The sequence below is a fragment of the Streptomyces sp. NPDC085524 genome, assembly GCF_044541755.1.
Lineage (GTDB): Bacteria > Actinomycetota > Actinomycetes > Streptomycetales > Streptomycetaceae > Streptomyces.
On the sequence record NZ_JBITTH010000020.1, the window covers coordinates 130,333 to 176,290 of the forward strand.

Annotated in this window: 41 protein-coding genes and 2 pseudogenes (1 of these 43 cut by a window edge); 24 read left to right on the forward strand and 19 right to left on the reverse strand. The window is 73.8% G+C overall.

Going from position 1 to position 45,958, the window contains the following annotated elements; translation table 11 throughout:
- Positions 1-629 carry the end of an APC family permease gene (locus tag ACIGFK_RS28150; protein WP_376656501.1) on the forward strand. It extends 778 nt beyond the left edge of the window, so 629 of the gene's 1,407 nt are visible here — the last part of the coding sequence; the start codon falls outside the window, past its left edge; the stop codon is at positions 627-629.
- A 16-nt stretch (positions 630-645) separates the two neighbouring features.
- Here ACIGFK_RS28150 and ACIGFK_RS28155 read toward each other — a convergent pair whose 3' ends face one another.
- Complete coding sequence (locus ACIGFK_RS28155) at positions 646-1,674, reverse strand: NAD(P)-dependent alcohol dehydrogenase (protein ID WP_376656502.1); 1,029 nt, start codon at positions 1,672-1,674, stop codon at positions 646-648.
- A gap of 126 nt (positions 1,675-1,800) precedes the next feature.
- On the opposite strand from ACIGFK_RS28155, the gene ACIGFK_RS28160 reads away from it, so the two are divergent.
- Positions 1,801-2,643, forward strand: a complete 843-nt coding sequence (locus ACIGFK_RS28160; protein WP_400054056.1) for a helix-turn-helix transcriptional regulator — start codon at positions 1,801-1,803, stop codon at positions 2,641-2,643.
- Here ACIGFK_RS28160 and ACIGFK_RS28165 read toward each other — a convergent pair.
- Together ACIGFK_RS28165 and ACIGFK_RS28170 are read right to left on the reverse strand one after the other, a co-directional pair.
- Complete coding sequence (locus ACIGFK_RS28165; RefSeq protein WP_376656518.1) at positions 2,624-4,426, reverse strand: glycoside hydrolase family 15 protein; 1,803 nt, start codon at positions 4,424-4,426, stop codon at positions 2,624-2,626. The genes ACIGFK_RS28160 and ACIGFK_RS28165 overlap by 20 nt on opposite strands.
- A gap of 54 nt (positions 4,427-4,480) precedes the next feature.
- Positions 4,481-5,044, reverse strand: a complete 564-nt coding sequence (locus ACIGFK_RS28170) for a DoxX family protein (protein WP_376656504.1) — start codon at positions 5,042-5,044, stop codon at positions 4,481-4,483.
- Positions 5,045-5,165: 121 nt separating this feature from the next.
- Between ACIGFK_RS28170 and ACIGFK_RS28175 the strand changes: the two genes are divergently transcribed.
- On the forward strand, positions 5,166-5,648 hold the full coding sequence (locus ACIGFK_RS28175; protein ID WP_376656505.1) for a MarR family winged helix-turn-helix transcriptional regulator: 483 nt from the start codon (positions 5,166-5,168) through the stop codon (positions 5,646-5,648).
- A gap of 60 nt (positions 5,649-5,708) precedes the next feature.
- Positions 5,709-6,002 (forward strand): YkvA family protein, encoded by a 294-nt coding sequence (locus ACIGFK_RS28180; RefSeq protein ID WP_400054058.1) that lies wholly within the window; start codon positions 5,709-5,711, stop codon positions 6,000-6,002.
- Between the two features lie 18 nt (positions 6,003-6,020).
- Here ACIGFK_RS28180 and ACIGFK_RS28185 read toward each other — a convergent pair whose 3' ends face one another.
- On the reverse strand, positions 6,021-6,656 hold the full coding sequence (locus ACIGFK_RS28185) for an alpha-ketoglutarate-dependent dioxygenase AlkB (protein ID WP_400054060.1): 636 nt from the start codon (positions 6,654-6,656) through the stop codon (positions 6,021-6,023).
- Between the two features lie 210 nt (positions 6,657-6,866).
- Here ACIGFK_RS28185 and ACIGFK_RS28190 point away from each other — a divergent pair, with 210 nt between their 5' ends.
- From ACIGFK_RS28190 to ACIGFK_RS28210, 5 genes are all read left to right on the forward strand, one after another.
- Positions 6,867-8,546 carry a carbohydrate binding domain-containing protein gene (locus ACIGFK_RS28190; RefSeq protein ID WP_400054062.1) on the forward strand — a complete coding sequence of 560 codons (1,680 nt, stop codon included), beginning with the start codon at positions 6,867-6,869 and terminating at the stop codon, positions 8,544-8,546.
- A gap of 87 nt (positions 8,547-8,633) precedes the next feature.
- Positions 8,634-8,921: a hypothetical protein gene (locus ACIGFK_RS28195; RefSeq protein ID WP_376656509.1), complete on the forward strand. Its 288-nt coding sequence runs from the start codon at positions 8,634-8,636 to the stop codon at positions 8,919-8,921.
- A gap of 158 nt (positions 8,922-9,079) precedes the next feature.
- Positions 9,080-10,084 (forward strand): dihydroxyacetone kinase subunit DhaK, encoded by a 1,005-nt coding sequence (gene dhaK, locus ACIGFK_RS28200; protein WP_400054064.1) that lies wholly within the window; start codon positions 9,080-9,082, stop codon positions 10,082-10,084.
- A 55-nt stretch (positions 10,085-10,139) separates the two neighbouring features.
- Complete coding sequence (gene dhaL, locus ACIGFK_RS28205) at positions 10,140-10,745, forward strand: dihydroxyacetone kinase subunit DhaL (protein WP_376656511.1); 606 nt, start codon at positions 10,140-10,142, stop codon at positions 10,743-10,745.
- Positions 10,742-11,149 carry a PTS-dependent dihydroxyacetone kinase phosphotransferase subunit DhaM gene (locus ACIGFK_RS28210; RefSeq protein WP_400054066.1) on the forward strand — a complete coding sequence of 136 codons (408 nt, stop codon included), beginning with the start codon at positions 10,742-10,744 and terminating at the stop codon, positions 11,147-11,149. The genes dhaL and ACIGFK_RS28210 overlap by 4 nt, the downstream gene beginning before the upstream one ends.
- 75 nt (positions 11,150-11,224) lie before the next feature.
- On the opposite strand, the gene ACIGFK_RS28215 is transcribed toward ACIGFK_RS28210, so the two are convergent.
- Positions 11,225-11,665, reverse strand: a complete 441-nt coding sequence (locus ACIGFK_RS28215) for an RNA-binding S4 domain-containing protein (protein WP_376656513.1) — start codon at positions 11,663-11,665, stop codon at positions 11,225-11,227.
- A 274-nt stretch (positions 11,666-11,939) separates the two neighbouring features.
- Here ACIGFK_RS28215 and modA point away from each other — a divergent pair, with 274 nt between their 5' ends.
- From modA to ACIGFK_RS28230, 3 genes are all read left to right on the forward strand, one after another.
- Positions 11,940-12,764 carry a molybdate ABC transporter substrate-binding protein gene (gene modA, locus ACIGFK_RS28220; RefSeq protein ID WP_376656514.1) on the forward strand — a complete coding sequence of 275 codons (825 nt, stop codon included), beginning with the start codon at positions 11,940-11,942 and terminating at the stop codon, positions 12,762-12,764.
- Positions 12,765-12,853: 89 nt separating this feature from the next.
- Positions 12,854-14,845, forward strand: coding sequence for an ABC transporter permease (locus ACIGFK_RS28225; protein ID WP_400054068.1), 1,992 nt, complete (start codon positions 12,854-12,856; stop codon positions 14,843-14,845).
- Positions 14,846-15,026: 181 nt separating this feature from the next.
- Entirely contained in the window at positions 15,027-15,890 is an 864-nt protein-coding gene (locus ACIGFK_RS28230) for a DUF4328 domain-containing protein (RefSeq protein WP_400054070.1), read from the forward strand.
- A 3-nt stretch (positions 15,891-15,893) separates the two neighbouring features.
- Here the strand turns inward: ACIGFK_RS28230 and ACIGFK_RS28235 are convergent, their stop codons facing one another.
- Together ACIGFK_RS28235 and ACIGFK_RS28240 are read right to left on the reverse strand one after the other, a co-directional pair.
- Positions 15,894-17,963: a SpoIIE family protein phosphatase gene (locus ACIGFK_RS28235; RefSeq protein WP_376656517.1), complete on the reverse strand. Its 2,070-nt coding sequence runs from the start codon at positions 17,961-17,963 to the stop codon at positions 15,894-15,896.
- A gap of 596 nt (positions 17,964-18,559) precedes the next feature.
- Positions 18,560-19,798: pseudogene (locus ACIGFK_RS28240) on the reverse strand (DUF6777 domain-containing protein); the annotation flags it as partial.
- Between the two features lie 145 nt (positions 19,799-19,943).
- On the opposite strand from ACIGFK_RS28240, the gene ACIGFK_RS28245 reads away from it, so the two are divergent.
- Complete coding sequence (locus tag ACIGFK_RS28245) at positions 19,944-21,230, forward strand: streptophobe family protein (protein ID WP_376661565.1); 1,287 nt, start codon at positions 19,944-19,946, stop codon at positions 21,228-21,230.
- Positions 21,231-21,272: 42 nt separating this feature from the next.
- Here ACIGFK_RS28245 and ACIGFK_RS28250 read toward each other — a convergent pair whose 3' ends face one another.
- Genes ACIGFK_RS28250 through ACIGFK_RS28260 form a run of 3 tightly spaced genes read right to left on the reverse strand, consistent with a single transcriptional unit; the run spans position 21,273 to position 25,266 of the window.
- Positions 21,273-22,262, reverse strand: coding sequence for a serine/threonine-protein kinase (locus ACIGFK_RS28250; protein ID WP_386468594.1), 990 nt, complete (start codon positions 22,260-22,262; stop codon positions 21,273-21,275).
- Positions 22,262-22,894: a hypothetical protein gene (locus ACIGFK_RS28255; RefSeq protein ID WP_376661567.1), complete on the reverse strand. Its 633-nt coding sequence runs from the start codon at positions 22,892-22,894 to the stop codon at positions 22,262-22,264. Before ACIGFK_RS28255 ends, ACIGFK_RS28250 begins: the two co-directional genes overlap by 1 nt.
- On the reverse strand, positions 22,891-25,266 hold the full coding sequence (locus ACIGFK_RS28260; protein ID WP_400054073.1) for an FHA domain-containing protein: 2,376 nt from the start codon (positions 25,264-25,266) through the stop codon (positions 22,891-22,893). Before ACIGFK_RS28260 ends, ACIGFK_RS28255 begins: the two co-directional genes overlap by 4 nt.
- Before the next feature lie 179 nt (positions 25,267-25,445).
- On the opposite strand from ACIGFK_RS28260, the gene ACIGFK_RS28265 reads away from it, so the two are divergent.
- From ACIGFK_RS28265 to ACIGFK_RS28290, 6 genes and pseudogenes are all read left to right on the forward strand, one after another.
- Positions 25,446-26,546 (forward strand): cation diffusion facilitator family transporter, encoded by a 1,101-nt coding sequence (locus ACIGFK_RS28265; protein ID WP_400054075.1) that lies wholly within the window; start codon positions 25,446-25,448, stop codon positions 26,544-26,546.
- A 37-nt stretch (positions 26,547-26,583) separates the two neighbouring features.
- Positions 26,584-26,643 (forward strand): annotated as a pseudogene (locus tag ACIGFK_RS28270) (hypothetical protein); the annotation flags it as partial.
- Between the two features lie 23 nt (positions 26,644-26,666).
- Positions 26,667-27,071 carry an NUDIX domain-containing protein gene (locus tag ACIGFK_RS28275; RefSeq protein WP_376661571.1) on the forward strand — a complete coding sequence of 135 codons (405 nt, stop codon included), beginning with the start codon at positions 26,667-26,669 and terminating at the stop codon, positions 27,069-27,071.
- A gap of 59 nt (positions 27,072-27,130) precedes the next feature.
- Positions 27,131-28,387, forward strand: a complete 1,257-nt coding sequence (locus ACIGFK_RS28280; RefSeq protein WP_400054076.1) for a Tm-1-like ATP-binding domain-containing protein — start codon at positions 27,131-27,133, stop codon at positions 28,385-28,387.
- A gap of 106 nt (positions 28,388-28,493) precedes the next feature.
- On the forward strand, positions 28,494-30,101 hold the full coding sequence (locus ACIGFK_RS28285) for a serine/threonine-protein kinase (protein ID WP_400054077.1): 1,608 nt from the start codon (positions 28,494-28,496) through the stop codon (positions 30,099-30,101).
- A complete protein-coding gene (locus tag ACIGFK_RS28290; protein WP_376660540.1) occupies positions 30,098-30,718 on the forward strand; it encodes a hypothetical protein in 621 nt (206 codons plus the stop codon). The genes ACIGFK_RS28285 and ACIGFK_RS28290 overlap by 4 nt, the downstream gene beginning before the upstream one ends.
- Here the strand turns inward: ACIGFK_RS28290 and ACIGFK_RS28295 are convergent.
- Both ACIGFK_RS28295 and ACIGFK_RS28300 read right to left on the reverse strand, forming a co-directional pair.
- Entirely contained in the window at positions 30,696-31,037 is a 342-nt protein-coding gene (locus ACIGFK_RS28295) for a DUF6191 domain-containing protein (RefSeq protein ID WP_400054079.1), read from the reverse strand. The two genes, ACIGFK_RS28290 and ACIGFK_RS28295, sit on opposite strands and share 23 nt — an antisense overlap.
- A 286-nt stretch (positions 31,038-31,323) precedes the next feature.
- On the reverse strand, positions 31,324-32,613 hold the full coding sequence (locus ACIGFK_RS28300; RefSeq protein ID WP_376660542.1) for an ATP-binding protein: 1,290 nt from the start codon (positions 32,611-32,613) through the stop codon (positions 31,324-31,326).
- Positions 32,614-32,773: 160 nt separating this feature from the next.
- Here ACIGFK_RS28300 and ACIGFK_RS28305 point away from each other — a divergent pair, with 160 nt between their 5' ends.
- From ACIGFK_RS28305 to ACIGFK_RS28315, 3 genes are all read left to right on the forward strand, one after another.
- Positions 32,774-34,228, forward strand: coding sequence for a hypothetical protein (locus ACIGFK_RS28305; protein ID WP_386473434.1), 1,455 nt, complete (start codon positions 32,774-32,776; stop codon positions 34,226-34,228).
- Positions 34,229-34,366: 138 nt separating this feature from the next.
- Positions 34,367-35,143: a trypsin-like serine peptidase gene (locus ACIGFK_RS28310; RefSeq protein ID WP_400054081.1), complete on the forward strand. Its 777-nt coding sequence runs from the start codon at positions 34,367-34,369 to the stop codon at positions 35,141-35,143.
- A gap of 45 nt (positions 35,144-35,188) precedes the next feature.
- Entirely contained in the window at positions 35,189-36,448 is a 1,260-nt protein-coding gene (locus ACIGFK_RS28315) for a MalY/PatB family protein (protein WP_400054083.1), read from the forward strand.
- On the opposite strand, the gene ACIGFK_RS28320 is transcribed toward ACIGFK_RS28315, so the two are convergent.
- The 4 genes from ACIGFK_RS28320 to ACIGFK_RS28335 all read right to left on the reverse strand — a co-directional run bounded on the left by ACIGFK_RS28320 (position 36,445) and on the right by ACIGFK_RS28335 (position 40,519).
- Complete coding sequence (locus ACIGFK_RS28320; RefSeq protein WP_400054085.1) at positions 36,445-37,647, reverse strand: acyltransferase family protein; 1,203 nt, start codon at positions 37,645-37,647, stop codon at positions 36,445-36,447. The genes ACIGFK_RS28315 and ACIGFK_RS28320 overlap by 4 nt on opposite strands.
- 108 nt (positions 37,648-37,755) lie before the next feature.
- Positions 37,756-38,295, reverse strand: coding sequence for an NUDIX domain-containing protein (locus tag ACIGFK_RS28325; RefSeq protein ID WP_376660546.1), 540 nt, complete (start codon positions 38,293-38,295; stop codon positions 37,756-37,758).
- A gap of 36 nt (positions 38,296-38,331) precedes the next feature.
- Positions 38,332-39,960, reverse strand: coding sequence for an apolipoprotein N-acyltransferase (gene lnt, locus ACIGFK_RS28330; protein WP_386473424.1), 1,629 nt, complete (start codon positions 39,958-39,960; stop codon positions 38,332-38,334).
- 43 nt (positions 39,961-40,003) lie between these two features.
- Positions 40,004-40,519 (reverse strand): hypothetical protein, encoded by a 516-nt coding sequence (locus ACIGFK_RS28335; protein ID WP_376660548.1) that lies wholly within the window; start codon positions 40,517-40,519, stop codon positions 40,004-40,006.
- 116 nt (positions 40,520-40,635) lie between these two features.
- Here ACIGFK_RS28335 and ACIGFK_RS28340 point away from each other — a divergent pair, with 116 nt between their 5' ends.
- Positions 40,636-41,097 carry a VOC family protein gene (locus ACIGFK_RS28340; protein WP_376660549.1) on the forward strand — a complete coding sequence of 154 codons (462 nt, stop codon included), beginning with the start codon at positions 40,636-40,638 and terminating at the stop codon, positions 41,095-41,097.
- Between the two features lie 29 nt (positions 41,098-41,126).
- On the opposite strand, the gene ACIGFK_RS28345 is transcribed toward ACIGFK_RS28340, so the two are convergent.
- Positions 41,127-42,179: an FAD-dependent oxidoreductase gene (locus tag ACIGFK_RS28345; protein WP_376660550.1), complete on the reverse strand. Its 1,053-nt coding sequence runs from the start codon at positions 42,177-42,179 to the stop codon at positions 41,127-41,129.
- Between the two features lie 85 nt (positions 42,180-42,264).
- Between ACIGFK_RS28345 and ACIGFK_RS28350 the strand changes: the two genes are divergently transcribed.
- Positions 42,265-42,849 (forward strand): TetR/AcrR family transcriptional regulator, encoded by a 585-nt coding sequence (locus ACIGFK_RS28350; protein WP_386473429.1) that lies wholly within the window; start codon positions 42,265-42,267, stop codon positions 42,847-42,849.
- Between the two features lie 126 nt (positions 42,850-42,975).
- On the opposite strand, the gene ACIGFK_RS28355 is transcribed toward ACIGFK_RS28350, so the two are convergent.
- Together ACIGFK_RS28355 and ACIGFK_RS28360 are read right to left on the reverse strand one after the other, a co-directional pair.
- Positions 42,976-44,586, reverse strand: a complete 1,611-nt coding sequence (locus ACIGFK_RS28355) for an ABC-F family ATP-binding cassette domain-containing protein (RefSeq protein ID WP_400054088.1) — start codon at positions 44,584-44,586, stop codon at positions 42,976-42,978.
- Between the two features lie 118 nt (positions 44,587-44,704).
- Positions 44,705-45,496 (reverse strand): glutamate racemase, encoded by a 792-nt coding sequence (locus ACIGFK_RS28360; RefSeq protein ID WP_376660553.1) that lies wholly within the window; start codon positions 45,494-45,496, stop codon positions 44,705-44,707.
- Positions 45,497-45,958: the final 462 nt, after the last annotated feature.

The following is a 45,958-nucleotide window of genomic DNA, read 5'->3' on the forward strand; positions in this document are numbered from 1 at the left end:
TGGTCCCGGTCATCGCCATCACCATGGGCGCCCCCGACCTGGAGGCGCTGACCGCCGGTGACCTCGGCGGGATGGTGACCGCCTGGTCCAACTCGGCCGTCGGCACCTTCGTCAGCCTCTGCGTGGCCCTCGCCATCATCAACGCGGGCATCGTCATGGTCATCCAGAACTCCCGCGTGCTGTTCGCCTCCGCCCGTGACCGGGCCTGGCCGATGCCGGTGAACAACGCCCTCTCCAAGCTCGGCCGCTTCGGCTCCCCGTGGGTGGCCACCCTGATCGTCGGTGTCCCGGGTGCGGCCCTGTGCTTCGTCAACCTCGACACCCTCTACGGGGTCACCGGCGTCTCCGTGACCGGCATGTACCTCCTCGTGGCGGTCGCCGCACTGTTCAGCCGTCGCGGGACGCACGGCCAGGCGGTCGCCTGGCGGATGCCGCTGTGGCCGGCCGTGCCGATCGTGCTGATCCTCGTCTTCGCCTACATCCTGACCCAGCAGGACGCCAAGTACCTGCTGTGGACCGGCGGGATCACCGCCGTGGCCACGCTGTACTGGGCGTTCTACCTGCGTCCGCGCCAGGACACCCGCTGGCTCGTCAGCATCCCGGAGGACGACCTGGGCACGGAGGCGTAGTCCTCCAGGTCCCGGCTCAACCCCCCATGCTGATCACGACCTTGCCGAACGGCGGGTCCACCTCGTAGTTCCGATAGGCCGTGTGCACTTCGCCGAAGGAGTGCACACGGCCTATCTGCGGTCGCAGCCCGTGCGCCGTGACGGCACGGTTCATCGCCTCGAACCGCTCCCGGCTGCCGACGAACTCGCGGCGGATCGTGGCCAGGCTCGACGCGTACGCCTCGTTCGAGACCTCGATCCCCGGCCTGCGGGCGCTGCCGGTGATGAGCAGGGCGATCTGGCCGTAGAGGGAACTGGCGCGCAGCGACTGCTCGATGGTGTCCGGGCCGCCCGTCTCGACGACCAGGTCGGCGCCGAGCCCGCCGGTGGCCTCCCTGACCTGCGTGCTCCATTGCGGGTGGCGCCGGTAGTCGACGACCGCGTCGGCGCCCAGCGCCTTGAGGCGGTCGGCCTTCTCCTCATCCGAGGTGGTCGACACGACCCGCAGGCCCATCAGCTTCGCGAACTGCACGGCGAAGAGGGAGACCGGGCCGGTGCCGAGGGTGAGCACCGTCTGCCCGGGGAGCAGCGGTTCGCCGCCGGTCAGCGCGGACCAGGCGGTCACGGCCGCGCACGGCAGGGTCGCGGCCTCCTCCCAGGTCAGGTGGGCCGGAACGGGCACCGCCCACTGCTCGTCCAGTACGGCGTACTCCGCGAGCATCCCGTCGAGGGTGCAGCCCGGCTGGTCGATGGCGTCCGGGGTGATCCGCCCGGTGCGCCAGCGCGGGAAGTAGGACGAGGTGACGCGGTCGCCGACCGCGAACCGGGTCACGGCCTCCCCCACCGCGACGACCTCGCCCGCACCGTCGCTCAGCGCGACCACGCCGGGGACGGCGGGCAGCGGGTAGCGGCCGTGGAGGATCATCAGGTCGCGCCGGTTGAGCGAGGCGGCCCGTACGGCGACCACGATGCCGGTCGGGCCGGCCGGTTCCGGGACCGCCGGGCCGTGCTCGCGCAGCACGATCCCCTCGATGTCACCGAACGATTCCAGGTGGTACGCACGCATCTTTGCCTCCAGCGGTCGGGTGGTGTCGGCTCTTCGACCCCGCCGATGCTCCGGCCCGCGGGACACGCGCGGCAATTCCCTCCGGGGAATCGCCGGGTCCGCCGGGCAGCGGCTAGAAAGGGGGCCATGGCCACCACCCCTGTCGCGTCCACGTCACCCTCGCCCTTCGGGCACGAGCTGCGCCGCCGGCGGACGCTGCGCCGGGTCAGCCAGCTCGAACTGGCCGTGCTCGCCGGGACCACCCAGCGCCATCTCAGCTTCGTGGAGAGCGGCCGTTCGCTGCCGGGGCGCGCGATGGTGGTACGGCTCGCCGAGGCACTGGAGCTGACCCTGCGGGAGCGCAACTCACTGCTGCTGAAGGCCGGATACGCGCCCGCCTACGCCGAGTCGCCGCGGGACGGGGACGCGATCGAGCCGGCCATGACGGCCCTGTGTTCCATCCTGACCGGGCATCTGCCGTACCCGGCGGTGGTGGCGGGGGCGCGCGGTGAACTCGTCATGGCGAACGAGGCGTTCGCGGTGCTGACGGAGGGGGCGGCCGCGCACCTGCTGGAACCGCCGGTGAACGTGCTGCGCCTGGCCCTGCACCCGGAGGGCATGGCGCCGCGCGTGGTGAACCTGGCGGCGTGGGGGCGGCACATCGTGGAGAGCGTACGGGGGCGTGCCGCCGCCCACCCCGATCCGGAACTGGACGCACTCCTGGCCGAGTTGAGCGGCTATCTGCCGCCGGGGGTGGCGCCGGGGCCGGACCACCTCGGCTTCGCCGTGCCGCTGCGGCTGCGCACCGGGGAGGGCGAGCTGCGGCTGCTGACCACCCTGACCTCCTTCGCGACGGCCGTGGACGTCACGCTGGCCGAACTGCACCTGGAGGCGTTCCTGCCGGCCGACGCGGAGACCGGCGATCTGCTGCGCCGCCGCGAGGAGGCCCGGGCGGGCGGCGGGGCGCAGGTCAGCCGCCGCCGAGCGTGAGCGCGGTGTTGACCAGTCCGACGTGGCTGAACGCCTGCGGGTAGTTGCCGAGTTGGCGTCCGGCGACGGGGTCGTACTCCTCGGCGAGCAGGCCCACGTCGTTGCGTACCGCCAGCAGCCGCTCGAAGAGGTCCCGGGCGTCCTTCTCCCGGCCCGTCATGTGCAGGGCGTCGACCAGCCAGAACGAGCAGGCCAGGAAGGCCCCTTCGTCGCCGGGCAGCCCGTCGACGGATGCCCCTTCGGTGCTGTAGCGGCGGACCAGCCCGCTGCTGCCGAGTTCGCTGCGCACGGCGTCCACCGTGCCGATGACGCGCGGGTCGTCGGGGGGCAGGAAGCCGACCCTGGGGATGAGCAGGGTCGCCGCGTCGAGTTCGCGCGAGCCGTAGTACTGGGTGAAGGTGCCGCGTTCGGCGTCGTAGCCGTTCTCGCACACGTCGCGGTGCACGGCTTCGCGCATGGCCCGGAAGCGCTCCACGTCGCCGTCGAGGGAGGGGTCCCCCTCCAGGGTCCGCACGGCCCGGTCCGCGGCGACCCAGGCCATCACCTTGGAGTGCACGAAGTGGCGGCGCGGGCCGCGCACCTCCCAGAGTCCTTCGTCGGGGCGGTGCCAGTTGCGCTCCAGGAAGTCGAGGAGCGCGATCTGGATGCGCCAGGCGTGGTGCTCGGCGGGCAGGCCCGCGGACCTGGCCAGGTAGAGGGAGTCGATGACCTCCCCGTACACGTCGAGCTGGAGCTGGTCGGCGGCCGCGTTGCCGACCCGGGCGGGGGCGGAGCCCGCATAGCCGCGCAGCCACGGCAGCTCGCTCTCGGGGATCCGGCGCTCACCTCCGAGCCCGTACATGATCTGGAGGTCGGCGGGGTCGCCGGCGACCGCGCGCAGCAGCCATCTGCGCCAGGCGCGGGCCTCGTCGAGGAAGCCGGTCGCGAGCAGCGAGTCGAGGGTGAGGGTGGAGTCGCGCAGCCAGCAGTAGCGGTAGTCCCAGTTGCGGACCCCGCCGATCTCCTCGGGCAGGGAGGTGGTGGCCGCGGCGGCGATGCCGCCGGTCGGGGCGTACGTGAGGGCCTTGAGGGTGATCAGGGAGCGGGTGACCGCTTCCCGGTAGGGGCCCTCGTAGCGGCACTGGGCGGTCCATTCGCGCCAGTCGGCGAGGCTCTGCTCCAGGGCGTCGTACGGGTCGACGGGCTCGGGGCGCGGTTCGTGGGAGGGGTGCCAGGTGAGCACGAAGGCGACGCGCTGGCCTTCGGTGACCGGGAACTGGGAGCGGGTGCTGTTCTCCTCCCCCCAGGTGCGGACCGGGGGTTCGCTGCGGAACCAGACGGAGTCGGGGCCGGCGATGGCGACGCGGTCTCCGTTGCTGCGGCGGACCCAGGGGACGACGTGGCCGTAGTCGAACCGCAGGCGCAGGGTGCTGCCCATCCTGACCCGGCCGGAGATCCCCTCGACGATGCGGATGACCTCGGGGGCCACGTCGCGCTGCGGCATGAAGTCGATGACCTTGACGGCGCCGGTGTCCGTCTCCCAGTACGACTCCATGACCAGCGTGCCGTCCACGTAGGCCCAGCGGGTGCACTGCTCGCCGTCGGCGGCGCCGAGGGGGGCGATCCGCCAGTGGCCGTTCTCCTCGTCGCCGAGGAGCTTGGCGAAGCAGGCACCGGAGTCGAAGCGCGGCAGGCACAGCCAGTCGAGGGACCCGTCACGGCCGACCAGTCCGCTGGTCATCAGGTCGCCGATGAGTGCGTAGTCTTCGATGGGTTGTGTCATTTGTGCCTTCTTCCACCAAATGCCCGGGGCCAATCAAGGCGGCCCCGGGCACCTGCCGGCGAAGCGCCCGGGCGGTCAGCCGCGCACGAGGAGGAGGACTCCCGCGAGGACGACGCCGAGGGCGACGGCGAGGGCTCCGTGGGCCAGGCGGTGGGCGCGCAGGACGGGCACGAAGCGGTCGGCTGCGTACCGTCCGGGGCCGGTGAGGGCGAGGGCCGCGGCGCCCGCCGTCAGGAGCAGTTCGTACTCGATGCCCTGCGGGGCGAAGAAGGATCCGGCGCCGTGGACGGCGATGGCGTTGATGAGGGTGCCGACGACGGCCGCTCCGGCGAGCGGGGTGAGCAGTCCGGCGGCCAGGCCGAGGCCGCCGAGGGTCTCGGTCAGGCCGGCGAGGACGGCCATGGCGTCGCCGGCGGGGTAGCCGCTGGCGGTGAAGAACTGGCCGGTGCCGCTGATGCCGCCGCCCCCGAACCAGCCGAACAGCTTCTGGGAGCCGTGCGCGGCCATGGTCAGCCCGAGGACGAGGCGCAGGATCAGCAGGCCGACGTCGTGGCCGGGGGTGGAGAGGGCCGCGGGGAGCGCGGTGGCGTCCGTGGGGGCGGCCGTCGACTTCGCCGCGGTGGCGGAGGGGCTGGTCATGGGGGGTTCGGTTCCTTCCGGAGGGGCAGGTCGCTCGTCGTTCGGGTCGTTCAAATTCGAACTCCGACACCCCGACCCTAGCGAGTGATTCAAATTCGAACAACCCGTGTAGGGTGGAGCCATGGCTGATGCGGCTGACACGACGGGTACGAGATGGCTGGACGAGCGCGAGATGCGGGCCTGGAGCGGGTTCCTGGCCGCGTCGGCCCTGGTCAACCGGCGCCTCGACCAGCAGCTCAAGGACGACTCCGGACTCTCGCACCCGCAGTACGAGATCCTCGTCCGGCTCGCGGCGGCGCCCGGCCGTGAGCTGCGGATGACCGAGCTCGCCAACGGCCTGATCAACTCCAAGAGCGGACTCACCTACCAGGTCACCCAGATGGAGAAGGCCGGGCTGGTCCGGCGCCGCAGCTGCCCCTCCGACGTCCGCGGGGTCTTCGCCGTCCTCACCGACGCGGGCGCCGCCAAGCTGAGCGAGGCCGCGCCCGGGCACGTGGCGACGGTCCGGGAGGTCCTCGTCGACGTCCTGACGCCGGCGCAGCTGGACGCGCTCGCCGACGGGCTCGGAGAGGTCGGCCGCAGGCTGCGCGCGCAGGGCGCATAGCGGTACCGTCGGCAGCGGCACCTCGGGTAGCACCCGTCCGAATCGGGGTATACCGGCGTCATGGACACCACGGTCTGGCTCACGCTGGCGACGGTTCTCGCGGTCAGCCTCGCGATCGCCGCGGCCGTGCTGCTCGTACGCGTCTTCAAGGCGCGGCGGCTCCTGCTCGACGCGGGCATCCCGCTGCGCGACAAGGCGCTCTTCTGGGTCGCCGTGGCGTACACCCTCTCCCCCGTGGACCTGATCCCGGATCCGGTGTACCTGGACGACATCGGGGTCCTGCTGCTGGCCCTGCGCGCCCTGCAGGCGGCGGCCACCGCGGCCCGCGAGGGCAAGGAGCCGGGCGCCGCGTAGCGGGCGGCGCGCCCGCGGTCAGCGCACCCCGCGGGTGCGGAACTGGACACTGATCCGCGGCCCCACGGCCCGCGCCGACTTGGGCACGGCGTGCTCCATGGTGCGCTGGCAGGAGCCGCCCATGACGACGAGGTCGCCGTGGCCGAGCGGCAGCCGCAGCAGGGTGGGACCGCCGCCGCGGGGGCGCAGGGCCAGGTCGCGCGGGTCGCCGACGGAGAGGATGCCGATCATGGTGTCCTCGGTCGAGGAGCGTCCGTTGCGGTCCCCGTGCCAGGCCACGCTGTCGCGGCCGTCGCGGTACAGGCACAGGCCCGCGGTGGCGAAGGGTTCGCCGAGTTCGGCCGCGTAGTGCCGGGTGAGCGTCTCGCGGGCCCCGATGAGCGCGGGATGCGGAAGGGCCTCGCCCTCCGCGTAGAAGGCGAGCAGCCGGGGCACCTCCACCTCGCGCTCGTACATCTGCCGCCGCTCCGCCTGCCAGGGCACATCGGCGGCGAGCCGCTCGAAGAGCGCGTCGGCGCCGCTCAGCCAGCCGGGCAGGTGGTCGACCCACGCCCCCGCTCCGAGATCCGTGCGGCGCATGCCGTCCAGCGGGCCGAGCCGGATCTCGTCGCCCTGGTCGAAGAGGGAACCCTGAAGGCCTTGGACTGCGTACATGCCCCCACCCTAACCCCAGGAACCGAACACGTGCACGAATAAGCCCCGGCGCCGGCCATCTCGCCACTTCGGCCAATTGGTCCAGACCTATTGACGGCGAGGCATCCGGAAGATTAGGTTCCCGGCGACGAGGCGGTGGAGCCCCCAACTACCGCCGCCCGCAACGGTGTTGCCGCCGTCCCCCCCCCACCCCACGCTGGAGGCACTTCCTTGCGCACCCCCACACGCACCCGCACCCGCCTCGCCTGCGGCCTGGGCGCCGCCCTGCTCGGCGCGGCCGCAGTGCTGACGGCTCCCGGCTCGGCGTTCGGCGCCGACCTGCTCGTGAACGGCGGCTTCGAGGCGGCCGGCACCCCGGCCGGCTGGTCCTGCTCGGGGGGCCTCGGCTCCGTGGTGACGTCACCCGTGCACGGCGGCACGAGGGCGCTGGCCGGGGCGGCCACGGCCTCCGACAACGCCAAGTGCACCCAGTCCGTCGCCGTCCGGCCCAACACCACGTACACGCTCTCGGCCTGGGTCCGCGGCAGCTACGTGTACCTCGGAGTCACCGGCGGGCCCTCCACCTGGACGACTTCCGCGGGCGCCTGGTCCCGGCTCACCGTCACCTTCACCACGGGCGCCTCCCAGACCACGGCGGAGGTCTACCTCAACGGCTGGTACGGGCAGGGCACTTACCACGCCGACGACGTCCTTCTCGAGGGCCCCGGAGGCAGCGCCGACACCCAGGCACCCACCGTCCCGACCGGTCTCACCGCCACCGGCAAGACCTCCACCAGCGCCTCGCTCGCCTGGACGGCCTCCACCGACGACGTCGGCGTCACCGGCTACGACGTCTACCAGGGCGCCACCAAGGTCGCCACGGCCGCCGGCACCAGCACGACCGTCACCGGCCTGACCCCCGCCACGAGCTACACGTTCACCGTCCGGGCCCACGACCTCGCGGGGAACACCTCGGCCGCCTCCGCCGGCGTGTCCGTCACCACCGACAACGGGACGACCCCGGCGGGCTTCAAGCAGGCCGCTCCCTACCTCTACCTCGGCTGGGGCAACCCGCCGAGCGCGACGACCGTGATGAACGCGACCGGCGCGAAGTGGTTCACCATGGCCTTCATCCTCTCCTCCGGCGGCTGCAACCCGGCCTGGGACGGCCAGCGGCCCCTGGCCGGCGGCGCGGACCAGAGCACCATCGCCTCGATCCGGGCGGCGGGCGGGGACGTCGTCCCGTCCATCGGCGGCTGGCAGGGCAACAAGCTCGGCCCCAACTGCGCCACCCCCGAGGCACTGGCCGGCGCCTACCAGAAGGTCATCGACGCGTACGGCCTGAAGGCCATCGACGTGGACATCGAGAACACCGACGAGTTCGAGAACGCCGCGGTCCAGGACCGCATCCTCGGCGCACTCAAGATCGTGAAGCAGAACAACCCGGGGCTGCGGACCATCCTGACCTTCGGCACCTCCACCACCGGCCCGACCTCGTGGGGCAACCGCCTGATCGAGCAGGCCAGGGCGCTGGACGCGGGGATCGACGTCTTCACCATCATGCCGTTCGACTTCGGCAACGCCTCGACCGACATGTACGCGAGCACGGTCAGCGCGACCGAGGGCCTCAAGGCCAAGCTCAAGTCCGCCTTCGGCTGGGACGACGCCACCGCCTACGCGCACATCGGCATCTCCGGCATGAACGGCATCAGCGACACCCAGGAGACCACGACCGTCCAGAACTGGACCGACATCCGCAACTGGGCGAACTCCCATCACATCGCCCGCCTCGCCTTCTGGTCCGTGAACCGCGACCGGGGCTGCCCCGGCGGCGGCCTGCAGGAGAGCTGCTCGGGCATCGCCCAGAGCGACTGGCAGTTCACCTCCCTCACGGCGGGCTTCACCGGCTGACCCCAGGCGCCCGCGCGCGGGTCCGGCGCGCGGGCCCACAATGGGGGGAGCGAGCCCTGCCTTGTCGTGACTCCGTGGAGGTGTCCCATGTCGCGCAGTCACCACTTCCACGTGGACCACGGCGCCCACTCGATCACCGTCAACGTGGGCCCCGGCCGGACGGGTGAGATCGAGCTCCTCGTCAACGGCAAGGTCATCGCCCACCGCGAGGAGCACGAACCGGGGACCACCGTGCTGGAGGGCGTCCTGCCCGAGGAACCGGCGCACCCCTTCCGGATCATGGTGCGCCAGCCGCATCTCGTCCCGACCGGGCCCAGGTGCACCTGGGAGCTGGACGGAGTCGAACAGGCCATGCCCGAGCGGTACTCCCCCTAGACGAGTAGGTCCGAAGTACTTCGGACCTACTCGTCCAGGACCTGTCGTCGAGCTCCCGTCTGCCCCGGCGACGAAGGGAGTTCGACGACAGGCCCTAGCCTGGCCCCGACGGGCCGTCACGGCCGGGCACCTGGGCCGGGTACTCGAGGGAGACATCCGTGAAGATGCTGATCAACTCTGCGGAGACCGTGGTCGCCGACGCCCTGCGGGGGATGGCCGCCGCCCACCCCGAGCTGGACGTGGACGTGGAGCGGCGGATCGTCGTACGGCGGGACGCGCGCACCGGCGGCCGCGTCGGGCTGGTGTCCGGCGGCGGGTCCGGGCACGAGCCGCTCCACGCGGGGTTCGTGGGGTACGGGATGCTGGCCGCCGCCTGTCCCGGGGAGGTGTTCACCTCGCCGGTGCCCGACCAGATGGTGCGGGCCGCCGGGGCCGTGGAGTCCGGGCAGGGAGTGCTGTTCGTCGTCAAGAACTACACCGGGGACGTGCTGAACTTCGACATGGCCGCCGAACTCGCCGAGGAGGACGGCCTGCGGGTGGAGCGGGTGCTCGTCGACGACGACGTCGCCGTGACCGACAGCCTGTACACGGCCGGCCGGCGCGGCACGGGGGCCACGCTCTTCGTGGAGAAGATCGCCGGGGCCGCCGCCGAGGAGGGGGCGCCGCTGGAGCGGGTCGCCGCGATCGCCCGGCGGGTCAACGCGTCCTCGCGGAGCTTCGGGGTGGCGCTGAGCGCCTGCTCCACTCCCGCGAAGGGCAGCCCCACATTCGAACTGCCCGACGGGGAAATGGAGTTGGGTGTCGGAATCCACGGCGAGCCGGGGCGGGAGCGGCGCGCGATGATGCCGGCGCGGGAGATCGCGGACGTCTCGGTCGGGGCCGTGCTGGAGGAGCTGGCGGAAGTGGGGCCGGCCGACGGGCCGGTGCTGGCGCTGGTCAACGGGATGGGTGCGACGCCGCTGCTGGAGCTCTACGGGTTCCATGCGGAGGTGGCACGGGTGCTGGCGGCGCGGGGCGTGCCGGTGGCGCGGACGCTCGTGGGCAACTACGTCACCTCCCTTGACATGGCGGGGTGTTCGGTCACGCTGTGCCGGGCCGACGAGGAGCTGCTGAGGCTCTGGGACGCGCCCGTCCGAACTGCGGCACTGCGCTGGGGCTGCTGACTCGTAGGGTGTCCGTGGACCTCCAGTACGACTCGGATCGAAGCGAGGAGAACCGGTGCGCGACGCAGACTTCTTCCGGCGCTGGATGACGGCCGCGGCGGCCGCGGTGGAGCGCGAAGCGGACCGGCTCACCGAGCTCGACTCCCCCATCGGGGACGCCGACCACGGGAGCAATCTGCTGCGCGGCTTCTCGGCGGTGACCGGGGCCCTGGACGCGGAGGCCCCGGCTTCGCCCGGCGCGGTGCTGCAGCTCGCCGGGCGGACGCTGATCTCGACGGTCGGCGGCGCGTCGGGGCCGCTGTACGGGACGCTGCTGCGCCGCACCGGCAAGGAGCTCGGGGAGGCCGCGGAGGTGTCCGACACGGAGCTGCGGAAGGCCCTGTACGCGGGGGTGGGTGCGGTGGCGCAGCTCGGCGGGGCCGCGCCGGGCGACGCGACGATGCTGGACGCGCTCGTTCCGGGGGTGGCAGCGCTGAGCACTTCGTACCGGGCGGCGGGCGACGCGGCGGAGGACGGGGCACTGGCGACGGTGCCGATGCAGGCCCGCAAGGGGCGGGCCAGTTATCTGGGCGAGCGCAGCATCGGCCACCAGGACCCGGGCGCGACCTCGTCTGCGCTGCTGCTGGGGGCGCTGGCCGACGTGGCGGACGGCGTCCTGTGACGGGCGGCGACCCGGTCGGCATCGTGCTGGTGTCGCACAGCGCGTCGGTGGCGGAGTCGGTGGCGGAACTGGCCCGCGAACTGGCGGCGGGCGGCCCGATCGCCCCGCTGGCCGCGGCGGGCGGCACCGCTGCCGGAGGGATCGGCACGAGCGCGGAGCGGATCCTGGCGGCCGCCGACGAGGTGGACCACGGTGCCGGGGTGGTGCTGCTGGTCGACCTGGGCAGCTCGGTACTGACGGTGAAGACCCTGCTGGCGGAGTCCGAACTCCCCGAGGGCTCCGTCCTGGCGGACGCCCCCTTCCTGGAGGGCGCGGTGGCCGCCCTGATCACCGCCTCCACCGGAGCCCCCGCCTCAGCCGTGGCCGAGGCCGCGGCGGAGGCCTACGCGTACCGCAAGACCTGACCCCGCCGCCCGGAGCCCCGGAAGTGCGGCTCGGGGTGCGGGCGCGGGGGCCGAACCCCCCGCCGCCGCCGGGGCCTACGGGCGGCCGCGGAGCGATTCGATCTCGCGGCGCTCGCGCTTCGTCGGGCGGCCCGCGCCGCGGTCGCGGATGCCGACCACACCGGCCTCGACCGGGGTCGGCGGCGGCGGGCTGTTGTCGATGAAGCACTCCGCGGCCACCGGCGGGCCCACCCGCTTGGACACGGTCCGCCGGACCACCACGATCCGTTCCCGGCCCGCATGGAAGAGCCGCACCTCGTCACCCGCGCGCACCGGCTGCGCGGGCTTGGCGCGTTCCCCGTTGACCCTGACGTGACCGGCCCGGCAGGCGGTCGCCGCGATCGAGCGGGTCTTCGTCAGGCGCACGGACCAGATCCACGCGTCGACCCGGACCGTGCCGGTGTCCGCCCCGCTGTTCCCGCCCGCGCGCGCTCCCGCGTTCGTTCCCGCGTCGGTACGCGGTGCCTCTTCAGCCATGCCCCGACTCTAGCGAGGCGGGCGGGCCGGAGCGGACCGAGTTTTGGCGGTTGCAACAATATGAACCGCAGCTACCAGGTACTTCATCCTGATGAGATTGCAAATGCGCGAGCCATGCCCCTACCTTGTCGCACATGCAGTCCGACACAATCGGCCAGGCGACAGGCCGAGAACCCGGCGGGTCCCCGGACCGGAGGCCGGAGTGCGGGCCACCGCCCGCATGAAGTCCACCGGCGCGCACATCGATCGCATCTGAACCGAGGAGTATCCGCTCATGTCCCTGGCATCCACCCCGACCCGCCGTCGCGCCGCCACCGCCGTCCTGGCCGCCGCCCTGCTCGTCCCGCTCGCCGCCTGCGGCAAGAGCGGCGACGGCGAGAAGGAGGACGCCTCCGGCGCCGGCTCCTCCGCCTCGGCCTCCTCCGCACCCAAGGCCGCGAACCTCACCGTCCTGGCCGCCTCCTCCCTCACCGACGTCTTCAAGGCGGCCGGCGCCGAGTACGAGAAGACCCACCCGGGTACGAAGATCACCTTCTCCTTCGCCGGTTCGCAGGAGCTCGCCGCCCAGGTCAAGCAGGGCGCCCCGGCCGACGCGCTGGTGACCGCCGACACCAAGACCATGGACGGCCTGAGGGCCGAGACGGGCGATGCCACCGTCATCGCCAAGAACCGCCTGGTCATCGTGGCCGGCAAGGACAACCCGTTCAAGATCGGCGCCCTGAAGGACCTGGCCGACACCAAGATCAAGGTCGTGCTCGCCGCGCCCGAGGTCCCGGTCGGCAAGTACAGCAAGCAGATCCTCGACGCCCAGAAGATCGAGGTGAAGCCGGTCTCCCAGGAACCCAACGTCCGCGCCGTGCTGAGCAAGGTCGAGCTGGGCGAGGCCGACGCGGGTCTCGTCTACAAGACCGACTCCCTCAAGTCCGGCGACAAGGTCGCCACCGTGGACGTCCCGGACGAGCAGAACGTGGTCGCCTCCTACCCGGCCGCCGCGCTGAAGGCGTCCAAGAACTCCGAGGCCGCTGCCGCCTTCGTGGCCTGGCTGAGCACCCCCGAGGCCCAGAAGATCCTCCAGGACGCCGGCTTCCAGAAGCCGTAACAGCGCCGTACGCGGTCCGCTCGCGCGGGCCGCCGCGTACGCTGCCCACGGCGGCCGCAGGCCGCCGCCCGCCCCAGCCAGGAACCCTGATGAGCAGACTCCGCACCCGCACCCGGCCTCCCCTGACCCTGGCGCTGCCCGCGCTGCTCGCCGTCGCGTTCCTGCTGCTGCCGCTGATCGGCATCCTCACCCGCACCCAGTGGGGCGAGCTCGGCGCCCACCTCACCAGCCCCGGTGTGGTCGAGGCCCTGCACCTGTCGCTGGTGGTGTCCCTCTGGGCCCTCGCGCTCTCGCTGCTGCTCGGCGTGCCGCTGGCCTGGCTGCTGGCCCGCGTCGAGTTCAAGGGCAAGGCCCTGGTCCGCTCGCTGGTCCTGCTCCCGATGGTGCTGCCGCCGACCGTCGGCGGCGTGGCCCTGCTGCTCGGCTTCGGGCGCCGCGGGCTGCTCGGCCCTTGGCTGGAGAACACCTTCGGCATCACGCTGCCCTTCCACACCTCGGGCGCGGTGGTCGCGGCCACGTTCGTCGCGATGCCGTTCCTCGTGATCAGCCTGGAGGGCGCCCTCGGCGGTCTCAGGCAGAGCTACGAGGAGACCGCCGCCTCCCTGGGCGCCTCGCCGGTCCGCGTGTTCTTCACCGTGACCCTGCCGATGGTGGCTCCGGGACTGATCGCGGGAGCCGCCCTCACATGGGCCCGGGCCCTCGGCGAGTTCGGGGCGACCATCACCTTCGCCGGGAACCTGCCCGGCACCACGCAGACCCTGCCGCTCCAGGTCTACCTGCTGCTCCAGGACCAGCCCGAGGCCGCGACCTCCGTCTCGCTGCTGCTCCTCGCGATCGCCATGGCCGTGCTCATCGCCCTGCGCGGCCGCTGGACCGGGACCCCGGCCCCCGGAGGCGAGGCGGGCGGGCCGGCGGGAACCCGGGTGGCGGCCGACGAGCCGACGGCCCTTGCTCCGCCGACCGCGGCCCCGTCCGGGGAGCCCGTCGGAGAGCCCCCCGGGGAGGCCGTCGGGGGGACCGCCGGGGAGCCCGTCCCGGCCGGCGGCCGATGGCAGCTGCACGCCGCCGTCACCGGCTTCAACGAGCTCACCCTGGACGCCGAACCCGGCACCACCATCGCCGTGGTCGGCGAGAACGGCGCCGGAAAGACCACCCTGCTGCGCGCCCTGCTCGGCCTCACCCCCCGCGCCCGCGCCGACCTGCGGCTCGGTGACACCGACGTCACCGCGCTGCCCCCGCACAAGCGGCAGGTGGCCTGGGTCCCGCAGGACGGCGCACTGTTCCCGCACCTGAGCGCCCTGGCCAACACGGCGTACGGGCTGCGGGCCCGCCGGGTGCCGCGGGCCGAGGCCCGGCGCGAGGCCCAGGCCTGGCTGGACCGGCTCGGCGTCGGCCACCTCGCGCAGCGCAGGCCCGCCCAGCTGTCCGGCGGCCAGGCCCAGCGCGTGGCCCTGGCCCGCGCCCTGGCCGCCCGGCCCCGGCTGCTGCTGCTGGACGAACCGCTCGCCGCGCTCGACCAGACGACGCGGGCCCACGTGCGGCACACCCTGCGCAGGCACCTGGCCGGCTTCGGCGGGGTCTGCCTCATCGTCACGCACGATCCCGTCGAGGCGGTGTCGCTGGCCGACCGCGTCCTCGTACTCGCCGACGGGCGCACCCTGCAGGACGCGCCGCCCGCCGAGGTGACCCGGCACCCGCGCTCCCCGTGGGTGGCCCGGATGCTGGGCCGCAACGCGTGGCCGGGCACGGCGTCGGCCGACGGGCTCGCGCTCGCGGCCGGCGGTCGTCTCGTGGTCGCCGAGCGGCTCCCCGAGGGGACCCAGGCGCTCGCGATCATCGCCCCGGAGGCGGTGTCGCTGCACCGGAAGCAGCCGACCGGCAGCCCCCGCAACCACTGGCAGGGCACCGTACGGGAGATCACCGCGGTCGGCAGCCGCCTGCGCGTGCTGGTCTCCTCGTGCGGGGCCCCCGACCTGGTCGCGGAGATCACTCCGGAGGCGGCCGCGGAACTGGGCCTCGTCGACGGCGCCGAGGTGTGGACGAGCGTGAAGGCCACGGAGGTCACGCTCGTGAGCCTGTGAGGGGCGAGCGGGCAGGCGGGCGGGCGGCCGGGCAGGCAGGGGGGCAGGGGGGCAGGCGCAGATCATCTCGGAGGCGGCCGGGCCGCGGCCTGCCGTAGGGTCAGCGGTGCCCGTGCCTGCGCATTCGCCGCCCGCGGGCGCTCTTTCGCACGTCACACGTTCCCGTGGGGGGTACACCGCCATGTCCTTCAGCGCGCCCGGCTCACCGCCGCCGCATCCGCAGCCGCAGCCCGGCCAGCCGCCGTACGGCGGCGCCCCCTATCCGGCCCCACCGTACGCGGCCGGGCCCGTCCCCGGGCAGCCGTATCCGGGCCAGGCACCGTACCCGGGCCAGGTTCCGTACCCCGCCCCGGGCCCCTACCCCGGCCCGCCGCCGCTCGGGGACGTCCTGCGCCCGCCCCAGGGCCTCGCCACCGCGCTGACGGTCCTGCTGTCCACCGCCGCCGTGGTGTTCCTCTTCTCCGCCGGCACCAACCTCTTCGCCCGGTCGCTGATGACGGACCTCATCGCGGACCCCGACCGGGTCGCCGAGGGCGCTCTGGACCTGTCGGACCTGTTGACCGGCCTGGCGTCGGTCCTCACGATCCTGATCCTGCTCGGCACGGCCGCCGTGTTCCTCACCTGGTTCCACCGCGTGCGCGTCAACGGCGAGATCTTCCGCCCGGACGCCTTCACCCAGACCCGCGGCTGGGCCATCGGCGGCTGGTTCATCCCCTTCGGCAACCTGTTCCTCCCCTTCCGGACCGCACGGCAGATCTGGGCGGCCAGCACCCAGCTGGGGCCGGACGGCTCGTACCGCCACGTCTCCACCGCGCCGGTCACCGCCTGGTGGGTGGTCTGGGTCCTCGGCCAGAGCGGCAACCGCATCGGCAACCGGCTGTACAACCGTGCCGAGACCCCGGAGGCCCTGCAGTCCGCCACGTCCGTCTGCTTCGTCTCCGACCTGATCCTGGTGGCGGCCGCCGTGCTCGCGATCCTCTTCGTCCGCAAGCTGACGGCCCTGCAGAACGTCAAGGCCGCCCAGGGCCCGTACGCGGCGCTCTGAGCGTCACCCGGCGTGCTCCGGGGCGGCCGCCGCGAACTCGCACCAGACGCACTTCCCGGCGCCCCGGGGCTCCACGCCCCACTGGTCCGAGAGCTGGTCCACGAGCATCAGGCCGCGCCCGGACACCGCCCAGTCGCCCGCCTCGCGGCGCCTCGGCAGGGCGCTGCTGGAGTCCTCGACCTCGATCCGGATCCGGCCGGCCGCCGTGAGCCGCATGCTGACCTGGCCTCCGCCCTCCGTGTGGACCAGGGCGTTGGTCATCAGCTCGTCCGCCGCGAGCTCGATCTCGTCGGCCCGGTCCCGCGCGCCCCAGGCGGCCGCCGCCGCCCGGATCAGGTGCCGGGCCATCGCCGGGGCCTCCGCGTCGCCCGGTTCCAGCTTCTGGGACAGCGGGCCGCCGCCGCGCGCCGGGGGCGTGCCGCGGCGGCGCAGCAGGAGCAGGGCCATGTCGTCCCCGCCGCCGGAGTCCCCGACCAGGTCGCACAGCAGGTCGGCGAGTTCCTCGACGTCCGCGGGGCCGGTGTGGACCGCGGCCATCAGGTCCCGCATCCCGGCGTCGGAGTCGGCGCCGGGCCGTTCGATGAGGCCGTCCGTGCACAGCAGCAGGGTGTCGCCCGGGTGCAGTTCGAGTCGCGTGACGGGGTAGCCGGAGCCGCTCTCCTCGTGCTCGCGCGGGGGCAGTCCGAGCGGCAGTCCGCCCGCCACCTGGATGCGGTGGCAGCTGCCGTCGCCGCGCCGGACGACCGGGTCGAGGTGGCCGGCGCGGACCGTGGAGAACATGCCCGTGGTGAGGTCGACCTCGGCGTACGTGCAGGTGGCGAAGCGTTCCGTGGCCAGATCGCGCAGGAAGGCCGAGGCGCGGGCCATCGCGGTGCCCGGGGTGTGCCCCTCGACGACGTACGCGCGCAGCACGATGCGCAGCTGGCCCATCACCGCCGCGGCGTCCGTGTCGTGCCCCTCCACATCGCCGATCATCACCCCGACCCGGCCCTCGCCGAGCGGGATCACGTCGTACCAGTCGCCGCCGATGTCCCGCCCCATCCGTGCGGACCGGTACCGTACGGCGATCTGCGCGCCCGCCACCTCGGGGATCCGGCGGGGCAGCATGGCCCGCTGGAGGCCCTCGGCCAGGTCGTGCTCCTGCTCGAAGAGGATGGCCCGCTGGAGGCTCTGCGCGATGCCGCTGCCGAGCGCCATGAGGACGTTCCTCTCCTCCGCGGTGAAATCGCCCTCGCGTGCGTAGAGCAGCCCGAGCGCGCCGATGACCCGGCCCTGGGCGATCAGCGGCAGGTAGACCCCGCTGCGCACGGACAGCGGCTCGATGTAGGGCCACAGCAGCGGGTAGCGGCGCGGGAAGTCCTCCCGCGCGGAGAGGTAGACCGGCTGCATCGTGCGTACGGCCTCGCTCATCGGGAACTGCGCGTCGATCCGCGTGTACTCGATCTCGGGCACGTACGTACCCAGCTGCCCCTCGGCGACCAGGTGGATGCGGCCGCCGTCCACGACGCCCAGCATCACGCTGACCGCCCCGAGGTGCCCGAGCGCCTCGGGGTCCTTCAGGACGTCGGTGACGTCGTTGACGGTGCGGGCGTGGGCGAGGATCGCGGTGGTCCGCTCGACGACCCCGGTCAGCCGGCGCCGCCCCTCGGCCTGGTCCCCGCTGGCGCCGGGCTCGCAGGGGTCGTGGGCGGCGTCGCGGAGGATCCCGATGATGCGGTACGGGCGGCCGTCCTGCTCCCGCAGGATGTGCCCCTGGATGTGCGTCCAGGCCGGTGCCCCGTCCCGGCGGCGGCTGCGCACGTACGCCCCGTAGTGGCTGCGGCCGTCCTTCAGCGCCTGCGCGACACGGGCGTCGAGCCGGGCCTCCTCGGCCGGCAGGATGCGTGAGCGCAGTCCGGCGGGGGTCCCGGTGAACTCGTCCGGGCGCAGGTCGAGGACCTCCAGCGCGGTGGGATCGAGGTACATCCGACCGCTGCCGAGATCCCAGTCGAACGTGCCCATGCGGTTGAGCGCAAGGCTCTTGTCCGGCCGCGCGGGCCAGTCGACCTCGGGGTTCCTTCCCCTCTGGGCCATGCAGCCAGGGTCTCACCCTCCGGTCGGATCGGCAGGCCCGGGCCCTGCCCGCCGTGCTCGACCCCGATCCCGTCGAACGCCCGTCCCGAGTCCGTTCCGGCTGGTGGGCCCCCGCGACCGCGCGAAACCTGGCGCGGCGCACGTCGACGGCCCCGGTCGCGGCGGGTGTCACCTGCCGCGACCGGGGCCTGTCCGGTCATCTACTGCTGGTTTCCGTTCTCGTTGCCGGTGCCACCGTTCTGGTTGCCACCGTTGTCATTGCCACCGTTCTGGTTCCCACCGTTCTGGTTGCCGCCGTTCTGGTTGCCGCCGTTGTCATTTCCGGTGCCTCCGTCGCCGCCCTGCGTGGGGCGGGGCCGCGGTGACGGCTGCTGCGGTGACGGCTTCGGGGGCACGGGCGACACCTGGGGCGGTGCGCTCGGCAGCTGGGGCTTGGCCGTGGCGGTGGGTTCAGGCTCCGGCACCGCCGATGTCCGCGGGGCCGGAGTCTGTGGTCCCGCCGGGCTCTCCTGGGTCGGAGGCGCCGAGCGCTTCGACGGCGAGGCGGACGGGGAGACGGACCGTGCCTTCGTTTCCGACGGGGATGCCGACCGGGATTCCGACGGGGACACCGAAGGCGATTCCGACGGGGACACGGAGACGGACGGGGATTCCGAAGGCGACTTCGAAGGCGACTCGGTTCCCGAGGGCGAGACCGACGGTGACGTCGACGACCCGGACGGGGTCGGGGAAGTCGGAGTCGCGGTCGGAGTGGACGTCGGAGTGGACGTCGAGGTGGGCGTGGACGTCGGGGTCGACGTGGGCGTGGACGTAGGCGTCGAGGTCGACGTCGGGGTCCGCGTCGGCGTGCCCGTCGGCGGTATCACGGTCGGCGTGACGATCACCGGCGGCGGGACGGGCCTGTCGTGCCTGCCGTGGTGGTCGCCGCGGTTGCGTTCGTACCAGCGCCGGTCCTGGTGGTCGTAGATCACGAACTTGTGCACGACCGTCGTCGCCGGAGCGATGACCACGACCTGGGACGGCTGGTACGAGTTCCACACCTGTCCGTAGCGCTTCGGGTTGGCCTGCAGCGCCACCGGCGGACCGAGCGGGTTCCCGCAGGCGCAGCGCACCCGCGGCACGCCCCGGTCGTCCACCAGCACGGCCGTCCCGGCCTGGAGCACCGCCTGGTAGGTGGTGAGCTTGCCGTTCTGGTAGCCGTGGTTCGTGACCCGGGTGTCCATCCGCAGTTGCACCGGGGTGAGCGAGCGGAGGTACGCGGGAACGGCCGCGGGCTGGATGCCGAGGGCCGATGCGAAGGCGGCGTTCTTGTTGGGGTCCGCGGAGAGGTCCTTGATCAGCTTCTCCACGTCACAGGTGGCGGAGTTCTTCGTGCCCCCGTAGACGCCCGGCGAGGCCCCGCTGATGCTCCGGGTTCCCGCGGGCGTGGCCGTGGCGGTGCCCTGCGCGGAGGGCGGGGTGCTCTCCGGCGGCGGCGGTGCGGCGTCCTTCGTGACCGTCGACTCGGTGAACGGGTCGGGGCCGGAGGCCGCGACCGGCTGGAGGAACACCTCGCGGTCGGCCTGGGGGGTGCCGCTGGGCCGGGTCAGCACCACGGCCAGCGCCACGGCGGCGGCCACGGCGACGAGCACGGTGGCGAGCCGGGGTACGGATCGCCACCAGGGGCCCTTCGCGTGGTCACCGGGACCGCCCGGGCCACCGGGGCCGCCGGGACCGCCCGGCTCGCCCGGGCCGCCGGGCGGCGCGGACGGTGGAGGAGGCGGCGGCGGACCCTGTTGCTGCCCGCCCGAGAGCGGGCCCGACGGCGGTCCCGTGGGGCGGCCGGAGGGCGGCACCGACGGGCGGTCTGGTGACGGCGGCTGGCTGCCGGAAGGTTGCGTGGTCACGGGCTCTTCTTCCCAGGAGGAGGAATTCCCTGCCGGACCATTGTGTGCGCCGTTCAGGTGGTGCCCGCAAGCCGAGCCTGCCTACGGTAGCTGGGTGAGCCATACGACGCGATCATCATCGCCGGGGGGCTCCGCGGGGGCACTGCGCGACGCCCTGGTGGCGGTCCTGGCGGCCTTCGCCGTGATGGCGGCCGTCGCCGCGGCCGGGCTGGCCTGTGCCGGCGCTGGCGATCTGCCGGGCGGCGCGTTCCCCCGCGTCGTCGCCGCGGTGGTGGTGATGGCGGCCGGCGGCGTCGTCGAGGTGACGGGCGGCGCGGGGGTCCTCGGGGGCGCCGAGGCGAGCCTGTCACTGCTGCCGCTCTCGGTGAGTCTCGCCGGCGCCCTCACGGCCGGCTACCTCTTCCTGCGCCCCCTGCACAACCGGGCGGTGGCCCGGCCGCGCGAACTCCTCGGCCGGGCCGTCCCGTTGGTGGTGATCTGGCTCCTGGTGCTCACGGGCGTGACCCTGCTCGCCCGCCAGACCTTCTCTGTCTCCCTCGGGGACAACCCGCTGGGGCAGATCGGTGAACTCCTCGACTCCGCACCGAAGGTGGGCTTCGAGGGCGACGTGGGCCCCACGCTCCTCTTCGGACTGCTGTGGATCCTGGGGCTGTTGCTCGTCGCGCTGCTGGTCTCCCGACGCGCCCCGCTGCCTGCCCGGCTGGTGCGTTTCCACACGGCGCTGCGCCCCGCCGCCTTCGCCACCGTCGTGCTGCTCCTCGCGTACGTGGCCCTCGGCATCGTCGTCGGGCTGGTGGTGGCAGCCACCCAGGGCCATGCCGCACGGACCCTCGCCGTGCTCCTGCTCGGGCTGCCGAACCTCGTCTGGCCCGCGCTCACCCTGGGCTTCGGCGGCGCCTGGGAGGGCAAGGCCGAGGGACCCTTCGGGCTGCCGATGCCGCAGCTGCTGGACCAGGCCCTGCGCGGCCCGGACCTCTCCACGATCGACGTGGCGTCGCTCGCCGAACGGGACGCCCGGGCGTGGTGGCTGGTGGTGGTGGCCGCCGTCCTGCTGCTCGGCACGGGCGTGCTGGCGGCCGTACGCTCTCCCGCGCACGTGCGCCCCTGGCAACACGCGCTGCACCTGGGCGTGGCCCTGGCCCTCGCCACGCTCACCGTCTGCCTGCTCGCCGGGGTCCAGGCCCGGTTCGGGCTCTCCCTCCTGGGCATCGGCGACGTGGACGGGCTGGGCGGTGCGGTCGAGCTGAGCGCCGTCCTGGGGCGGACCGTCGGCCTCGCGCTGCTCTGGGGCGCGGTGGCCGGGTTCCTGGGCGCCCTGCTGGCCCGCCCGCTGCACCGCGGCGGCCGGGTGGACGAACCCGCCGCGACGGCGCAGCGGTGACCGCCTCCGACGGCGTCCGTACTCCCCGTGACGTGATCCGGGTCAGATGAACCTGCGGAACACCGGCAGGGCCCAGGGCGGCGGCTGGGGCACCGCCGAGGGGGCCTTCGGCCCGCTCTCCGCCCGCTCCCCCGGACCGCGGTCCCCGGGGCCGGTGTCCGCGCGGCGCAGGGCGCCGGTGAACTCCAGGCAGGTGTCCCAGCGGTCCTCCGGCGACTTCGCGAGGGCCTTCGCCAGCACCTCGTCGACCGCGGCCGGCAGGCCCGGCCTGAGGGAGCTGGGCGCGGGCGGCGGATCGTACTGGTGGGCCCAGAGCAGGGCCATGTCGTCGTCGCGCCGGAAGGGCGGCGCGCCGGTGAGGACCTCGTGCACGACGCAGCCGAGGCTGTAGACGTCGCACCGGCCGTCCACGGGCTTGCCCCAGATCTGTTCCGGCGCCACGTAGTCCAGGGTTCCGACGAACTGGCCGGCCGTCGTGAACCCGGTCAGCGACAGCGACTTCTTCGTCAGCCCGAAATCGGTGAGGTACACGTGTTCCGGGTGCTCGCTGTCGGTGCCCGCCGCGACGAGGATGTTGGCGGGTTTCACGTCCCGGTGGACGAGGCCGTGGTCGTGTGCCGCGTCCAGTGCCGACGCCACCTGTCCGGCGATCCGCGCGGCCGTCTCCACCGGCAGCGGACCCGTCCGGTCGAGCATCGCGCGCAGGTCCTGCCCGGCCACGAAGCGCATGGCGATGTACAGCAGCCCTTCCGTCTCCCCCGCCTCGAACACGGGCACGATGTGCGGGTGGTCGATGGCCGCCGCCACCTTCGACTCGTGGACGAACCGCTGCCGGAAGCTGTCGTTGCGCGCCAGTTGGGGGGCCAGCAGTTTGAGCGCCACCGTCCGGTCGAGCCGCAGGTCCCGGGCCCGGTAGACGACCGCCATGCCGCCGCGCCCGATCTCGCTCTCCACCAGATATCCGGCGATCTGCTTACCCCGCAGGTCGGAGGGGCGGCCGGAGGCCGGCTGCCCGCCGGGAGGCTCCCCCATCACTCGGTCCCGGGTTCTTTCACGATCTGGGTCGGGGCGTGCCCCACCGGTCCGGCGGGCGGTACGTCGGCGGCGTCGGGCAGTACGTCGAGCTGGACCCCGAGGGCGTCGGTCTCGCCGTCGGGCGAGGCGCCCGGTCCCGTGGCCACGGCGTAGGTGCTCAGGTGGGTGCCGTCCCCGTACAGCCACCGTCCGCCCGTCTCGTCGTAGAGCCAGACCGACTCCCCGTCGAGGACGATCCCGGCGCGCAGGCCCCGTACGGAACGGCGGAAGGCGTCGGTGTCGATGCGCCCGGACGCGAGCTCCTCGACGGCCCGCCGGTAGCGCTCCACGGTCTGGGTGCTCCGTGCGAGCCGGGGCCTGGGGTCCTCGCCCCGGGCCGGCGGCCTCCCGCCGGCCGTGGGCGGCGGCTGCGGTACGGCGACCAGCAGCCGGCCGTCCACCCAGGCGGACCAGCCGTTGGCGCAGAGCACCTCGCCCCAGTCCCCGCTGCGGGCGAGCAGCTGTACGGGCAGGAAGGGGTCGAGGGGGACGGTGGGCCGGGTCGCGTCGGGGGTCTCCCAGGCGGGCATGCCCTCCTGGGGGACGACGTGCGTCGGGTTGAAGTCCGCGACGGCGTCGGGGAAGGTCATCGCTTCGGCTGCTTCCGCATGACGGCCGGCTCGTGCCTGCGCAGCAGCCGGGACACGAGCAGTCCGAAGAGCACGGACAGCACGGGCAGCATGGCGATGCTCACCAGCCACACGCCGGTCCTGTGGTCGAAGATCGGGTCCTGCGTGAGTTTGCCGGGGACGATCGCACCGACGTCGATGGTGCCGCCCATCGCGCCCATCGCCCATCGCGCCGGCGCGAACCACGCCACCTGTTCGAGGACGGCGACGTCGTAGAGCTTCAGCAGGGTGCCGCAGAAGACGACCTGGACGATGGCGAGGAGGACCAGCAGCGGCATGGTGACCTCCTCCTTGGGGACCAGGGCGGAGATCAGCAGCCCGAGCATCATCGCCGTGAAGGACAGCAGGGCGACGGCGAGGGTGATCTCGATCAGTGGGGGCATCACGACGCCCCGGCTGCGCGGGGCGTTGAGGTTCACTCCGCCGAGGGCCACGAGGGTCAGCACGACCGCCTGGGCGACGGTGATCGTGCCGAGCACCACGACCTTGGACATCAGGTAGGCGGAGCGTGACAGTCCGACCGCGCGTTCGCGCTGGTAGATCACGCGTTCCTTGACGAGTTCGCGGACGGCGTTGGCGGCGCCGGTGAGCACTCCGCCGATGGTCAGGATGAGGAGGGCGTTGAGCGCCGTCTCGGCGGTGAGGGTGCTCCCGGCGAGTGCCCGGGCCATGGCCCCCATCATGAACGGCAGCGCGACCATGATGACGAGGAAGGTGCGGTCCGCGCTGAGCACGGCGGCGTACCTGCGGATCAGGGTGGACAGCTGGGAGCCCCAGCTCTGCGCCTTCGGCGGCGGCAGGGGCGCGGCCCGGGCGGGCTCCGCGGCCGCGGCCGCGGGCCGCGGGCGGCCGGCGGTGACGTCGACGTAGCGGCTGTGGGCCGGTGAGGCGCGGTAGGCGCCCGCCCAGTCGCGGTCCTGCTGGGTCTCGAACGCCTCGAAGGCCTCCGGCCACTCGTCGAAGCCGAAGAAGTCGAGGGCCTCCTGCGGCGGGCCGAAGTACGCGACGCGCCCGCCCGGGGCGAGGAACAGCAGCCGGTCGCAGACGTCGAGGCTGAGGACGCTGTGGGTGACCACGATGACGGTGCGGCCGTCGTCGGCGAGGCCGCGCAGCATGTGCATCACCGAGCGGTCCATGCCGGGGTCGAGGCCGGAGGTGGGTTCGTCGAGGAACAGCAGGGAAGGCTTCGTCAGCAGTTCCAGGGCGACGGAGACGCGCTTGCGCTGGCCGCCGGAGAGGCTGTGGATCGGCTGGTCGGCCCGCTGGACGAGGCCGAGTTCGCGGATCACCTCGTCGACCCGGGCCTCGCGTTCGGCCTTGGCCGTGTCCTGCGGGAAGCGCAGTTCGGCGGCGTAGACGAGGGCGCGGCGGACGGTGAGCTGGGTGTGCAGGATGTCGTCCTGGGGCACGAGGCCGATGCGGCTGCGCAGTTCCGCGTAGTCGCGGTAGAGGTCGCGGCCGTCGTAGAGGACGGTTCCGCTGTCGGCGGGGCGCAGGCCCGTCAGCGCGCCGAGCAGGGTGGACTTGCCGGCGCCGCTGGGGCCGACGACGGCCAGGAGGCATTTGGCGCCGACGGGGAAGGAGACGCCGTCCATGAGTGTCTTGCGGCCCTGGTCGACGGTGACGGTGAGGCCTTCGACGTCGAGGGAGACCTCGCCCGTGTCCACGTATTCCTGGAGCTGGTCGCCGACGAGGCAGAAGGCGGAGTGGCCGATGCCGACGATGTCGCCCTCAAAGAGGCGGGCGGCCCCGTCGATGCGGGCTCCGTTGAGATAGGTGCCGTTGTGGCTGCCGAGGTCGGCGATCTCGTACGTGCCGTCGGCCAGGGAGCGCAGTTCGGCGTGCCGGCGGGAGACGACGAGGTCGTCGATGACGAGGTCGCTGTCGGGGGCGCGGCCGATGCGCACGGCCGTGGCCGGGGCCAGCGGGCGCACGGTGGTCGGCCGCCGGAAGGTGCTGGTCATGCCGGGGTTGGAGACGCTGGACGGCCGGGCGGCGCCCACGGCCGTGGGCGTCCGGCCGACGACGACGGCGCGGGGGCCGTCCTCGACGCTGCCGAACCGGAGTTCGGTGCCGACGCCGACGCTCCATTCCTGCACGCGGTGGCCGTCGACCCAGGTGCCGTTGGTGCTGTCCTCGTCCTCGATCATCCAGTGGTCCCCGTCGGGACGCAGGATCGCGTGGTGCCAGGAGACGCGGGCATCGTCGAGGCAGATCTCGCACAGAGGGTCCCGGCCTACGTGATAGCTCCGGCCGGGGCTCATCCGTGTGGAGCCCAGGTCGGTTTCCAGGACGAGCTCGGGCGCGGTCGGCACACCGGGACGCTGGACCATGAGCAGATTTTCCCACGATCCGGCCGACGCGGCAGCGGCGCGGCATCATCGCAGGTCAGAGGCCTCTTATGGGTAATGACAACGGTCCCCGTTGCAGCCTTTGCCCATCTCGTCCGGGTGCGATTCACTTCACGCGACGGACCCGAACACACGGGTGTGCGATGGAGACGGGGGACGCCATGTCTGGGCTCGACCAGGCTCACGACCACCAGCAGGAGAGCGATCACGCTCACGACGAGACCGGGCACGCGCACGGCGGCGCCGGGCGGCACGACCACGGCCACGACCACGGCCACGACCACGGCCACGGCGGGCACAGCCACGGCGTGTCCGCGGACGCCGACCGCCGCTGGCTGGGGATCGCGCTCGGCCTGATCGCCACGTTCATGGCCGTCGAGGTGGTCATCGGCGTGATGGCCCATTCGCTGGCCCTGATCTCGGACGCGGCCCACATGCTGACGGACGCCGTCTCGATCGTCCTCGCGCTGATCGCGATGCGGCTGGCGGCCCGGCCGGCCCGCGGCGGGTTCACGTACGGGCTCAAGCGCGCGGAGATACTCTCCGCGCAGGCCAACGGCCTGACCCTGCTCCTGCTGGCGGCCTGGCTGGCCTACGAGGCGGTGCGGCGGCTGTTGGACCCGCCGCCGGTGGAGGGCGGCCTGGTCCTGGTGACGGCCCTCGCGGGCATCGTCGTCAATGTGGCGGCGGCCTGGTGCATCTCGCGGGCGAACCGTTCGTCCCTCGCCGTCGAGGGCGCCTTCCAGCACATCCTCAACGACCTGTTCGCCTTCATCGGGACCGCCGTGGCCGGTCTGATCGTGCTGACCACCGGCTTCCGGCAGGCCGACGCCATCGCGACCCTCGTGGTGGTGGTGCTGATGGTCAAGGCGGGCTCCGGGCTGATCCGCGAGTCCGGCCGGATCCTGCTGGAAGCCGCACCGGCCCACGTGGACCCGGACGCGGTCGGCGACCGGCTCGTCGGCCAGCCTCCGGTCACCGAGGTCCACGACCTGCACATCTGGACCATCACCTCCGGCCAGGCGGCGCTCTCGGCGCACGTGCTGGTGGAGCCGGCGGGCGACTGCCACGCGGTGCGCCGGGACCTGGAGAGCCTGCTGGCCAAGGAGTACGGGATCACGCACACCACGCTCCAGGTGGACCACGTGCAGGACTCGCTGCTCACGGTCGGCCGGGCCGGCGCCGCGTCCGGCGATCCGGCCGACCCGCACTGCGCGGACGCGCATGGGCCGGTCCACCGCCAGGGCCCGCACGACCACTGATTCCGCGTCCGGCGGGGCATACATGTGCCCATGAGCCATGGGAAACGCAGTGCCGGACTGCTCCTCTTCCGGCGCACGGCCGGGGCGGCCGGCCCCCCGCCGGACCACGGCGTCGAAGTCCTGCTCGGCCACATGGGCGGCCCCCTGTGGTCCGGGCGGGACGCCGGGGGCTGGGCCATCCCGAAGGGTGAGTACGAACCGGACGAGACGCCGCGGGACGCGGCCCGCCGGGAGTTCACCGAGGAGCTCGGGATGCCCCCTCCCGAGGGCGAGTACCTGCCGCTCGGCGACGTACGCCTCAGCAGCGGCAAGCTGGTGACCATCTGGGCGGTCGAGGCGGACCTCGACCCCGCGCGGGTGGTGCCGGGCACCTTCTCCATGGAGTGGCCGCCGCACTCGGGGACCGTGCAGGAGTTCCCCGAGCTGGACCGGGTGGCCTGGTTCGCACCCGCGACGGCCGAGGCGAAACTGATTCCGGCTCAGATTCCATTTCTGGAGCGACTGTTGACCATATTGGAGGATTGATCGGACATTGACCCGACCTTTACTTGCCAACAAACCCCATCTGCATGGACATTGCACATATGACGAACGTCGTGCTGGTGGGAACCCTGGACACCAAGGGTGCGGAGTACGGCTGGCTGCGCGAGAGGCTGCTGCGCGCCGGTGTCGAGGTGGTACTGGTCGATACGGGAATCATGGGCGAACCCCGCGTGCCCGCGGACGTGCCCAGAGAAGCGGTGGCCCGTGCAGCGGGGGCCGAACTGTCCGAACTGCGCACGGCCGCCGACCGGGGCGCGGCCGTGACCACGATGGCCCGGGGCGCGGAAGCGACCCTGTTGCGCCTGCACGCCGAAGGCCGGCTGCAGGCGGTGCTCGCGATCGGCGGCAGCGGCGGCACTTCCATCGCCACCCGGGCGATGCGCGCGCTGCCGCTCGGCGTACCGAAACTGATGGTCTCGTCCATGGCGTCCGGGGACGTGTCCCCGTACGTCGGATCCGCGGACATCACGATGATGTACAGCGTGGTGGACATCGCGGGGATCAACAGCATCTCCGCCCCGGTCCTCGCCAACGCGGCGGAGGCCGCCGCGGGGATGGCCAAGGGCTTCGCCCGCGCCTCCCTCGAGCTGCGCCGGCCGGCCCGGCTGGGGGCGGGCCCACGGCCGCTGATCGCGGCGAGCATGGCGGGCGTGACCACGCCCGGCGTGGACGCGGCCCGGGAACGGCTGACGGAACTGGGCTACGAGGTACTGGTCTTCCACGTCAGCGGCACCGGCGGCCGCACCCTGGAGACCCTGGCCGGGCAGGGCGTCTTCGCGGGCGTCCTCGACCTGACGCTCAGCGAACTCGCCGACGACCTGTGCGGGGGCATCCTCACCGCAGGTCCCGACCGGCTGAGCGCGGCCGGACGGGCCGGAATTCCGCAGGTGGTGAGCCTGGGGGCGCTGGACATGGTCAAGTTCGGGCCGGTGGAGACGCTGCCCGAGCGGGTCCGCTACCGCAGGGTCAGGGTGCACAACCCGTCCATCACCGTGATCCGTACGACCGAGGCCGAATGCGCGGAGCTCGGCCGCCGGGTCGCCGCGAAGCTCCGCACGGCCACCGGCCCCACGGCCGTGTGCCTCCCGCTCCGCGGGCTGTCCACGCTCGGCGCACCGGGCGGGCCCTACCACGACCCCGCCGCGGACCGGGCCCTGTTCTCGGCGCTGCGCGACGGTTTGCGGGGCAGCGCCGCCCGGCTCCACGACTACGACACGCACATCAACGACCCGGCCTTCGGACGGGCGGCGGCGGACCGTCTGCACGCCATGATCGGCGCGGTGTCGGCCGCTGCGTGAGACGACCGGCCGGGTTGGGAACCGGCCGTGGCGGAAAAGTGTCCTGGGGGGTGGCCGGTCGACCGACCGGCCACCTCGACGACCCGGGATGCAGGGGGCTCAGGCGATGACGGACACGTGGACGGTCCCCGGCTATTCGGAGGTCCGGGAACTGGGTTCGGGAGGCAGCGGCCGCGTGGTGCTCGCCGTCCACGACGGCACGGGCACGGCCGTCGCCGTGAAGTACCTCAGCGACCGGCTGCGCGAGGACCCGGCCTTCGTCGGGGAGTTCCGGGCCGAGGCGCGCCTGCTCGGGGCGTTGCGGTCGCCGCACGTGGTGGGGCTGTACGAGTACGTGGAAGCCCCCGGCGGCGCCGCCATCGTGATGGAACTGGTGGACGGGATCTCCCTGCGCGCCCTGCTGAGGCAGTCCGGGCAGACGGACGCCGAGGCCGCGCTGGTGGTCCTGAAGGGCTCCCTGCTCGGGCTGGCGGCCGCGCACCGGGCGGGTGTCGTCCACCGGGACTACAAACCGGAGAACGTGCTGGTCGCGGCGGACGGCTCGTCGAAGCTGGTGGACTTCGGCATCGCCGCGAACCGCGGCGCGACCCCCGGTGTGGCCGGAACCCCCGCCTACATGGCCCCCGAGCAGTGGCAGGGCCGGCCCGCCTCGCCCGCCGCCGACGTGTACGCGGCGACGGCGACCTTCTTCGAGTGCCTCACCGGCCGCAAGCCCTACGACGGGGCGAACTTCGCCGAGCTCGCCGTCCAGCACATCGAGGCCCCGGTACCGGAGACCGAGGCCCCCGAGCCCGTACGTCCGCTGATCCGGCGCGGTCTGGCCAAGCAGCCCGAGCAGCGGCCGGAGAACGCCGAGGCGTTCGTGGCCGAGCTGGAGGGGGTGGCGCTCGCCGCGTACGGCCCCGAATGGGAGGAGCGCGGGCAGCGCAAGCTGGCGGCGCTGGCCGCCCTGCTGCCGCTGCTGTTCCCCTCGGCGGCCGCGTCCGCGGCGGGTACGACCGCGGTGGCGACGACCACGCTGCACGGCGCCTCCCGCTGGGCGCCGGGCCGGCGCGGCCTGCTTGCGGCCGGGGTGGCGCTGGTGCTGGGGGCGGCGCTGGTCCTGACGACGGACGCGCTCGGCGCGTCCCCGGGAGGGGCCGCGGCGCTCAGCGCGTTCGCGACGACGAGCGCGGCCCCGCCCGGCTCTGGCTCACCGACGCCCACCCCGTCCGCGTCCGCCTCCGCGTCCCCCTCCGCCTCCCCCACTGCGTCGGCTTCGGCGAGCCCTTCCGCCTCGCCGAGCGCGTCGCCGTCCGCGTCGCCCTCACCTTCGTACAGCCCCGGCCCCGACCCGAGCCCGACGCCGAAACCGACCACCCCCAAGCCCACGACGGCGCCGCCGACCCCGGCCGTGGACGTGTACTCGGCCCGGGTCACCCTCACGCAGACCGCGCTCAGCCAGGGGCAGGCCGCGGTCACCCTGAAGGCCTCGGGCACCGGGACCGTGAAGGTCACCTACGAGTGGTTCACCGGGGACGCGGGCAACCCGTTCGCCGCGCCCGACGGCAGCAACGTGTCCACGTACACCGTCGGTTCGGCGCAGCCTTCGATGGCGCACACCTTCACCGGCGCGGGCTGCTACTGGGGCGTCCGGGTCACGACCACGCCGGCGGCCGGATCCGGTCCGACCACGCACAGCATCCAGGCCAAGCGGAGGTGCGTTCCCGCATGAGCGACGTCACACGGAAGCTCACCAGCGACGGCTCGGGCAGCGGCGACGACGACTACAGCGCCACCGTCCTCGGCAGCCACTGGATCACCGGCCCCCGGGCACCCGCCGCGGTCGAGCCCGACCGGGTCGAGGGGTCCGTGCTCCGCTTCGGGCCCGGGGTCACCGCGGCCATGCCCGCGCCGTTCCCCGTGACGGTGCCCGCCGGGCCGGCGCGCCGCCGGGGCGCGGGCCTGCGGCGGTACACCCTCGCCGCGGTGGTGCTGCTCGCGGTCCTCGCGTACCTCGGGTGGCAGCGGTTCGGGCCCGCCCTCGAGGTCCGCAGCCTGGCCGTGAGCACCGACCCCAAGGGGCCGGCGTGCGACGCGGCGGCCGACGTGGTGGCCGTCGTCGGCACCAACGGGCGTCCGGGCACCGTCACCTACCGCTGGGTGCGGAGCGACGGCACGCAGTCGGAGCGGCTGACCGAGCGGGTGCCGAGCGGGCAGCGGGAGGCACGGCTGCACCTGCTGTGGACCTTCCAGGGCCGGGGGAGCTACCCGGCCAAGGCCGAGCTCCAGCTGCTGACGCCCGAACGGCGCACCGCGGCCGTGGAGTTCACGTACAGCTGCCGCCCGTAGCCCCGGTTCCCCGGGCGGGGAGGCGGATGACGGCGAGACCTCCGTCGAGGTCGACGCGGGTGCGCGGCGGGGCGCCGTCCTCCTCGTCGTCGCGCATCACGAGGGCGCTCTGGCGCTCCTTGAGCTCGTTCTGCTTGCCCGGCGAGAAGCCGGCGTGGAGCTGCTCGAAGCCGGTGCTCGCCATCTGCCCCTGGCGGCCGTTCCACCGCCAGGGCAGCAGACCGGCGCGGCCCGCGCGGAGCAGCGCCAGGTCGAGGAACGCCATCGCGGTGAGCAGCAGCGCCAGCCCCGGGAGCGTCATGAAGATGACAAAGCCCATGGCCCGACAGTAGCCGACGCGCTGTTTCGGTCTTTCGGCCGAGGCTGCCGTGGCCGTCCGGCCGAAGCCCGCAGCCGTGTCCGACGGCAGACTCGAAGGTGTTGACGAGGGCGTGCAGGACGCCCTCCGGCACCGATGCGCGTCACGTTCCAGCCGGCGAACACCCCAACCGGAGCGTGGCCGTCCCGCACGGATGCCAAGTCCGCGCGGGAGGCCCGCGACCGCTTTGGGGAGCGGCCGCGGGCCACTTGCGCACCCGTCCCCCGCCGCAACCGGGGGACGGAGTTCAGAAGCGGGCGTGGGCCGTGATGTCGGCCTCGAACTCGCCCGTCATGGCCGGGGTCACCGTCGGCCGGCACTGGGCCACCGCCTCCAGGTAGTCGGCCGTGGTCGCGCCGAGCTGCGAGGCCGCCGCGCCGCGCGCACCCACCGCCTCCAGGTCCCGCTCGAAGGACACCTGGGCCGCGATCCGTGCCGCGTGTTCGATGTCGGCCGGCGTGAACAGCTCGGTCGCCGCGACCAGTGCCGTGACGTCGACGTCCGCGCGCCCGGCCGTGTACCGCGCCCAGATGGCGGCGCGGGCCCCCGCGTCCGGGGTGCCGATCGGGATCAGGTAGTCGAAGCGCCCGGGCCGCAGGAAGGCCGGGTCCAGGGAGCGGATGGAGTTGGTGGCGCACACCAGCAGCCGCTCGTCGCCCTCGCGGAAGCCGGGTATCAGCTTGAGCAGCTCGTTGGTGACGCCGTGCATCCCGCCGGGCTGGGCGGGCTCGCTGCGCACGGGGGCGATCTCCTCGACCTCGTCGATGAAGACGAGCACCCGCTCCAGTTCGGAGATCCGGGCGAAGGCGTCGCGCAGCGCGGTGGACAGGTTGCCGCCGTCGGCGAGCCGGGAGGGCAGCAGTTCCACGAAGGGCCAGCCGAGCCGGGAGGCGATGGCGCGGGCGAAGGTGGTCTTGCCGGTGCCGGGCGGCCCGAAGAGGGTGATGGCGCGCGGCGGCCGGACGCCGTGGGCGGCGGCCCGCTCGGGCTCGGCCAGCGGCAGCACCACGCGCCGCTCGATGAGGTCCTTCTCCTTCTCCATGCCGGCGACCTTGGCCCACAGGTCGTTGGGCAGGAACCGGCCGCCGAGGTCGTCGAGGAGTCCTGCGGCCGGGCCGTGGAGCGGCTCGGTCTTCTCGAAGTAGGCGACCGCGGGCTGCCGGGTGTACCCGGCGTTCAGCAGCCCCTCGCCGAGGAGGTCCTCCTCGGGCAGCACGTAGGCGATGCGGCCGACGCGGGCGGCGATGAGGCGCCGCTCCAGCTCCACGAGGAGGGCGCTGGCCAGGCCCCGGCCGCGCCAGCCGGAGGCGATCGCGATGCGCATGACCCAGGCCCGCTCGCCGGTGACGCAGGCGAGGGCCGCGCCGATCGGGACGCCCTGGTGGACGGCGACCACGCAGGGCTGCCGGTCGGTGAGGGCGCTGATGCACTCGGCGAGCGAGAAGACGGATTCCTGGCCGAGTTCGGCCGTGGTGTCGATCAGGTGGACCACCGCTGCGAGATCGCTCTCGCGGTAGTCGTGGATGAGCCAGTTCACCGGGTACCGCCCCTCGTTCGTGCTCCTGCGGCGAGGCTAGGGGCGACGGGGCCGGGGGATCACGCACCGCCGTGCACAACAGGCGGTCAGGAAACCGTCCGTGTCGTCCATAGACTGGTGCTTTCCGCCCGAACGCCAGACCGAGGACGACAGCGCCTTCATGCTTTGCCACATACCCGCGGCCCGACGCGGGCGTCTCATATGGCTCATCCCTTTCCTCTGGACCCTGGCGTTCGGTCTGTGGGGGCTCTCCCGGCAGGACAGCGTGTGGCGGGACGAGGCGGCGACCTGGCAGGTCGCGGGGCGCTCGGCGGGCCAGATCGCGGACATGCTCGGCAACGTGGACGCCGTGCACGGGCTGTACTACCTCCTCATGCACGGCCTCTTCGAGCTCTTCGGGGCGGGAACGACCACCCTGCGGCTGCCCTCGGTGCTGGCCGTTGCGGCCGCCGCGTCCTGCGTGGCGCTGATCGGGCGGCGGCTCGCGGGCTTCTGGGCGGGGCTCGGCGGCGGACTGGCCCTCGGGCTGCTGCCGGCGGTCCAGTTCTACCTCCAGGAGGGCAGGCCGTACGCACTGGTCGCGGCGGGGGCCGCGGTGTCGACGCTGCTGCTGGTGTCGCTCCTGGGCCGCGGCCCAGGACAGCGGGCGTGGCCGCGCTGGACGGCGTACGGGACGGCCGTGCTGGTGTGCGCCCTGCTGAACTGGCTGTCGCTGCTGGTCCTGCCCGCGCACGCGGTGACCCTGTGGTGGGTGCGGGCCGGGCGCGGCGTGTGGCTGCGCTGGACGGCGTACGGCGCGGGCGCGGTGGCGGGGGCGCTGCCGCTGGTCCTGTTCAGCCGGGGCCAGTCCGACCAGGTGTCGTGGATACCGCCGCTGACCTGGCACATGCTGATCGGCCCGGGGATCCTGCTGGCGATCGGCGCCCTCGGCGCGTGGGCGGACCGCCCCGACCGGTCCCGGCTCTCGGCGGCGGCGGTCGGGCTGCCGCTGCTGGCGGTGCCGCAACTCGGGCTGACCGGACTGTCGCTGGTCCAGCCGCTGTTCCTGGACCGGTACGTGCTGTTCAGCATGCTGGGCCTGGCCCTGCTGATCGGCGCCGCCCTGGGGGCGGCCGTACGGGCCTGCGCGCCCCGCTTCCCCCGGGCGTCGGCCCTGCTGGTGCCGGGGGTGATCGGGATCGCGGTGCTGGCGCTGCTGCCGGTGGAGCTGGGCAAGCGGGCCCCGGCGAGCCGGGTGGACGACGTGCTGGCGGTGGCCGGTGAGGTGGCCCGGCTGAAGCAGGACGGGGACGCGGTGCTCTTCGTGCCGGCCGCGCGGCGCGACACCGCGCTGGTCTCCCCCACCGCCTTCGCGGGCCTGGGCGACATAGCGCTCGCCAGGACCCCGGTGGCCTCGGGCACCCTGAAGGGCGAGGAGGCCGACCCTGCCCGGATCCGGGCGGCGATGCTGACCCGGCGGCGGGTGCTCCTGGTGACGGACTCCGCGAAGGTCGCGAAGGCGCCGTCGGCGGAGCGGGACAAGGCGAAGGCGGCCGTCCTGCGGGAGTACTTCACGGTGGTGGAGGACCACCAGCTCCGCGGCCGCCGGGTGACGGTGTACGAGCGCCGCGCCTAGAAGAACCTGACGCCATGGGCGAACCGGACGGCCTGGCGTTTCCTACGGTCCGGAATTCACCGTGGCTCCACAGGATTCACAGGTGATTCATACGGAATACCGGGCTCCGGACAAAGGTCCGGCAGGCAGGGTGGTGCCATGATCCACCGAACGCTCCACCGACCGGCCCGGCGCACCCGTGCGCGGCGGGCGTCCCGGATCCTGCTCGCCCTGGCCGCCATGGCCGCGCTCGTCAGCGTGGACGTGCCCGACGCGGTGGCCGGCGCCCCGCTCGGCGTCACCGCGCAGGCGCTGCCCGACGCCACCGCGGACCGGGTGGGCGCCCTCTTCACGGGCGGGCTCGACGGAGGGCACTTCTGCACCGCGTCCGTGGTGCGGAGCGACGGCCACGACGTCATCGCCACCGCCGCGCACTGCGTGGGCGACCCGGGCTCCACCTTCTTCGCGCCGGGCTACCGGGACGGCAGGGCCCCGTACGGGCTGTGGCGGATCACCGGGGTGCACGTCGCCCCCGGCTGGACGAACGGCCAGGACCCCGACGCGGACATCGCGTTCGCGACGGTGGCCCCGGTGGACGAGGGGCAGCGCCGGTCCGTCGAGGACCTCGTGGGCGGCTTCCCGGTCGCGGCCGAGCAGCCGGACGACGCCACGGTGACGGTCATCGGCTACCCGCGCACCCAGGAGACCCCGCTGCGGTGCGCCAACACCACCGCGCTCCTCTCGGAGACCCAGCGCCGGATCGGCTGTCCGGACCTCACCGGCGGCACCAGCGGCAGCCCGTGGCTGGTGGACGGCGCGCTGGCCGGGGTGCTCGGCGGGTACGAGGGCGGCGGGACCGTGCCGGAGGTCTCCTACAGCGCGGTGATGGGCGACCAGGCCGTCGAGCTGTACCGGGAGGCGGCCGACGCCGGCTGACGGCATACCGGTTGCACGACCCGTGGCAGCGGGCAGTCTGTGGGCATGAGCGCGCCCAGGAACCCGAGGCCTTCCGTGTCCGCGGACGACGTCCGGACCGACCCGCTGGTCCGGCTGTCCCTGGAGGAGCTGCGCGGGCGCACCAGCATGAAGTGGCGCACCCATCCCGCGGACGTGCTCCCGCTGTGGGTGGCCGAGATGGACGTGCCCCTCGCCCCGCCCGTGGCCGAGGCCGTGCACCGGGCCATCGACCGGGGCGACACCGGATATCCCCACGGCACCGCGTACGCCGAGGCCCTGGCGGCGTTCGCCGCCGAGCGCTGGGGCTGGGACGGCCTGCGGATCGACCGCACGACGATCACGCCCGACGTCATGCTGGGCGTCGTCGAGGTGCTGCGCCTGATCACCGCTCCGGGCGACGCGGTGGTGGTCTGCTCCCCCGTGTACCCGCCGTTCTACGCCTTCGTCGCGCACGACGGACGGGAGGTGGTCGAAGCGCCCCTCGGCCCGGACCTGCGCATCGATCCCGGCGCCCTGGAGGACGCGTTCGTCCGTGCCCGGCGCGGCGGCCGGCGGGCGGCCTTCCTGCTGAGCAATCCGCACAACCCGACCGGCGTGGTCCACACGCGCACGGAGCTGGAGGCGGTCGCCGCGCTGGCCCGCCGCCACGGCGTACGGGTGGTCGCCGACGAGATCCACGCCCCGCTGGTGCTGCCCGGAGCCCGGTTCACTCCGTTCCTCGCCGTGCCCGGCGCCGAGGACGGCTTCTCCATCATGTCCGCGTCCAAGGCCTGGAACCTGGCCGGCCTCAAGGCGGCCGTGGCCGTCGCGGGCCCGGAGGCGGCGGGCGACCTCCGCAGGATGCCGGAGGAGGTCGGTCACGGCCCGAGCCACGTGGGGATCCTGGCGCACACGGCGGCGTTCCGGCAGGGCGGGGCCTGGCTCGACGAGCTCCTGGCGGGGCTGGACGCGAACCGCGGCCTGCTGGGCGCCCTCGTCGAGGAGCACCTCCCGGGCATCGGCTACGTCCCGCCCGAGGGCACGTACCTGGCCTGGCTGGACTGCACCCGGCTGGGTCTCCACGACGACGCGCCCCGTGAAGGCCCCGGCGTGGTCGCCGACATCGCGGGACCTGCCAGGATGTTCCTCGACAGGGCCCGGGTCGCCCTCAGCTCCGGCCATGTCTTCGGCTCGGGCGGCGCCGGGTGCGTACGCCTCAACTTCGCGACCTCGCCGGCGATCCTGCGCGAGGCGGTGGCCCGGATGGGACGCGCACTGGCGGAACGGGAGGAAGAGACGGCTTAGCGTCCGGCGGGCACGCGTTCGGCCGCGGGCGCGGAGGGCTGTGCGGGCATCAGGTCCACCGAGGGCCGGGAGGGCGCCGGGGTGCCGGAGCGGATGTCCTGCATGCCGCGGCGCAGGCTGCTGCGCAGTGCGCGCCCCAGCGGGCGTTCGACGAGCCGGTGGATGACCCAGGCGATCGCCAGCATGGCGGCGGTCACGCCGAGGACGAGGGGTACGGGGGCCACCCTGGAACGGAAGTGGTGGATGAGCGTCAGCCCGGCCATCATGTGGATCAGGTAGAGCGGGTACGTGAGCGCCCCCGCGTGCGGCAGCCAGCGCCAGCGGACGCGGTCGAAGGCGCCGAGCGCCATGCCGGCCATCACCAGGAAGCCGAGCAGGATGATCAGGTGCGCGGGCCACTCCGGGACGGCGGCCGCCTCGCTCCTGCCGAGGCTGGAGATCATGCGGGCACGCACGTAGTGCTGCGCGATGAGGAACTGGGCCACGACGACGGCCCACAGGACGGCGTTCGGCCGGAAGCGCCGCATCAGGTGGAACGCGATGCCCGCGATGAAGTACGGGGAGGCGGACGGGACGGCGAAGAAGTTCAGCAGCCCGCTGTCGGCCGTGGGGGCGACCACTCCGGCCAGGGTCCAGACGCCGCAGAAGAGCACGCAGGTGCGGTAGGTCAGACCGCACATGACGACGACCGCGAACAGTACGTAGAACTTCAGCTCGACGAAGAGGGTCCAGTACGCGTCGTCGATGTTCGGGACCTTGAGGCCGCTCTGGACCATCGACAGGTTCACCAGGACGTCGGCGAACTCGCCGCTCTTCCTCACCTCGGGCCAGCCGAGGAGCACGAGTGAGGTGAAGGCCACGGCCGCCCAGTAGGCGGGGAAGAGCCGGGAGACCCGGGACACCGCGAAGTCCCCCACGGTGCGGCCCCAGGCGCTCATGCAGATGACGAAGCCGCTGACGAGGAAGAAGATCTCGACGCCGAGCCAGCCGTAGACGGCGAAGTGGCGTGCGACGGGGAAGACGCGTTCGGTCGGTTCGCCCCAGGCGCTCGCGAGGACCACGTAGTGGTAGAAGAGCACGGCCAGTGCGGCGAGCACCCGGATGCCGTCGAGGACGGCCAGGCGTCCGGCGGGAGCTGCGGCACGCGTCCCGCCGCCCGGTATTCGCTCCGGCTCTGCGGCCGCACTGCGCACACTCATCCCTCGAACGCCCCCTGGAACGTACTGTTGTCCGGATCTTGCGTAAGATCTGCGGAACTCTAGCGCGCTCACAGACGGTCCACAGGACCGGCCGGCGTGACGGATGCCTCACTCACCGTTCGGCCGGACGCCGCCCTCCGTTTCCCCGGCGGGGACGTCGAATTGCCCGGCGGGCATCTCGAACGGCTCGAACCACGTGGGCTCGTCGCGCAGGGCCTGCTCGATCCGGAACAGGGAGAACCGGTCCAGCCGCGGCAGCCCGTCCATCGCGAACCAGGCCACCTCCAGGGACTCGTGGTCGTTGGCCCGGGCCTCACCGCCGGTCGCGCGGCAGCGGAAGGTGATGTCCTGGAACTGGCACACGTCACCGTTCGGATAGGTGATCGGAGCGAGCATCTGCACGAGGACCACGCGCTCCGGGACGCAGTGCACCGCCGTCTCCTCGTGGACCTCGCGCACGGCGGTCTCGGCCGGCTGCTCACCCGGTTCGCAGATGCCCCCGACCACGGACCACCGCCCGTTGTCGGAGCGCCGGCCGAGCAGGACCCTGCCCCGGTCGTCGAACACGATCGCCGTGACGGCGGGCAGCAGGAGCAACCGGTGCCCGGCGGTGGCACGGATCTCGCGGATGAAATCGGGTGTGGTCATCCCCCGACCCTACGAGGCCGGGGGCGCGGCCCGGCGTCAGGCGGCGCGGCGTGCGCGGATCCGGCGCGTCAGCACCAGGCCGAAGCCGCCCGCCGCGAGCAGCAGGAGGGCGTACTCCGGGAGCGGCCCCAGCCGGGTGGCGGGGGTCTGCGTGGAACGCAGCGGGATCTCGGTGACCAGGGCGTCCGCGGTGAACATCTTCGTCTGCTCGACGATCTTCCCGTCGGGGCGGATGACCGCGCTGACCCCGCTGGTGACGGGGACGAGGACGGTACGGCTGTGCTCGACGGCTCGGATCCGGTCCATGGCGAGCTGCTGGTACGTCATCTGGGTGCGGCCGAACGTGGCGTTGTTGCTGGGTACGGCGATCACCTGGGCGCCGTCGCGGACGGTGGAACGCACCGCGTCGTCGAACGCGGCCTCGAAGCAGGTGACCATGCCGACGCCGCTGCCGGCCATGTCGAAGACGCCGGGGTCCTTGCCGGGGCCGAAGTCGCGGCGGACCCGGTCCACGTCCGAGCTGAAGAGCCGGACGAAGGAGCGCATCGGAATGCGCTCGCCGAAGGGCTGGATCTTGCGCTTGTCGTAGGTCTCCGTGGGGCCCTTGACCGGGTCCCAGAGGATCATCGTGTTGCGCAGCGGCCCGGTCTCCGGGGCCACGACGGCGCCGATGGCGACGGGCACGCCGATGGCCTTGACCGCCCGTTCGATGGCGGCGTACGCGTCGGGCTGGGAGTACGGGTCGAGGTCGGAGGAGTTCTCCGGCCAGACGACGAAGTCGGGCTTGGGCGCCCGGCCGGCCGCGACGTCCTCGGCGAGCTCGACGGTGCGGTTGACGTGGTTGTCCAGGACCTGGCGGCGCTGGGCGTTGAAGTCGAGGCCCAGGCGAGGAACGTTGCCCTGGATGACTGCGGCGACGACCTTTCCGTCCTCGGCGGAGTCGGAGACCAGCGGACGGGCCGCGAGTCCGGCGCCGATGGGGGCGGCGACGCTGAGCGCGGCGAGGGCGGCGGTGGCCCGGCCGGGGTGCTCGCGGGCCGCGCGCAGGGCCGCGTACAGGCCGAACCCGCACAGGGCGACGGCGAAGGAGAGCAGTGGGGTGCCGCCGAGGGCGGCGAGCGGGGTGAAGATCCCGTCGGCCTGCCCGAAGGCGAGCTTGCCCCACGGGAAGCCGCCGAAGGGGACCCGCGCGCGCAGGGCCTCACCGGCGACCCAGACGGCCGCGGCGAAGACCGGCCAGGCGGGGAGCCTGCCGACGAGGGCGATGCCGAGGCCGGTGAGGCCGATGAAGAGGGCTTCGACGGCGGCGAGCGCCAGCCACGGCACCGGGCCGACCTCCGAGCCGGTCCACACGAGCAGCGGCAGCATGAAGCCCAGCCCGGCGAGGAAGCCGAGGCCGAAGCCGGCCCGGGCGCGGCGGCCGTGCAGGCAGCCGGCGAGCAGGGCGAGGGCGAGGGGTGCCAGCCACCACAGGGGGCGGGGCGGGAAGCTGAGGTAGAGCAGCACACCGGCGAGGGCCGCGAGCGGGGCGCGCACCAGCCACAGGGCCGTGCGCGGCCCCATCCGGGAGAGGACTCCGCCCCGGACCGCGGGGGTGGCGGCCCCGGCCGGGTCGGCGGGCTTCACGGGCTCGTTCCCGGCCGTGCGGGTAACACTGCTGCTCATCTGGCGGAGTGTACGTCCCCTCGGACAAAGCGCAGGTAAGGACCTATCGGGCGAGGGCCCTCAGGTGGGTGCGGATGACCCGGACGGCGTTCTCGGCGTCGTCCACGGTGACGGTGAACAGCTTCCCGTCGCCGAGTCTCAGCTCCACGCCCTCGCCGCGCCGGACGATGACCGCGGTGCCCTTCTCCGGACGCCAGCGGTAGCCCCAGCCGCCCCACTGCTGCGGGGTGATCCGGGGGACGAACTCGGCCGAGGCCACTTCGCTGAGCCGGATCCTGCGGCGGGGCAGCCCCATGTGGCCGCAGCGCACCTCGAAGACCTCGGCGTCGACGGACACGGCGACGTGCACGAAGGCGAGGGTCCCGAAGAGGATCAGCAGCCCCGCGGCGAGGCAGCCGATCACGGACATGAGCAGGGGTACGTAGCCGGAGGTCCAGGCGTTGTCGACGGCGAGCTCAATGCCGAGCGCGAGGCAGGCCGCACCGGCTGCCGCCAGCAGCCACTGCACGCGGTTGGAAGCCCGTCCCGTCCATCGCGGACCCGGGGTGTGGACCGTCATGTTGTGCAGCGTACTCACGTTCCGCACCGGCGCCACCACCTCTCGCCCACGCGGCGCGCACTGCGCGCCTGCCCGTGCTTGACCTCAAGCAAACTCGAGGTCCTACGGTCCTCGGCATGACCACTCACCAGGCAGTTGAGAACGACGTCCCCGCCCGCTACCGCACCTCCGTGGTGCCGCACATCATGGTGGCCGACGCCGCCGAGGCGATCGACTTCTACGTCCGGGCCTTCGGCGCCGTCGAGGAGTTCCGGCTGGCGGGCCCCGAGGGCGGGGTGCTGCACGCCGAGATCCGGATCGGCGGGGCGGTGATGATGCTCGGCGACACCTCCGAGGGCCCGTTCTCCCCGCCGACGGCCCTGGGCGGGACCTCGGTCGCGCTGCACGTGTTCGTACCGGACGTGGACGCCCTCGCCCGGACCGCGGTGGCGGCCGGAGCGGAACTGGTCCAGGAGCCGGCGGACCAGTTCCACGGCGACCGGACGGCCATCCTGCGGGACCCCTCCGGGCACCTGTGGGTGTTCCTGACCCACCTCGAGGAGGTCTCCCGGGAGGAGCTGGCGCGACGGCTCGGCTAGGCCGCACCTCCTCCGGGCCCGTCGGGGCGTCAGCCCGGCAGCAGGCCCACGAGCGCGTCGCGCAGGGCCGGGCGGCGGGCGCTCACGAAGCGGTGCAGGTTCCGCGAGGCGAAGGCCACGCGCTGCGCGCTGCGGCGCCGCTCGGCGTCGTACGCGCGCAGCGCCCCCGCCAGCCCGGTCCGTCCGTGCCCGGCCACCGCTCGGGTCAGGGCCTCCGCGTCGAGCAGGGCGGTGCAGGCGCCCTGGCCGAGGTTGGGCGTCATGGCGTGGGCGGCGTCGCCGACGAGGGCGACCCGGCCGGCGGCCGTGAAGGCGGGGAGCGCGGGGTACAGGTGGCGCATCTCGTACCGGATCCACGTCGCGGGGTCGGTCTCGGCGAGGACGCGCGGGATGGGGTCGTGCCAGCCGTCGAACGCCTCGCGCAGCGCGTCGGCGGTGGTCGCCTCGGGGACGGTGGCGTACCAGTTGGTGCGGCCGGGCTCGACGGGGGTCATGCCGAAGAAGCGGCCCGCGCCCCAGGTCTCGCCGTACAGGCCCGTCTCGAATCCGGCGATGCCGATCCAGGCGACGGTGCCGATGGCGCGCGGGCCGCTGGTGCGGCCGAAGTGCGTGGTGCGGACGGTGCTGTTGATGCCGTCCGCGCCGACGAGGAGGTCGACGCCGGGCGGCACCTCGGCCGGTTCGGCGAGCGCCTGCCCGTACGCGATCCTCGCGCCGCCGAGCCGGTCGAACTCGGCGACCAGGGCGTCGATCAGGTACGGGCGGGCGATGAGGAGCTCGGGCCTGCCCGCCTTGCGCTCGATCCGTTCGAGCGGGAGCGCGGCGAGCACGGTGCCGTCGGGCCGCCGGATCCGCCCGTCGCGGTACGGGACCGCGCGCGCCCGCAGCGCGTCGCCGAGGCCGAGGCGGTCGAGGGCGGCCTGCGCGCCGGGGTGGATGCCGAAGGCGGTTCCGTAGCGTTCGAGGGCGGGGCGCCGCTCCAGGACGGCGACCTCCCAGCCGGCCCGGCGCAGGCCGATGGCGGTGGCGAGTCCCCCGACTCCGGCGCCGACGACGAGGGCCGTGCCGCGGTTGCCGCTCATGCTGTCTCCCCTCAGCGGGTACGCACGTACCACCACAGCCGTGGTACTACACTTGTGGTACCACGGCTGTGGTTATGCTGACAAGGTGAACCAGGGGAACCAGGACCGAAGGGACCGGCTGCGGGACGCGGCCGTCGCCGTACTGGCCGAGGCGGGCGGGCGCGGGCTCACGCACCGGGCCGTCGACGCCGCCGCCGAGGTGCCGACGGGCACGGCCAAGAACTACTTCCCGACCCGCGACGCACTGCTGCGGGCCGTGGCCGAGCGCTGCCTGGAGCAGTACCTCGCCCTGACCGCGGGACCCCCGCCCGGGGACGCGGAGCAGCTGGCCGCCCTGCTCGCGGGGCTGCTGCGGAACGTGGCGGGGCCCGGCCGGCCGCGGATGGTGGCCTACATGGAGCTCCAGACCGAGGCCACGCGGCGGCCGTGGCTGGCGGCCCTGCTGGACCCGATCGGCGCCTCGGACTTCGCGGCCCACGCCCACCTGCTGCGGGCGGCGGGACTGCCGGCCGGACCGGAGACGGCCCGCGCCCTGACCCTCGCGCTGCACGGCGCGATCCCCCACCTGCTGGCGGGCGCGCCCGGCGCCCTGGCGGCGGCCGGCCTCGACGACCTGGACCGCTTCACCCGTGAACTGCTCGACGCCGTATGCGCCCCGGAGGCACCGTGACCACCCGGCCACCCGACCCCCGGCCCGTCCGGGGTTCGAGGACCGGGTCCGGGCGGAGCCCGGTTCAGGGAAGGGGCGGGGCGGGGGAACGGCTCCGCGCAACGGCATCGTGAGGGCCGTCCCGGCTCAACGGCTCGCGGTGGCCGGTTCGCGCTGAAGCTCCAGGCGCCGGCCGGGGAAGGCCGCGCGCATCCGCCGGTCGTGCGTGACCAGGACCAGGGTCCCGGTGAAGTGGGCCAGCGCCGCCTCCAGTTCCTCCACCACGGCCGGGGCCAGGTGGTTCGTCGGCTCGTCGAGCAGCAGCAGGTCCAGCGGCCGCGCCACCAGCCGGGCCAGCTCGACCTTGCGGCGCTGCCCGGACGAGAGGGCGCGCACCGGCCGGGTCAGGTCCCCGGGGGCGAGCAGCCCGTGGGCGGCGATCCGCTCGGCGGCGTCCTCGCCGAACACCTCGGCCGCCGAGCGGCGTTCGCGCGCCCACGGATCGTCCTGCCGGAGCATCCCCACCCGCGGCGGCGTCCGTACGAGGCCCTGCGCGGGCTCCAGTTCACCTGCCAGCAGGTGCAACAGCGTGGACTTGCCCGCCCCGTTGGGCCCGGTGACCAGAAGCCGCTCCCCCGGGGCCAGGGTCAGCGAGACCGGCCCGAGCCGTCCCGGCACGGCCGCACCGGCCAGCTCCACCGCCCCTGCCGACCCCTCGGTGAACCGGCCGGTGAAGACGAGCGGCCGTGGGGGCGGCAGCACCGGATTGCCGGTCAGCCGCTGCAGGCGTTCACGGGCGGCGCGGATCCGGCTCGCGGCGCCGTGGCCCCGCGACCGGGCGCGGAACGCGCCGGCTCCGCTGAAGCCGCGGGGCATCTTGCGCGGGATCGCGGCGAACCGCCCGATGTTGGTGTCGGCGAGCTTCTCGGCGCTCCGGACCTCCTCGCGCCACTCGTCGTACTCCCGCTGCCGGCGGGCGCGTTCGGCGGCGCGGGCGGTCAGGAACCCCCCGTAGCCGTCGCCGTAACGGCGGACCGTCCGGCTGTCCTGGTCCACCTCCAGCAGGGTGGTCGTGACGCGGTCGAGGAAGAGCCGGTCGTGCGTCACGGCGACGACGGTTCCGCGATGGGCGCGCAGCCGCTCCTCCAGCCAGCCGACCGCCTCGTCGTCGAGGTCGTTGGTCGGTTCGTCGAGGAGCAGGATCTCCGGCTCGGCTGCGAGCACGGCGGCGAGCGCGAGACGGGAGCGCTGGCCGCCGGACAGGGTGCCGAGCCGGCGGTCCGGGTCCAGCCCGGCGCGTTCGCCGAGGTGGCGCAGGGTGGTGGCGACGCGCCGCCCGGCATCGCGGCCGCCGCGCGCCTCGTGGGCGTCGAGGAGCGCGGCGTACGCGGCGAGTTCCTCGGGTCCGGCCCGGTGCAGGACGGATTCCGCGGTCCGGATGCGCCGCTCCAGCTCCCGCAGGTCGGCGAGCGCCAGGTCCACGGCGTCACCGACGCGGGCGGACGGCGGGAGGCCGAGGGTCTGCGCGAGGTGGCCGAGCCCGCCGGGCGCGGTGACCACGACCTCCCCGCGGTCGGGCCGCTCCTGCCCGGCGAGCAGCCGCAGCAGGGTGGATTTCCCGGAGCCGTTGTCGCCGACGACGCCGACCCGCTCGCCGGGCCGGACCGTGACGCCGACGCGGTCCAGGACGACGCGGGTGCCGTAGCTCTTGGTGACCTCGGACAGGGCGATCCGGGTGGAGGCGAGTGGAGCACGCAAGGGCGGTCCCTTTCGGTGGACGACAGGATCGAGACGAACCGTTCCGTCTCGTTATGCGGGCAACAGTAAATGCGGTGGAGGTTTTACGCAAGACGCTCCGTCTCGCCGGCGGAGAGGGCTACCCGACGGGCGCGCCGTGGCCGACGAGCAGCTGCCCTTCGGCGTACGCGAGCGCGGCGGCGGGGAGGTTGCCCTCGCGCCCGCTGCGCAGGACGGTCAGTCCGCCGGTGGGGGGCAGCGCGGGCTCCGGCCCGACCCCGAGACGGCGGAGCGCCTGCACGGCGACGGGCTCGGCGGAGCCGTGGAAGACGTACCCGGCCCCCCGGGTCCGCTCGTCGAGCGAGGCCCGGATCGCGGCCTCGACCAGCTCGTAGTGCGTGCAGCCGAGCACCACGTCGGTGACGTCGGGCGGAGTCAGCGCGGCGGCCGCGGCTACGGCGGCCGCCACGGCGGTGTCGTCGGCCGCCTCGACGGCGTCGGCCAGACCGGGACAGGGCACCTCGGTGACCCGGGCCCCGGTGGCGAAGTCGCGGATCAGCCCGCGCTGGTAGGGGCTGCCGGTGGTGGCGGGGGTGGCCCAGATCGCCACGCGGCCGCCGGCGGCCGCGGCGGGCTTGATCGCAGGTACGGTCCCGATGACCGGGATGCCGGGCTCGAGCTCGGCCCGCACGGCGTCCAGGGCGTGCACGGTGGCGGTGTTGCAGGCCACGATCAGCGCGTCGGGGCGGTGCGCGGCGGCGGCCCGGGCGACGTCGAGCGCCCGCCCGGTGAGGTCGGCCGGCGTCCGAGGCCCCCAGGGCATCCCGTCGGGGTCGGAGGACAGGACGAGATCCGCGTCCGGCCGCAGCCGCCGCATCGCCGCGGCCGCCGCGAGGAGGCCGATTCCGGAGTCCATGAGGGCGATCTTCACCCGGCCACCTTAACCCTGCGGGGCTCACCGGTACGAGGCAGTGCCCCCTGCGCGGCGGCGTCGGTGCGGGGCGCGCTCCAACCCGGCCGGCCCCCTGCCCGCACCCCTGCCGGGGGCCCGGCGGTACAGGGCGGTACCCCTGCGGGGCGGCGGTGCGGGGCGCGCTCCGACCCCGCCGGGGCCCGGCGGTACGGGCGGTGCCCCTGCGTGGCGCTCTGGCCCGGCCGCGTTCCAGCCGCACCCTGTCCGGGCCCGGCGGTACGGGCGGCGCCCCTGCTCAGGGCGGCGGCGCGGGGCCCGCTCCGGCCGCGCCGTACCCCTGCCGGGGGCTCGGCGGTACGAAGCTCGCTCCGGCCGGGCCGGGTGCCCTGTGGCGCGGGATGCCTGCAGGGCCTGCTCCGGCCCGGCCGGGACCTTGTGGTGCGGCCCGTGCAGGGGCTCGGCGGTGTGTGGCTCGCTTCG

Excerpts from the sequence above, each read along its gene's own strand:
- ACIGFK_RS28155 (WP_376656502.1), bottom strand. The coding sequence starts at position 1,674 with ATGCGTGCGTACCACCTGGAATCGTTCGGTGACATCGAGGGGATCGTG.
- ACIGFK_RS28160 (WP_400054056.1), top strand. The coding sequence starts at position 1,801 with ATGGCCACCACCCCTGTCGCGTCCACGTCACCCTCGCCCTTCGGGCAC.
- ACIGFK_RS28170 (WP_376656504.1), bottom strand. The coding sequence starts at position 5,044 with ATGACCAGCCCCTCCGCCACCGCGGCGAAGTCGACGGCCGCCCCCACG.
- ACIGFK_RS28175 (WP_376656505.1), top strand. The coding sequence starts at position 5,166 with ATGGCTGATGCGGCTGACACGACGGGTACGAGATGGCTGGACGAGCGC.
- ACIGFK_RS28180 (WP_400054058.1), top strand. The coding sequence starts at position 5,709 with ATGGACACCACGGTCTGGCTCACGCTGGCGACGGTTCTCGCGGTCAGC.
- ACIGFK_RS28185 (WP_400054060.1), bottom strand. The coding sequence starts at position 6,656 with ATGTACGCAGTCCAAGGCCTTCAGGGTTCCCTCTTCGACCAGGGCGAC.
- ACIGFK_RS28195 (WP_376656509.1), top strand. The coding sequence starts at position 8,634 with ATGTCGCGCAGTCACCACTTCCACGTGGACCACGGCGCCCACTCGATC.
- ACIGFK_RS28215 (WP_376656513.1), bottom strand. The coding sequence starts at position 11,665 with ATGGCTGAAGAGGCACCGCGTACCGACGCGGGAACGAACGCGGGAGCG.
- modA (WP_376656514.1), top strand. The coding sequence starts at position 11,940 with ATGTCCCTGGCATCCACCCCGACCCGCCGTCGCGCCGCCACCGCCGTC.
- ACIGFK_RS28225 (WP_400054068.1), top strand. The coding sequence starts at position 12,854 with ATGAGCAGACTCCGCACCCGCACCCGGCCTCCCCTGACCCTGGCGCTG.
- ACIGFK_RS28230 (WP_400054070.1), top strand. The coding sequence starts at position 15,027 with ATGTCCTTCAGCGCGCCCGGCTCACCGCCGCCGCATCCGCAGCCGCAG.
- ACIGFK_RS28235 (WP_376656517.1), bottom strand. The coding sequence starts at position 17,963 with ATGGCCCAGAGGGGAAGGAACCCCGAGGTCGACTGGCCCGCGCGGCCG.
- ACIGFK_RS28250 (WP_386468594.1), bottom strand. The coding sequence starts at position 22,262 with ATGGGGGAGCCTCCCGGCGGGCAGCCGGCCTCCGGCCGCCCCTCCGAC.
- ACIGFK_RS28255 (WP_376661567.1), bottom strand. The coding sequence starts at position 22,894 with ATGACCTTCCCCGACGCCGTCGCGGACTTCAACCCGACGCACGTCGTC.
- ACIGFK_RS28260 (WP_400054073.1), bottom strand. The coding sequence starts at position 25,266 with ATGGTCCAGCGTCCCGGTGTGCCGACCGCGCCCGAGCTCGTCCTGGAA.
- ACIGFK_RS28265 (WP_400054075.1), top strand. The coding sequence starts at position 25,446 with ATGTCTGGGCTCGACCAGGCTCACGACCACCAGCAGGAGAGCGATCAC.
- ACIGFK_RS28280 (WP_400054076.1), top strand. The coding sequence starts at position 27,131 with ATGACGAACGTCGTGCTGGTGGGAACCCTGGACACCAAGGGTGCGGAG.
- ACIGFK_RS28285 (WP_400054077.1), top strand. The coding sequence starts at position 28,494 with ATGACGGACACGTGGACGGTCCCCGGCTATTCGGAGGTCCGGGAACTG.
- ACIGFK_RS28290 (WP_376660540.1), top strand. The coding sequence starts at position 30,098 with ATGAGCGACGTCACACGGAAGCTCACCAGCGACGGCTCGGGCAGCGGC.
- ACIGFK_RS28295 (WP_400054079.1), bottom strand. The coding sequence starts at position 31,037 with ATGGGCTTTGTCATCTTCATGACGCTCCCGGGGCTGGCGCTGCTGCTC.
- ACIGFK_RS28305 (WP_386473434.1), top strand. The coding sequence starts at position 32,774 with ATGCTTTGCCACATACCCGCGGCCCGACGCGGGCGTCTCATATGGCTC.
- ACIGFK_RS28310 (WP_400054081.1), top strand. The coding sequence starts at position 34,367 with ATGATCCACCGAACGCTCCACCGACCGGCCCGGCGCACCCGTGCGCGG.
- ACIGFK_RS28315 (WP_400054083.1), top strand. The coding sequence starts at position 35,189 with ATGAGCGCGCCCAGGAACCCGAGGCCTTCCGTGTCCGCGGACGACGTC.
- ACIGFK_RS28320 (WP_400054085.1), bottom strand. The coding sequence starts at position 37,647 with ATGAGTGTGCGCAGTGCGGCCGCAGAGCCGGAGCGAATACCGGGCGGC.
- ACIGFK_RS28325 (WP_376660546.1), bottom strand. The coding sequence starts at position 38,295 with ATGACCACACCCGATTTCATCCGCGAGATCCGTGCCACCGCCGGGCAC.
- lnt (WP_386473424.1), bottom strand. The coding sequence starts at position 39,960 with ATGAGCAGCAGTGTTACCCGCACGGCCGGGAACGAGCCCGTGAAGCCC.
- ACIGFK_RS28335 (WP_376660548.1), bottom strand. The coding sequence starts at position 40,519 with ATGACGGTCCACACCCCGGGTCCGCGATGGACGGGACGGGCTTCCAAC.
- ACIGFK_RS28340 (WP_376660549.1), top strand. The coding sequence starts at position 40,636 with ATGACCACTCACCAGGCAGTTGAGAACGACGTCCCCGCCCGCTACCGC.
- ACIGFK_RS28345 (WP_376660550.1), bottom strand. The coding sequence starts at position 42,179 with ATGAGCGGCAACCGCGGCACGGCCCTCGTCGTCGGCGCCGGAGTCGGG.